This window comes from Anabaena sp. CCY 9910, assembly GCF_963920875.1.
GTDB lineage: Bacteria > Cyanobacteriota > Cyanobacteriia > Cyanobacteriales > Nostocaceae > Trichormus > Trichormus variabilis.
This window is the reverse complement of record NZ_CAWUDJ010000025.1, coordinates 57,672-103,538: the sequence shown is the minus strand read 5'-3', so window position 1 is coordinate 103,538 and position 45,867 is coordinate 57,672. Positions and strand designations below refer to the sequence as shown.

Here is a 45,867-nt window from a genome sequence, read left to right as displayed (position 1 = left end):
GCTAGTTGAATCTCTTGTCAATTTTTCTTTTCCTAAAGTAACAAAAGAGGGATAAGTTGAAAAATCTTGGATTTTCCATAACCCACATATAACAATGCTTTCAGGTATTTGACCTCTATTCTGAATTCTGCGATCGCAACTGAGTTGAGAGTCAAAATCAATCTTATTGACACTATTGTCAATAAACTTAGTCTGTTTGACCTTGAATACTTCTATGACCCCCCATAGATGATAAAAAGCCTGAAGTGTTTGTGGAAGTTGAGGTTTAGCAGTTTTGGAAAAATTCAGATTTTGGCGAAGCTACCTGCGGAGAGCAAATTTTTGAGTATATCTACTCATGCGGAATATGGGCTATAAAGAACGATCGCCCTCAGAACACGAAACTTCAGCCTCGGAACTCGGAACTTCAGCCTCAGAACACGAAACTTCAGCCTCAGAACTCGGAACTTCAGCCTCGGAACACGAAACTTCAGCCTCAGAACTCGGAACTTCAGCCTCAGAACTCGAAACTTCAGCCTCAGAACTCGGAACTTCAGCCTCAGAACTCGAACAACACTGTTAATTTCTTGAGCGATCGCCTGTCACTATGCAATTATCATGATTTAAGTGAGAAGCGATCGCCATAAAACCCGAATATTTTAGTTTTAAATGAGAATCGCCAGGGTTGAAAAGAGAACGATGGTGTTTATTGTTTGAGCGATCGCTTGTCACCATACATTTATCACTCCTTTTTACAAACCTGCCTATCACTCTCACTCAAATTAGGTGCATAAATTAAATAGTTACGCAACCACCCACAACCGCGCGCCAGTAATCGCTCCAAGCCTTCCACCTGCCACACATAAATCAACACACCCCGCCTTGTCCTGTCAGATGAAGCAGTGAGGATGCGCTGTCCATCTGGGCTAAAACTGGCACTGATGACCACATCCTTATGCCCTTGGAACTTGGCAATTTCCCGACCCTGTAAGTCCCACAACCGCACTGTGTTGTCAGATGAAGCGGTGAGGATGCGCTGCCCATCTGGGCTAAAACTGGCACTGATGACCCAACCCTCATGCCCCTGTAACTTGGCGATTTCCCGACCCTGTAAGTCCCACAACCGCGCTGTGTTGTCATATGAGGCGGTGAGGATACGCTGCCCATCCGGGCTAAAACTGGTACTTCTGACCCCAGCTTCATGCCCCTGGAATTGGACAATTTCCCGACCTTGTAAGTCCCACAACCGTGCTGTCTTGTCATCAGAGGCGGTGAGGATACGCTGCCCATCCGGGCTAAAACTGGTACTTCTGACCCCAGCTTCATGCCCCTGGAATTGGACAATTTCCCGACCTTGTAAGTCCCACAACCGTGCTGTCTTGTCATCAGAGGCGGTGAGGATACGTTGCCCATCCGGGCTAAAGGTGGCACTGCTGACCCCAGCTTTATGCTCCTGCAACTGGGCGATTTCCCGACCTTGTAAGTCCCACAACCGTGCTGTCTTGTCATATGAGGCGGTGAGGATACGCTGCCCATCCGGGCTAAAGGTGGCACTTCTGACTCCAGCTTTATGCTCCTGCAACTGGGCGATTTCCCGACCCTGTAAGTCCCACAGCCGCGCTGTAATGTCATATGAAGCGGTGAGGATGCGCTGCCCATCTGGGCTAAAACTGGTACTGCTGACCCAAATCTTGTGTCCCTGCAACTGGACAATTTCCCGATCTTGTGAATCCCACAACCGTGCTGTCCTGTCATCGGAGGCGGTGAGTATACGTTGCCCATCTGGGCTAAAGGTGGCATTTCTGACCGAACCCTCATGCCCGTGAAACTGGGCAATTTCCCGACCCTGTAAATCCCACAACCGCGCTGTCTTGTCATATGAAGCGGTGAGGATATGCTGCCCATCTGGGCTAAAGGTGGCACTTTTGACCCAATCCTGATGGCCGTAGAACTGGGCAATTTCCCGACCCTGTAAATCCCACAACCGCGCTGTCTTGTCAGATGAGGTGGTGAGGATGCGCTGCCCATCCGGGCTAAAACTGACACTCCAGATCGTATCCTCATGCCCGTGGAACTGGGTAATTTCGCGCCCCTGTAAGTCCCACAACCGCGCTGTCTTATCATCGGAGGCGGTGAGGATGCGCTGCCCATCCGGACTAAAGGTGGCACTGCTGACCCAAGTCTTATGCCCGTAGAACTGGGCAATTTCGCGCCCCTGCAAGTTCCACAACCGCGCTGTCTTGTCAGGTGAGACGGTGAGGATGTGCTGCCCATTCGGGCTAAAGATGGCACTGCTGACCGTAATCTCATGCCCCTGGAACTGGGCGATTTGCCGACCATGTAAGTCCCACAACCGTGCTGTCTTGTCAGATGAGGCGGTGAGGATGCGCTGCCCATCCGGACTAAAAATGGCACTGCTGACCGAATTCTCATGCCCCTGGAACTGGGCGATTTGCCGACCATGTAAGTCCCACAACCGTGCTGTCTTGTCAGATGAGGCGGTGAGGATGCGCTGCCCATCCGGACTAAAAATGGCACTGCTGACCGAATTCTCATGCCCCTGGAACTGGGCGATTTGCCGACCATGTAAGTCCCACAACCGCGCTGTCTTGTCAGATGAGGCGGTGAGGATGCGCTGCCCATCCGGGCTAAAAATGGCACTGCTGACAGAATCCTTATGCCCGGCTATGACTGTGATGCCCCGCACTCTATCTAAAATTGTCTGTAAAGCCAACACGGGGCTAGCCGCCGGGTAGTCCTTAAGTTGTTTGATTCCCTGCTTATCGATTAAACTTTTTAACTCTCTACCATCTCGCATCGCTGCCAGCAAAGCCCCCACCTGATTAAACTGCAAGCGGTTAATATTAGCTACTCCTGACCGTTCCAATCGTGTACCTATCAAGGCAATTTCTCGTTCTGCTTCTGTCTTTTTCAGGTTATCTTGCGCTCGTTTTTGCTGTGCTTCCGCAGTTTTTAAACCCACCAAAGCCTGTCGCTGTTGTTCTCTCGCTTGTTGTAGGTCTTTCTGCGCCTTTTCTACTTGTCCCCGCGCCTGTGTTTCTTTTTCCTGTGCTTGTTTCAGTTGTTGATTTGTTGCATTTAGCTGTTGCTTGGCAGTTAGCTGTTGCTGTTTTAAATTAGCCGCCGCAACCTGGAGATTTTTATTAGCGTCAGTCACTTTTTTATTAGCATCAACAACTCGCTGTTGTGCCGTTGCGAGTTCTCGTTCTTTCTGTTGTTTCTCTCTATCAATTTTGTCCCATTCAGTTCTCGCATCAGCCAATTGTTGATTACTTCGACCCGCCAACACTCCCAACCCCACCGCCGCGACAACAGAAATAGTCAACAGCACCGAAGCAATAAAAACTCTTTGCCGAGCTTTTTTATTAGCTGCTGTTAAAATTTCTTGTTCTTTCTGTGCCAGTGCTAAACTTTTTTCAACTTCTCGCTTTTGTAATTCCTGGCTAGCATCTAAAAATCGGTCATCGATATCAGTTAAACTTTTCCCAATGCGCCAAGCCAAAGCCTCTTGTAATGTTTGCCCAGTCAACAATCGCGATTCATCTTGGTAATTAGAAGCCACCCAAGCACTCAGCGCCACAGAATAAGGACGCAACTTAGCTAGAATATTCTCACACCACTCCTGCTGAAACACTTCCTCATAGATGCGGTTATAAATTCGCAATTTGCCATCCCGCCGCACTACCAACCCCGTCAGCCGCAATTCCGTTTGTTCTCCACTGTCATCTGCTGCAATCTCCCCCTGCTGCAAAATTTGCTGACACAACCCCAACAATCGCCCGGTGCGCTGTTCCCCACTCCGCATGATTCTGTCTCGAATCGTCTTTAAATGTTCTGGTTCGTCTTGTCCTTCCCAATTTTCAATAATCCGGTTTTTGACTACCGTTGCAACTAAACTTTCAATTGATGATTTTTCTTGGTTGTCACTGAGGGGAGACGCGATGAATCGCGTCTCTACAAGGGAATCTGCGATTAATAAATTACAAACTTTTTGGGTTAAAAATGGCTGTCCTCCTGTCCACGCCAACACCGCCGCCATCACATCTTGGGGATTACCTAATGGGGCTAAACCTTGGGCTAATGGTTCAGCTTCATCTAACTCAAAGCCTGTTAAATCAATCGCCCTACCAATATTAAAAGGTGTGCGTCCTTTATCTTGAATTAAATCTGAAGGCGTAGACACACCAATTAAGGCAAATGTGATGCGATGATATTCAGGATGATCCGCCCTTCGGTTATAACAATCCCGAATCACGGCAAAAAAATCATCGAGATTAAAATCAAGGCTTAAAACACTATCAATTTCGTCAATAAAAATAACTATATTTTCGGTAATTCTTTGCAATAAAACCGTTTCAATAAACTTACTAAAACGCTGCACAGGTGAAAGTAACCCGTTGCTATTCCACCAAGTTTCTAAATCAAAATCAGTATATAAACTAAAATCTCCCACCAAGGTATCAATTACCCCCGCATACCATTGTTCCGGCGTAATCTCAGCTGTCCCAATGGCGGTAATATCCACGGATGCACAAGCAAACCCCTCCGCCTGCAATCGCCCCATCACCTGCACTCGCAAGCTAGATTTCCCCATCTGGCGCGAGTTGAGGACATAACAAAATTGCCCAGCTTTCAAGCCTGTATATAAGTCTTCATCAGCTTGTCGTTTGACATAAGTTGGCGCATCTGCGGGAAGGCTACCGCCAACTTGATACTGATACTGCATACATTGGGGGTCTAGGGGTTTAATCAATTAAGGATTTAGATCCCCGACTTCTTCAAGAAGTCGGGGATCTGGGCAACAAATAATTTATTTGTTCAAACCTAAGCGATCGCTAAAATATTTACTATATAAATTACACAAAGACACAACTTTATTTCCTTCAAATTTTACTAAGCCCATACTGCGGAGTTTAAAGGCTGCTGTTGTTCCCACATCCACAGGATAATTTACTGTCACCACTTGCTTGAGTGCTGCTAGTAATTGCTCATCATCTTGTAAATTCAATAAATGGCGGCGTAAATGGTCATTATAGGGGCCTGCTTCTGTGGGGGCGATTTGTTCGAGTTGGTCTAAGGTCATCCTGTCTTGGGCAATTTGATAAAGTGCTACCCTGACTAAATAAGGATGTCCACCCACCAACATCATTAACTGTTGCACCTGGGAATTAGTCCAAGTGAGTTGATGACGCTGTAATAAATCTTGCACTTGTAGTTGATTCAACTCTGGTAAATCTACAGGGAAACCGACATTAAAAGGCGACTGATTGATATTTAAAGGAATGTACACCTCCTTAGAATGCACAATGATTAACCGGAGATTTTTCCAAACTGCGTCATTTTTAGCACGCTCATGCCAAGCCCGCAGCAACCCGAAAAAATCTGTAGCAATTTGGGGATGTTTGAAAATTTCGTCTACTTCATCCAAACCCAAAGCGATGGGACTATTAATTTCCGGTAACAAATATCTTTGAAAGTAATTTGTACACTTGTTCTTACTTCCCAAAACACCTTGCCAATAGTCGCTTAACTTTTCTGGCAGATTCAGACTATCAGTAATGCTGGCACAGAACCACTGTAAAAATAGATCCAAACTGCCCAAAAACTCTGCATCGGCTGACTGGAGGTTCACCGAGGTGGCTTTACAGTCGTGTTTGCTAGCGTGATCCAGCACCCTGGACATTAAGGAACTTTTGCCCATTTGTCGCGGTGCTTTCATCCGAATTAAAGCCCCAGATTGCATAATTTGTCGGTAACAGTCTGCTTCCACTGGCGGACGTTCCACATAAAAAGCTGAATCTAGAGGAACTTGCCCCTCTGGAATTTCTAAGGCTACAGCAGGCGTTATTTGAGATGTCTGGGGTTGATATTTACGAGTTTTGAGGACTGGTGTAGAAGATTCAGGAATGCTGTTGAGGTCAATAGCATTACAACCAAACTCAAAAGCCATCTCATAAGACTTATTAGCCCCTAGAGCATCATAAAATCCAATGGCAAAAGCGATCGCTGCCCCATCCCCAATTCCCTGATTCATCCCCATCACACAGTCGATGTGTTGGTAAATCGCCTCCGCTTGCACTTCGCTATAACAGGCGTTTAATAATACACACTCAATTTTGTCTTTAAATAACCCAAATAGATCAGCTAGTGCTTCTGTACTTACCAGTTGGCCTTCCTCAGCATCATTTTCCAGTATCAAACCCTCATGACCAACACCATGACCAGAAAAATGCACAATGTGCGGTTCATAGTCTAGAAGCGCACGGCGCAAATCTTCAGGACGCGCCGCCCATTGAGTCATAATGTCAAATTTATTTCGGTTTTTCGCACGTTCTAATCCTGTCTGAATTTCCCTGACTTCCTTATCTAAACGCAGTAAGCCGGTATTTGTGGGATTAGCTGACAAAATCAGAATCTTTTTCACAGTAATTTTGACTAGGTAAATACTGACTGCTGGTATAGGTGTAGTCTACTACTAAAACGCGAGCAAGGAGACTTAGTAGTAGACTACACGGTAGCAGAATTGATGTGTTATAACATACTAAATTGTTACGTAAAACGTGTTTTAAAACACGCTACGTGAATCAGGACTGAATAAAAACTTATTATCATAGTCCCTATTCAAAAGGCTTATGGAAATCAATCTTAATTTCCATGCCGAAAAAAACGTATTGTATTTTACTGTGTAAATTACTGAGGACAAAATTATGATTACTTCCGACATCACTAGTCTTGAACCACAACCGCAGAGAGGAATTTCCTCCGGTTTAGAAACCCTCTCCTCCTTAGCTGGGCAGAAAACACTGTTCATCCTCAAGCTATTTGAATATTTGTTAGCAGCAGCTTTTGTTTGCGCTGGTATTGTCCTCACCGTTTATGCAGATAACAAAAACTTGTTAATTAGTGGCATCATTGCTTTAACGATTCTGAGTTTCTTGTTTCTGTTCAACAGACAATTATTTCAAGACTCACAAAATACCGCTTATCGGTATAGTATTATCAAAAAAGCAGAACTTTATAGTTATTTATTAAATAATAGTAATTCTGTTTTTGATAGTAATCAGATAGTTCCTGCCAGAGAAAAAGCTTTACAGTATTGCCAAGATTTAATTGACGATTATAAAAAGGCTCGTAACCTTTCTCGCAATCTTTATTATGTTCTGCAAATTTCCACTGTTATTCTATCGGGAATTACCCCAATTTTAGTTTTGGTAGATAAACTAGAAGCCGGCCAAGCTTGGCTGAAATGGCTACCTGTAATTTGTCCCGCTATTGCCTCAATCGTTGCGAGTATTGTCACCTCATTTCCTTTCCAAAAAAATTGGGTGGCAGCTAACACAACTTTGGAATTATTAGAGGCTGAACAAGAAAAATTCATTTTGGGCGTGACACCAGCTTATCGTTGCTATGACTTATCCGACACTAGTCAGCAGCAACAAAAAGCCAGCCAAGCCATAGAACAATTTATTGTGCAAGTCAATAATATTCATCTCCAACAAGTGCAACAAGCTAGCGAAATACAACAGGAGAAGAAAGAATCAGAAAAAACTAACACTAATAACTCTGAAACAGATGACAAGAGTTAACCCTAATTTGTAATGACTATTGCGTCAGTTTTTATGAGCTGTCACTATGTAATGTGAGCTAGATGACCTCTCCTCAACCCCTCTCTCTTGAAAAGTTCTGATATCGCCGGAAGCCAGTGCACCCTGTGGGATCTTGCTACAGACTTTTCGCTCCCACACGGAGAGGGGTTTCAATATTAAATAGCTTTAAAGTGTCTGTAGGGTGGGCAATGCCCACCGTATCATGGTTGTGGTGGGCATTGCCCACCCTACGCGTATTTCTAATAATTAAATCAAGATACCTCATAAATACTGTTCTTCTCCTAACCCCTACACAGCAAGAGTTTGACTTTTTCTTATTGATATTCCCCTTACGTCCTATGAATACACACATTGGTGTTCCCACAATTGGGTCAGAAACAATACGACACTCTAAGCCGGAACTTCTTGCACCATATCCTCAGTCATTACATACTTAGGTTCTCCAGCAGTGAAAATTCGACCTTGTTTGACGACAACTAGATGATCTGCATAACGACAAGCCTGATTTAAATCATGCACCACCATAACAAGTTCTAGACTTCATCGTCTTTCACAACTGAATGTTATAGATTAGGAGATAAGCACGCCGCTTCAAAAATTGACCAACAAATCAGGATAGTTGTGATGAAGAATCAATTTGTTGTATCCTTTCTTTTGAAAAGCGCTTTAGTCTTTTCGCCTTTTCTGCTGTGTGCTGATATTAGCCGTGGACAAGCTACAGTATCGATCTCTCAACAAAAAATACTTGCTCAAGCATTAACAAATCAGGAAAGAGAAGAGTTAACAAGATTACGTGCAGAAAAAAGCGATCGCGCCCAAATTCAAGCTGATTTTGAGCAAGCCTTTAGCCGTACAACCGTCCTGCTCAATATCTGGTTAGTCATCCTCAGTTTATTTCCTGTCGCCATTATTGCTCTATTTTGGTTGTTACGACGAGTAGCCATTCGAGAAATTGTGAATAGAGCAATGTCACAATTCGAGGGAGTAGACAAACTAGAAACTCAGTTAATCATCGTTAAACAAGATGCTGAAAATCTCATCCAAGATACCAAAAGTATCAATCGTCTTTTAGAAAGAGAAATTGAATCCTTACAGCAAAAGATTAAAATTGAGCAAGAAAATTTATCTCTTGTAACATCCGAGCTACTGCAAGCAAAAACAGATAACTTAGCGCAAATAGCAACAGAAATTGCTACTTTTCAAAGTAAGGTAGAGAGTTTATTTGGGGAATTTTCTCACAGATTAACTCAATCTGAGTCAGATACTCAAAAGCTCAAAGATATGACTTTAGAAAATATAGTTAAGATAGAGTCGCTGCTTGAGCATCAACTTGCAGAACTACAAAAAGAAGCTGAGAAACACCAAAAGACAGTTTTAGGGGATATAGATACTGCTGGGTTTGGTTTTAAGAATTATCTGATAAATTTACAGGCAGAAACTCAGAAATATAAAAATAGTGTTTTTGATGATTTGTCTCGCCTGCAATCAGAATTACAGGGGGATTTACAACAACAGAAAGATATTCAGCTAGGAAATATTCAAGAAGTCGCCAATATTTTTAATACCCAAGTCTCAGAACTGCAATTAGAAGCCCAAAAGCAAAAATATTCACTGGATAATAATTTAAACAAATTGCAGACAGATACACAAATACATAAAGATGAAATTATCCAGCGTTTAGAAGAACTGAAAGATTTATTCCAAGCTCAAGTTGCTGAATTACAAATACAGACTCAGCAAGAGTTAGCATCATATCTATCTGAACTCAAAATAAATACTGAAAATAGTAAAGAGAAAATTATTGATGAATTAGAAAAATCTGAGTCAGATTTTATTTCTCAATTTTCGGAATTACAGCATAATGCTCAACAACAAAAGTTGCTGATTTTAGAAAAGCTAGAGAGATTAGAAACAGATTTTGTCAACCAACTCTCAGAGCTACAATTAGATGCTCAACGGCGTAAGGATATAATTCTGCAAGAATTAACAGAAAACCGACCTTCTGTAGTGGTAGAAAGACAACCTATACAGGAAGCTCAACCAGAAGTTTTATTAAATGAAAATAAACAGCCACAATTAAGCTTCAATGAATGTATTGAACAGGGAGATAGTCTATTTTCTCAAAAGAGTTACGAAGAAGCGATCGCCTATTACGAACAAGCTATTAAACTCCAACAAAATGATGCTATAGCTTGGTTTAAGTATGGCTTAAACTTTGCAAGGTTGAAACGCTTTAAAGATGCGATAAAATCTTATCATCAGGCGATTAAGATTCAACCAGACTATCATCAGGCTTGGTGTGATCTTGGTGTAGCTTTTGGAAATATCCGCCGACATCAAGAAGCATTTGCCGCCTTTGATAAAGCTACGCAAGTTAAACCAGATGATGCAGTTGCATGGTTAAATCGCGGCTTGGCTTTGATAGAATTAGAAGAATACGAAGAAGCGATCGCCTCTTTTGATAAAGCCTTAGAATTACAACCGAACTCTGCGAAAATTTGGGACAAACGCGGTTACACTCTAGTCAGATTAGGTCGTGATGATGAAGCAATCACCTCTTTTAATCAAGCTTTAGAAATTAAACCAGAATACGCAAGTGCTTATTATAATAAAGCCGTCTGTTATGCACTGCAACGAGACGTTGAATCATCTCTAGAAAATCTACAAAAATCAATCACTCTCAATCCCAAATATAAAGAAGATGCTGCCACTGATATAGATTTTGATGAGATTGCAGATGATGAAAAATTTAAACAATTAATTGCAACTCCGTAGGAATTATTCAAGAAAGTGCGAGTAATATTTTACAGACGTTCACACTCATATCTACCTTTAATTTCCTGATTAAAAAATTCACCAATGGAGTCTGCTGATTGCAAATCTTGCCAAGTCTCTGGCTCTATTCCTGAATATTGATAAACTGCTCCATTATAAAATTCAATCTGTAATACTTGTTCTTCATCATCGTAGCCGACAGATGTTGCCATTGATGAGCTAACGGGTAACATTGGAATTGCCTCTTCTGCAAAAGGTAGTGCATTGGCTTCGGCTACAATTTCATTCAGTTCTCGTAGTCCTTCATAAGCCTGAATAGGTGCAGGAATTTCTAAAAACTCAAATTCATCGCCTCGGTCGAGCAATAATTGCAAATATCCGTCAGCATGAGAGATAGCAACTAAATTAGTTAAGTCTATCTTAGATAGCTTCATGAATTTTGCTCTCCTATAGGTCTAGTTGAAGGTTTTGAACTTATACAAAATATAGTATATGTGTACTATAGAAAATACTAGCTTGTCAATTAGCTTCACAAAGTCTTTAATCTCTCACTGTAATTCCCGCAAAACTGAGAAGCCAATTAGGAGATTAAAACATTATAGATAAATTGCGATCGCTATGTCCGTGTAAATATGGCGCAGGTGGATTACCAAGAACGTTCTCAAAAAGAACAATATCAACTTTTAGATACGTGTCAGAGAATAGCTATTCCTCTACTTAAATAACATATTAATAGCACCGGAGAACAGCTAGTTGCTTGTTTACCACAAAAGCGGTAAGACCACAAATTAATTATTCAATTAAGTTGCTCTCTAAAATTTGTTTTAAATTGTAAGTAATTAATATATTGGCAACAATGCAACTACTAAAAACTAGAATTGCTACGACTCTATTAAGAAATAACAGCTTTTTAGTTCTTAATACTTCTTGGATAACGATGGGTGCATATATGATAGATATTAATGCTATAAAAATGTACTTAAATCCTTTAAGATTTAATATATAAAAATTAGACCAGGGATGTCCCAGTCCGTAGTTTAGACACCAAGAAAATACAATAATAATTATAACGGAAGAATTTAGAAGGGAAGGTTTTTTAATGAAATCACTAATAAAATAGCCTGATGATATTAACAAAAATGGATACAAAGGAATGGTATACCAACAATAAAAGTGACTCTGTGCGCCCGAAAATATTGACATAAATAAGTATGTTATTAGTGGTAAATAAATTAACTGAATTTTATAGTTACTCACTAAATTTTTCATCGCATAGGGCAGAGTCATCCAACCAAGAATAAACCAAGCATCTATAAAAGGGAGATTGCCAGAAAATATCATTTCCTTTAAGATGAGAATACTATTGAAACGCTGAGAATGTGCTTTTAATACAGATATAAATAGCTTAAAATCATAAAACCAACCATAAACAAAGTATAGAGAAAATGCAAAAATCCCAGCCGTCATAACTATTAAGCCATCTCGGATCTTTTTTTTATATACAAACATTAATGATAAAGCTGCAACAATAGATAGACCCGTTACTTTTACCAAAGGGGCAAGGCTAGTCAGCGCCACTAGTATATAAAAATATATAGTGCTTGATTTACTTAAATATTCTAGAAAACAAAATATACTACCTAATAATAATAAAATTAATAGATTTTCACTAACTGCCAATCTAGATAAATATACAAATAAGGGGTCAGTTGCAAATATCAATGCTGTAATAGTGGCTATCTTGGTATTAAAGAGTTTGTGATTAATAAAATAAAAAATAAAAATAGATATACTAGAAAAGATGAGACTAGGTATTCTAATTAATTGTGTGGTGCATTCCCAAAAAGTATTTGCGCCTAGCAATATAGCAAATCCGCCGACAATTAAACCAAATAAAGGTGGATGATCAAACCAAGGTGTAACTAAATATAAATTTTTCTTTCCTAGCCATTCAATCCTCGTCAATTTATCGGTATCGTATGCGGAAAGATAAGACCAAGACGTAGGTACAGAATTCTGGATTAAACTCATCCCACTCCAGGCAAAAGCATACTCATCAAATGTAAAATTTTCGTCCGGTACAACAGCATAGTTATAAACTCTTAGCCATGTACCTAAAATGGTAATAAGTACAGCAATGAGTAAGTTTTTATTATTTGTTATGATTATTTTGATTAAATCAGTATTCATTTATTTAATTCTTACAATTATCTACGTAATAAAATGTATACTAAGAATATGTCGGCTTAAAAGACTTTAGATTTAAAAAAAGAAACTTTATCTTACATATAAAACAAACTTGGTTTTTGCAGCATGAGTTTTAACATTATGAATATACGCTGTGAAACTGCTAAAGATTATTTAGCTATTTCGGAAGTCAATAAATTAGCTTTTGGTCAAGAAGATGAAGCACAACTAATTGATGAAATTCGGATTTCTGAGTTTTATATTCCAGAATTGTCATTAATTGCTGAAGTTAATCATATAGTGGTCGGGCATATTATTTTTAGCTATATTGAGTTAGTAGGGGAAGAAAAAATACAAGTGCTTGGGTTAGCACCTATGGCTGTACATCCTGAATTTCAAAGACAAGGAATTGGCAGCGCCCTAGTCAAAGCAGGATTAGAAAAAGCAGATGCAAGAGGAGAAAGTTTAGTTATTGTATTAGGGCATCCACAGTTTTATTCTCGTTTTGGTTTTGTGCCGTCAGTTAATTATAAAATTACTAGTCCTTTTCCAGTGCCAGACGATGTATTTATGGTCAAAACACTACGAAGTTATCAAGATAAATATCAAGGAAAGGTTATTTATCCACCTGCTTTTTCCCATGTTTAGGTAAATAGGTGGGTAATACCCACCTAAGAGAAAATTAACCCATCAGAATTACAGTATCGATGACGTGAATTATACCGTTATCTGCTTCAATATCTGCGGCTAAAACTGTGGCATTTTTCACCTCAAAACCATCAGCACAATCAATTTTAATCGGTGAACCTTCCACGGATGTAACTGTGCCAAGTTTTGCTAAATCAGCCTGCTTCAGCTTGCCAGGTACCACATGATACGTTAATATTCTCGTTAATTGGGGAATATTCTGCACCAAAGTTTGTATAGTTCCTGGGGGTAACTTAGCAAAAGCATCGTCGTTTGGTGCGAAAACAGTAAACGGGCCTGGACTTTTTAAAGTTTCTACTAAACCAGCAGCTTGTACAGCTGTCACCAGAGTTTTAAAACTATCTGCACTAACTGCAATATCAACAATATCAGCCATCTGTTTCACCTCAATCTCTGCCAAGAATTTTAAATTATATTAAAACTGTTTTAATTTTTATCACAAAGTTTGTTTAAAAACATGACATTCAGATAATCCATATCTCAGCCGACTTTTGGAAGCTGCTCTATGATAATTATCGAAAAATTCTGGCAGACAATTTATGAGTGAACGCAAGTATGCGATCGTGGGGACTGGTGCATTAGGCGGCTATTATGGTGCTAAATTGCAAAAAGCTGGTTCGGGTGTTCATTTTTTACTCAAACGTGACTACGAAAAAGTCAGTCAAGATGGTTTATTGGTAGAGTCTAAAGACGGCAACTTTACCCTACCCCAAGTTAATGCTTATAACGATGTGGCAAAGATGCCAAAATGTGACGTGGTAATCGTCGCCCTGAAAACTACACAAAATCGTTTGCTGCCAAAGTTATTACCATCTATTGTTAAAAATGATGGGATAGTTTTGGTATTACAAAATGGCCTTGGTGTAGAAGAAGAAATTGCGGAGATTCTCCCTAAGGTTCACATAATTGGTGGGTTATGCTTTCTATGTTCTAATAAAGTGGGTGCAGGGCATATTCATCACTTAGATTATGGACAAATTACTTTGGGTGAATATGCTCATGGGTATTCAAGTATGGGTATTACGGATAGGATGCAGCAAATAGCCCATGATTTTCAAGCTGCTGGTATTTCTATTGAATTAGTCGAAGACTTATTACTGGGACGGTGGAAAAAACTGGTGTGGAATATTCCCTACAACGGGTTGTCTGTAGTTCTCAATGCCAGAACTGACGAATTAATGGCAGATACCTCCACTCGTACATTAGTTGAACAATTAATGTATGAAGTCAAAGCAGGGGCAATTAGTATGGGGCGAAATCTTCCTGATAGTTTTATTCAAACCATGCTTGATTACACAGTAAAAATGAAGCCTTACCGCACCAGTATGAAAATCGACTATGATGAGTGCCGTCCCTTAGAAGTAGAAGCCATTGTTGGCAACCCATTACGCAAGGCTCAAGAAGTCGGTGTAAACTTACCGCAAATCAACTGTCTCTACCATCAACTCAAGTTTTTGGATGGGAGAAATAGGATTGGTCAGTTGACAGTTGACAGTTGATAGTTGTTATTCTCTTCAATCCCCAAGCCTGTGGCAAAATTTATTAGAGTCCTTCCAAACTGAAATTTCCCAGAATGACCGCAACTATAACCAATCTTCCCAGTCTCTACGATCCTTTTACCACTGAAGCCAAGTGGCAAAAATTCTGGGAAGAAAACCAAATTTACAAAGCTGACCCTAACAAGGGTGGTGAACCTTATTGTGTGGTGATTCCGCCGCCAAATGTGACTGGTAGTCTGCACATGGGTCATGCCTTCGAGAGTGCGTTGATTGATACCCTAGTGCGCTATCACCGAATGCAGGGGCGTAATACATTGTGGCTACCCGGAACTGACCACGCCAGCATTGCAGTCCATACAATTCTGGAAAAACAACTCAAGGCTGAGGGCAAAACTCGCCAAGAGTTGGGACGTGATAAATTTCTAGAACGTTCTTGGCAATGGAAGGCGGAATCAGGGGGAACCATTGTTAATCAGCTGCGGCGTTTGGGTGTTTCGGTAGATTGGTCGCGGGAGAGGTTTACTTTAGATGAGGGCTTATCTAAGGCTGTAGCCGAAGCTTTCGTCAGTCTCTATGATGAGGGTTTGATTTATCGTGGTGAATATTTGGTAAATTGGTGTCCAGCTACTCAGTCAGCTGTGTCTGATGTGGAGGTGGAATCAAAAGAGGTGGAGGGGAATCTTTGGCATTTCCGTTATCCTCTGACTGATGGTTCTGGTTATGTAGAAGTAGCGACGACTCGACCGGAAACCATGCTTGGTGATACGGCTGTTGCAGTTAATCCCAATGATGACAGATATAAACATCTGATTGGTAAAACCCTCACACTGCCAATTACACAACGGGAAATTCCTATTATTAGTGATGAATTAGTTGACCCTGCTTTCGGTACAGGTTGCGTAAAAGTGACTCCCGCCCATGACCCCAACGATTTTGAAATGGGTAAGCGTCACAATCTGCCGTTTATTAACATCCTAAATAAAGACGGTACGCTCAACGCCAACGGTGGGGAGTTTGTCGGACAAGACCGCTTTGTAGCCAGAAAAAATGTAGTATCTCGCCTAGAAACAGATGGTTTTTTGGTGAAGATAGAAGATTATAAGCATACCGTACCCTATAGCGATCGCGGTAAGGTTCCTGTCGAACCTCTATTATCTACTCAGTGGTTCGTAAAAATTCGCCCCTTGGCAGATAAGGCGTTAGCATTTCTCGACGAAAAAAATAGCCCAGAGTTTGTTCCCCAACGCTGGACAAAGGTTTATCGTGACTGGTTGGTAAATCTGCGGGATTGGTGTATTTCTCGACAATTATGGTGGGGTCATCAAATCCCCGCTTGGTATGCGGTGAGTGAAACCAACGGACAAATTACCGATAACACGCCTTTTGTGGTGGCAAAATCCACAGATGAAGCCTGGGAGAAAGCTAAAGCGCAATTTGGGGAGAATGTCCAACTAGAACAAGACCCAGATGTACTAGATACTTGGTTTTCCTCAGGACTGTGGCCTTTTTCTACTTTAGGCTGGCCAGAACAAACCCCAGATTTAGCCAAATACTACCCCACCACTACCTTAGTTACGGGCTTTGACATCATCTTTTTCTGGGTAGCAAGAATGACGATGATGGCTGGTCATTTCACAGGACAAATGCCGTTTCAGACCGTTTATATTCACGGTTTGGTCAGGGATGAAAATAATAAAAAGATGTCCAAGTCGGCTAACAATGGAATTGACCCATTGTTACTGATTGATAAATACGGTACTGATGCCCTACGGTATACCTTAGTTAGGGAAGTAGCCGGTGCTGGTCAAGATATCCGCTTGGAATATGACCGTAAAAAAGATGAATCACCCTCGGTAGAAGCATCCCGCAACTTTGCCAATAAGTTGTGGAACGCTGCCAGATTTGTGATGATGAATTTGGATGGACAGACACCAGGGCAACTTGGTCAACCAAATGTCACGGAATTGAGCGATCGCTGGATTATTTCCCGCTATCATCAAGTTATCAAGCAAACTACCAATTACATCGACAATTACGGTTTAGGGGAAGCAGCCAAAGGAATTTACGAATTCATCTGGGGCGATTTCTGCGACTGGTATATTGAACTAGTAAAATCCAGACTGCAAAAGGACGCAGACCCTTTATCACGTAAAGCAGCACAACAAACCCTCGCCTACGTCCTCGAAGGGATTCTCAAGCTACTGCATCCCTTTATGCCCCATATTACCGAGGAAATTTGGCAGACTCTCACCCAACAACCAGAAAATTCTTCACAAACTTTAGCTTTACAAGCCTATCCCCAAGCAGATGCAAACTGGATAAATCCCGCCTTGGAAACACAGTTTGATTTGTTGATTGGTACTATCCGCACAATTCGTAACTTACGCGCTGAGGCGGAGGTGAAGCCAGGGGCAAGAATCATCGCCAATTTGCAAACTGATAGTGAATCAGAAAGACAAATCCTCATAGCTGGTCAATCTTATATTAAAGATTTAGCTAAGGTGGAGACTTTGACCATTGCTGCTGGACAACAACCATCAACAGTGACAAAAAAGAAACCCCAAAGGGGCTTAAAAACTATCGGCTTAGTTATCGCCGGCCTTGTTTTCCTCAGGGTAGCTTTGGCGGTAGCGGATACAGTTGATAATGTTCCTTTCCTGGGAACTTTCTTTGAAATTGTTGGGTTGGGTTACTCTGCTTGGTTTGTCGCCCGTAACTTATTATCCACCCCAGCTAGACAAAGATTTTTAGCTAAGTTCTTCGCTTCACCCACTGAGAAGAATCTTTCAGAGACAGTACCACAAGCGCCACAAGCAGCAGAAAAATCTATCGCTGGTGTGGTAGGAACTGTACAAGTTGTTATACCTCTAGCTGGTGTAGTGGACATTGAAACTCTACGTGCCAAACTAGAGAGAAGCATCAGCAAAGTGGAGGCTGAAGCTCAATCTCTCAAAGGTCGGTTAAGTAATCCTAAGTTTGTCGATAAAGCTCCAGCAGATGTAGTGCAAGCTGCGCGAGATGCTTTAGCTGAGGCAGAAAAACAAGTGGAAATTTTGCGCTTGCGCCTTCAGACATTGGTGTAAGCATTACCTACGCGATTTGGCATATTTGCAAGAGGTAATGAGAAATTTATAACTATCTCATTACCTTTTGCAAAGTTAAAAATTATTCAAAAATTAAAACTTCACAATACTATATAAACTTAAAATTTGAAATGAACGCACAACTAAAGTCATGCTATATCTAGCCCAGGTGCATAAAAATGAGTTTTTAGATCAGTACCAACTACGCTTATTAGCGCGTCAAGAAGCTGATTATCTATGGACAATAATTCCAGAAGAAGCTTTTATTCTTCTGGGTAAAGGCAACACAATCAGCGATAATTTGTTGGTTTTAGTGGAACTTTCCTCTACCGGTGAAATCGAAAAATTAGAGGATGCTAGTAGCTGGGTACTGAATATATTGCAAACTTATCTCAGCACTGGTATGACTCCAGAATTGTTGCAACAAGAAGTAGAAAGAGCAGAACAATGGCGACAGTCCCTAACTATACAAAACCAAGACCTAGCTCGCCGTTCTCTAGAATTAGAAGCTCGGCGGGAGCAAATTCAAGCTTTAGAGGAAAGTTTGAAACGCGAACGTAATGGATACCAAAAAGAGAGCGATGGTGATTCCTAATTGAGGGAAGAACTAAGGATTATAAATATACAATTATTAACTGTTATCTTTTGGTGACGAAAAATTTTACGTCTTATTAAATATATATTGAATCATTAAAAATATTTTATGGGGCGGGTAATACAAACCATAAAAATAAGGTAATATCCATAATTAATGTCAATTCGATCAATTCGGAATAAACCCTCTCCAAACTTCTCCCCTACGCGGGAAGATCAACACATTATTGGGTGAAGACGCGATGAATCGCGTCTCTACAAATGGTTTATTTGTCGCATTCTTGTTTCGTTATAAATCTTCATTTATGTATGGAAAATAAAATATCAGAAGAACGTTATAAAATTCCTAACTGGTTGCTAACTATATCAACAGTCGCACTTGTTTTAGGAATATTTTTAAGATTTTATCATCTTGAACAAAAAGTTTATTCTTTCGATGAAACTTTCTCATCAACCTATATTTATGGGCAACACTCCCAAGCCTACCAAAATTTTGATAATTCTATTCTCAGCATCGGCGACCTAAAAAAATATCTCTTCATAGACGCAAATAAAACTTTAATTCAATCAGTCGAGCAAGTAGTTGAAAAACTTTATGTATTTCCTCCAATCTACCCAGTTTTGACAATTTTATGGTCGTATTTATTTAATCATTGGTTTGATAATGGACTAGTGATTCAAAGAAGTTTAGCTGCTTTATTAAGCGTGATTGCAATCTGGGGAATCTACTGGTTAGGATTGGAGTTATTTGCATCTAAAACTACCGCATTTGTAGCGGCGGTAATTGTAGCTATTTCTCCCTTTCATTTACAATATGCTCAAATCATCCGCCCTTATAGTATTTTGATAGCGACTACAGTCATTGCCTGTGGATGCCTACTTAAAGCTATACGGTTTAACAATTTATTCTGGTGGATGATTTATGGATTAAGTCTTGTGATTGGGCTTTACTCTAATTTGCTATTTGCATTTGTTTTAGTGGCTCATATACTGTATGTCTTGCTTAACGATAACCTTAGAGATTTAAAAAGTTTAGCTGCATATTTTTTGACATTAGTAATTAGTACCTTAGCTTTTTTACCTTGGTTATGGGCTTTTATAAATTCCAGTATGCTGAAATATTCGGTTGAACAAGTATCTGATAAAAGTTCTTGGTTTGGGTTAATCAATGCTTGGTTAAAGGGTATACAGAACCTTTTTATTGACTTATATCATCCCTTTTTCTCGCCTAATTTTCTCAAAGCAACTCAGTGGTTCTTTGCTCCGATTATATTAGCGATCGCCGCAATTTCTCTCTATACACTTTGTCGATACGCACCGAGAAAAATCAGAAACTTTCTCCTGGCATTGGCGATCGCCACCGGAGTCAGCTTGATGGTGAAAGATGCCATCAGTGGTAGTTCTATCACCACCAGAATGCGCTATTTAATTCCTTTCGTTTTAGCCGTGGAATTGATAGCTGCATACTTGATTGGTAGTTGGTTGAGCGCTAGTCAATCTTCACACAGGCGATGGGGACAGTTTGCTTTATCAATTTTAATTTTGTGTGGTGTGAGTTCCTGTTTGGTAATTTCTGCTGCACCATCATGGAATGCTTTTGGTAGCCCCCATTTTCCCAAAGTATCGGCAATCATCAGTTCAGCCGATCGCCCACTAGTTCTATGCACAAATCTAGACCGGGCATTATCCATGAGTTATATAGTTGACTCAGATACAAAATTTAAACTAATTCGAGATGATTTGACAATTCCCGATGGGTTTAACAAGGTTTTTGTTCTAGAAGCATCAGCAAAAACGCTTAAACAACTAGAAGCCAAACATAAATTAGTGAAGACTTTTCCCCAGGGTAGATTGTTTGAAATTTCGGGTGTTGTTAGATCCCCGACTTCTTGAAAAAGACGAAGATTTGATCTTAAAAAAACAACTGTAAATAAGCTGACAAGATTGGTTGTCCACCAAAGAGAGTGATAAAAGCTCCTGAGGCGAGGAAAGGGCCAAAGGGAATTTTTTGCCCCCATTTGCGTTTTGAGAGCATGATAGCCCCAATACCTACCAATGTGCCTAAGGTACAGGCAATCAATCCAGCCAGAAGTAAATATCGCCAACCCAACCAAGCACCCATCATGGCAGCAAGCTTGGCATCTCCTGCACCCATCGCCTCTTTTTGTAAGAAAACTCCTAAAAGAGCGATCGCCTCAAATAACCATAAACCCAAGACAGCGCCAACAATGCCCATCATTAAGTGTCTAATTAATCCTGGCAAACTAGGGTCAGAGACATAGCCAACAACCATTTGAAACACCAAACCCAAGACTAATCCTGATTTGGTGAGGGGATTAGGTAGGGTCATAGTATCTAAATCAATTAAGGACAATGCTAATAGCCAGCTGCAAAACGTCCAGTATCCTAAGGTCAGAATTGAAACGTGAAATATCAAAAATACGCAAAGAAAAATGATCCCTGTCACTGCTTCCACTACAGGGTATCTCAGAGAAATTTGACTTTTACAATAACGACAACGCCCTTTTAACCATATCCAGCCCAGCACAGGCACATTATCATAGGCTTTCAGTTGGTTGAGGCAATGAGGACAACGGGAGGGCGGCCACAGAATGGATAATCCCGCCGGTAATCGATAAACTACAACATTAATAAAGCTGCCAATAGATGCACCCAAGGCGAAAACGAACACACTCGCCAGGGTTACTATCAAAGTTTCCATATAGTCAATTGTCTTGAGTCCTGTGTCATTTGTCGTTGATTTTTCGCTGATTGTCGAGGGTTACCACTGACAACTGACAACTGACAATTGACTAATACATATAGGATTCAATTTGACTCAATGGCACAAAACATTCTTGGGGTAACAAAACGGGTTGATTTGTAAAAATTACTTTACCCCGGTGAGTGACACGATTAATAGCTACTCCTGAAGGCTGGCCAGCGATTTCAGGATGTACTTCGCAGTGGGTGTAATAAATTTGCCCCGCAGCTCTTATCACGGCTGGATCAACCAGAGGGGACTGGTTCTTTGGGGCAGTAAAAGTAGCTTTTCCTTGTCCTTGTTTTAAAGCGTACACTATGCTGTTATGTGATTGCTAGATTTTGGTTCCAGTTTAGCCGAAACATCCGGGAATGGTTGCCAATTTGCCTGTTTTCACCGAGAAATTATGATTTTTCTAATGCCTTAATGAGGGAGTCACCCATAGCCCGGCAACCCAAAAGATTCATACCCACCGACATTATATCTCCTGTGCGATCGCCTTGCTCTAAAACTTGTAACACAGCCTGTTCTATTTTGTCTGCTGCTTGTGGTTGGTCTAAAGCGTAACGCAACATCATTGCCGCACTTAAAACTTGGGCGAGAGGGTTAGCTTTATCCTGTCCGGCGATATCTGGGGCAGAACCGTGGACTGGTTCAAATACTCCCGGCCCAGAAGCCCCAAGGCTAGCTGAGGGTAACATTCCAATACTACCCGTGAGCATAGCAGCCGCATCCGAGAGAATATCCCCAAATAAGTTGCCTGTAACGATGGTATCGAACTGCTTAGGAGCGCGTACCAATTGCATAGCAGCATTATCTACATATAGATGGGAGAGTTCCACATCCGGGTATTCTTGGGAAAGTTTGGTGATGCGATCGCGCCACAATTGAGATACATCTAATACATTGGCTTTATCTACTGAACAGAGTTTGCCCCGACGTTTGCGCGCAGTCTCAAAAGCTATCCGGCCAATTCGGTCAATTTCTGATTCTGTATAAACCATCGTATTAACACCGCGTTTCTCACCAGTCTCAGTGGTAAAAATACCTCTGGGTTTACCAAAGTAAATCCCGCCAGTGAGTTCCCGCACCACCATAATATCTACACCTTCCACAACTTCCCGCTTCAAAGTCGAAGCGTCAATTAACTGCGGTAAAATTTGGGCTGGGCGTAAATTGGCAAATAATTCTAATCCCGCCCGCAATCCCAGCAAGCCTCCTTCCGGGCGTTGGTGAGGTGGTAGGGAATCCCACTTATAACCACCAATAGCAGCGAGTAGTACAGCATCACTTTGGCGACAAGTATCTAAAGTAGCCGATGGCAGAGGTTCGCCAGTCGCGTCAATTGCTGCGCCGCCAATCAAAGCTTCTTGGAAATCAAACTGAATATCAAATTGTTGCCCTACGACTTTCAGCACATCTACCGCCACTGCCATAATTTCAGGGCCAATTCCATCGCCAGGGAGTAGGGTAATTCGATAGTTCTGAGTCATAGCTGAATTTTCATTTGGTAAATGCTTGCAGATTAAATATCATACCGAGCAAGTGTACCAACGTAATTCGTAATTTGTAATTTGTAATTCAGGAGTGGAGGATATCTAAGCGTCTGGTTCTACACCAAGAGCGCGCAATTGAGCAATTAGGCGATCGTTCCTTTGACGTTCTTGTTCCGCTCGTTGGCGTTCCTGTTCCGCCCGTTGACGTTCCTGTTCCGCTCGTTGACGTTCTTGTTCGGCTCTTTCTTCTCCGGTCAACAACAAATTACCCTGCAAATCCCACCAACGTAGCCAGGGTAATTCCATATTTTGATATTCGCCCTCCCATATACCTAACTCCACACCTAATGGATGTATGGGATAATGTCCGCGCTCATTAACTGGTAATAATTGATATTGCCCACCAATTAATTCATAGACTTCTACACTAGCTTTATTTACTTCATAAATACCGTAAAAAGCCGGATGAATTACCTGCTCATAAATCCAAAATTTACCCTTCCAAGGAGTTTTATCTCGTTCCTCACTCCCATCACCAGAAACAAACTCCAAAGCAATTAATGGGGAAATAAACTCCCGCCACAACACGTAAGATCGTCGGGTTTGACCATCAAGCAAAGGTGGGACATTTGGTACATAAAACCAATCTGGTGCTTCTGCGCCTTTCTCTGGGGGATCAGTCATCCGCCAGTAGATACCGCTATCTTGACCTATACAGTATTGTCCATCAGGATGGCGTTTTTGTAATACAGGTTTAATCGAGTCGGTGAGTAGAATGCTTTGGGGATGTTCCTGAAAGTTTTTCACAAAAGTGCCGTCAGACTCTGGTAGCTGCGTATGGTCTGGGAAAGGAGTGAGGTCGGTGGAGGGATTGATTGCAGAGGTCATAAAGCTACCTTTGCAGAGGTAAGGGTTGTTTTTTAGTATAGCAGTGAGAAGGGGAGAGGGCGATCGCTCTTAACATCCGAACACTAGATGCAAAAGCATATACAACCAAAAACCTCTAGCCATAAAATGTCTTTTTACTTGCGGAAAACACCGAAATAAGAAAGCGATCAAGCAAAATGAGAAAGTAAAATGCTTTTTTGCTTGCGGAAAACACCGAAATGAGAAAGCGATCAGGCAAAATGAGAAAGTAAAATGTCCTTTTGCTTGCGGAAAACACCAAAATGAGAAAGCAATCAGGCAAAATGAGAAAGTAAAATGCCTTTTTGCTTTCTCATTTCAGTAGATCGCGTATTCATTTTCAAAGATTATGTAAAAAAACCGCAGTTTTTTGACTAATTTCAGTATATTGCGTAGTCAGTTTAATAGATTTTGCAATTATAGTCGCAGCCAGATAGATTAGGACATCAAGCTAAGTTAGTAATTAGTAGGGTGCGTCAGTATGAATAATTTCTAGGTGTAGAGAGATTTTCTCGCACTGACGTACCCTACTCTACTAATGCAAGTACCAACTATCTATTATGTAAAAATAAGTACAAATATTTGGGGAGTTGCAAAGATGGCTTGGGTAGCAGCAGGTGGTCAGTTGCAAGGTGGCAAATACACAATTGAAAGGGAGTTGGGAAGGGGACGGTTTGGTATTACATATTTGGTAAAAAACAAGAATAGCGATCGCTTAGTTATTAAAACCTTAAATGATGATTTGCTGCAATCTCTCAGTCAGCCGGAACGCGCACGGCTGGAAAATATGTTTTACAGTGAAGCCCTAAAACTTCAAAAATGTCATCATCGGCATATTGTGCAGATTATAGAACTCTTTAGAGAAGGAGAGTATCCGTGTTTAGTCATGGAATATCTCGGTGAAGATAGTTTAGCTAATCTTCGTCCAGCCATACTTTCGGAACAAGACGCACTCCGTTATATTCAACAAATTGGGGAAGCACTGATAGTTGTACATAAAAATGGACTCATTCATCGGGATGTACGTCCAGAGAATATTTTATTGCGGAAGCGAGACGGAAATTTAGAAGCGGTGTTAATTGATTTTGGTTTAGCTCTTGATTTTGATTACATTTTAACTACAAGCCGGACTCAAGAAACGTCAGCCGGATTTACACCATCTGAGCTTTCTACTCAAGGTACTATAGCTAAGGCTTGTAGCGATGTTTATTCACTAGCGGCTACTCTCTATAAACTGTTGACAGGAATAACACCTGTGGATGCAGTCAAGCGTAAATTAGACGGTGAGCATTTGGTTTCCCCAAAAGAATACAATCCTCAGATTAGCGATCGCACCAACAGGGCAATTTTAACTGGGATGCAGCTAGATCCCAAACAGCGATCGCAATCAATGGGAGAATGGCTAGATTTATTAGGGTTGACTCAGCCTGAGACGACTGTTACATCTAACACCAACTTAAATTGGGAACGCAACATTCAGATGTGGGGAATTATTGTAGCAGCGATCGCAGCTATTGGAACTTTACTCTCAGGTATAGTTGGCTGGATACCTATTTTCAAACCCTCTTCACCACCCAGCCCATCATTAGTGTCTCCTAGTCAATCGCCTAGTCAAACTCCGTAGAATTAGCTAAACTCATATCATCATGCTGGCTTTAAACTAATTATTTTTACTCAGAGGTATTCATGCCCTGGATAGCAGGACAAAAATTACAAGGTGGTAAATATGTAATTGAGGAAGTCCTGGGGCGAGGGGGATTTGGGATTACTTATAAAGCATTGGAGGTTGACTTAGAACGAACAGTTGTCATCAAGACACTCCGTGAAGATCGTAGTGACGACGTAGAGATAAAGCGATTTAAGGAAGAGGCAAAAACCCTAGCAGGTTTATCTCAAAAACTTCATCGTCATATCGTAACGGTATTTACATGGTTTCAGGAAGGTGACATCTACTGTCTGGTAATGGAATTTGTGTCTGGAGAAAATATATTTAAGGTACTAGAACGCAGAGGAGCATTACCGGAAATAGAAATTGTGCCATTAATCCGTCAGATTGGGGAAGCTTTGATAGTGGTGCATAAAGCAGGGGTAATACATCGAGATGCTCACCCTGGAAACATTATGCTCCTGAGCGATGATAAAGGCAATTATGATCAAGCTGTTTTAATTGATTTTGGTATTGCCAAAAAAGTAGTTCCCTTAACTCAGAGTTCTGTGAATAAACATGGTCACGAAAACTTTGCACCCTATGAGCAAATTTATAATGGTAGCCGACACCCAACAGTTGATGTTTACGCTCTAACCGCCACACTTTATTATGCAGTGACAGGTCAAGCTCCGACAAATTCTCTGGCTCGTAAGCTAGAAAATATTCCTCTCAAGCCACCTAAAGAAATTATTCCCAGTATTAGCAACCAATTAAATCAAGCAATACTCAAGGGTATGGCACTGGAGGCAAAAGACCGTCCCCAGTCAATGCAAGCATGGTTAGCAATCTTAGAAGCACCAAAAGCAACTCCTCCACCTCCTGTTGATCCAGTTCATAAAAAAGAATCCGTTAGTCCTAAACCCAAGATAAAGTTAAAATCTCCTTCAGGTAAACTAATTACTAAGCCATCTAGAATTATTCCCTGGATCTGGTTGATTGGCATATTATTCAGTTACCTATCCATAGGCTACTTATCTGCTGTTTTGAACGCTCCTTTCTGGGTTTGGGCTTTGGCTGGAGCTTTGGCTTTGGCTGGGGCTTTGGCTGGGGTTGGGTCTTTAGCTGGGGTTTTGATTCTTGTAGCTGTGCTTATAGCTGTGCTTATAGCTGTAGCTTTAGCTGTAGCTGGGGTTGGGGCTGTGGCTGTTGCTTGGGCTGTGGCTGTTGCTTGGGCTGTAGCTGTTGTTTGGGCTGTGGCTGTTGTTTGGGCTGGAGAAAAATTACAAAACTACTTCAGTCAGTTTCATACTTTTTTGATTTTGGTTACTACTTCCTTCCTTGGCTTGGGCTTGGGGCTGCTAGTACATCGGGCATTTAATGTATCATAGATTTCCAAGACTCTCAAATCTAATTAGTAAAAGATTTTTAGCATTTGCACTGGGTGGAAAAACAAGGAGGAGATCACACTTTTGTCCCAAAAAACCCTAAGCTTCTGGTTCAATGCCGAGTAATCAAATCCGTGCTTTTGAAGGTATTCAGTCATCCTTGTAATTGACCTGAAAAATCAGTAAAAATAAAAACATCACTCTATAGTGAAGTGGATTATGGGAAAAGAAGAACAATTACTTGAAGGCTGGCGAGAACTCACACCCAAAAATCAGCAAAAGGTTTTGGAGTTTGTTGAAGCCCTAAAATCCCAATCAGAAACAAAAGAAACCAATAAAGAATATATTCCACAAACGCCGTTAGGAAAGAAACTGTGGGAAATTCGTCAACGAGCGATCGCTTCTGGAATAAAATTACTTAACGAAGCCGAAATTGAACAAGAGCTTGTTTAAACGAAAGGCGATCGCCATCTCCCATAAACTTGTAGAGACGTTGCATGCAACGTCTCTACAGGAATTATTTTGTGATTGGTAAAAGAAATGCGATCGCCTGTTTTAACCTACTTCACCAACACCTGATTAACAGGCGCAACGCCAGCCAAATCTAAAATTTGCGGAATCAAATCTTCCCGCTTGACGGCCATCATGTGGACACCATGACACAATTGCCTTGCTATCTGTACTTGTTCGGCAGCAATTTTGACACCTTCTTCTAATGGGTCTTTGGCTTTGGCTAATCTATCAATAATGTGTTCGGGTATATTCACACCGGGAACGCACCTATTAATAAATTGGGCATTTTTTGCGGATTTCAATAGAAATATTCCTGCCAAAACTGGCTTTTTATGAACAGAAGCTATCTTATCCATGAACTTTTCTAGCCTTTCAAAATCAGTGATTAATTGACTTTGAAAAAACTGCGCCCCTGCTTCAATTTTGCGTTCAAAGCGACTTTGCAAACCAGACCAACTGGCACATTGGGGGTCTACTGCTGCACCGACAAATAAATCAGTTGCGCCATCACTCAAGGGTTTATCGTTGCAATCAACACCTTGATTCATTTTCCGTATTAGTTGCAACAGTCGCACGGCTTCCAAATCAAAGACGGCTTTGGCTTCGGGATGGTCGCCTGCTTTTACTGGGTCGCCAGTTAAAGCTAAAATGTTACAAATACCCAAGGCATGAGCGCCCATGAGGTCGGCTTGTAAGGCAATACGGTTGCGATCGCGGCAAGCCATCTGACAAACTGGTTCAATACCCTGTTGCAACAAAATTGCTGATGCTACCAATGAAGACATCCGCAACACAGCACGGCTACCATCGGTAATATTGACAGCATGAACTCTCCCCTTAAGAGTCGCCGCCATTTCCATCATGTGTGTGGGATTTCCCCCTTTTGGTGGTGCTACCTCGGCGGTAACTAAAAATTCCCCCGCTTGCGCGGCTTTACTGAAATAATTCAAAGCAGTATGGCTATGGTTATCGTCCATAACGTGATGATGTCTGTTCTTTTTAAGGGTATAACGAATTACACCTGAAAGAACAAGGAGTGGGATTGGGGACTGGGGAAGGATGAAATATAATTCTTCGCCCAGCAGTCCCTAATTACGAATTAAACAGGTACAGAATACCCTAAAGCTGCTTTCACATCTGCTAGAGTTTGGTTGGCGACGGCTTCGGCTTTTTCTCGTCCGTCACGTAAGACTGATTCTAGATAGCCTTTGTCGGCGGTGATTTCTTGATATTTTTCTTGGATGGGTTTGAGGGCGTTGATTGCTGTTTCGGTTAATAGTGGCTTGAATTGTCCCCAGCCCATGTCTTGACATTCTGCGGCTACTTCTTCTTTCTTTTTACCAGACAGTAGCATATATAAAGTCAGCAAGTTGTTGCACTCTGGGCGTTCTGGGTCGTCGAATGTTAAACCTTTGACTGGGTCAGTTTTACAACGTTTAATCTTATTAGCAATCTGGTCTGGTGGGTCTAAAACGTTAATGCGGCTTAACTCTGAGGGGTCAGATTTAGACATTTTGCGTGTCCCGTCGGTGAGACTCATCACCCTTGCCCCTTCCTTGCGGATTAAAGGTTCTGGTAATTTCAGTACAGGTTTATCTTTGGCAAATTGGTGATTAAATCTGTTGACAATATCCCGTGTTAGTTCCAAGTGTTGCTTTTGGTCTTCACCTACCGGCACTTTATCGGCTTGGTAAAGCAAAATATCAGCAGCCATCAGCACTGGATAGATTAACAAGCCTGCACCGACGTTTTCCCCTTGCTTGACTGCTTTCTCCTTAAACTGAATCATGTCTTGTAGCCAATTTAGGGGGGTGATGCAGTTGAGAAACCAAGCAAGTTCAGTGTGGGCTGAGACGTGGGATTGGACAAAGACATTCGAGTATTGTAAATCAATACCACAGGCTAAATAAAGTGCAGCGATCGCATAGGTGTCTGCCGCCAATGTAGCTGGATTATGCGGTACAGTAATTGCGTGTAAATCCACTACACAAAAGAAATTATCGTACTGGTCTTGAATTTCTACCCAGTTGCGAATTGCCCCTAAATAGTTACCCAAATGTAGATTACCAGTTGGTTGAACTCCCGACAGAACGCGCTGCTTACCCATAAATCCTAGTTTAGTTATCTCAAATTCCCACCGTGTATAGTGGCGATGGCAAAACACATATCATTTTGACATTTTCTCGTCTGGTGTGGGGAGATGATAATCTAACCAGTTGTGCGATCGCCTATACTCATACCAATTCTCTATGAAGTTGCACCAAATCGATAATGTAGAGACGTTGCATGCAACGTCTCTACAGTCCAGAATAAAGCACATCTTCAATTAAAAAACGGTATCAGCGCTGTCTATTATATGATTACTTAACTACTCCTCTAGTATCAAAATGCGCGAACTTTACCCACTCATCGAACCTTATAAAGAAGGTAAATTACAAGTTTCCCAATTACACACCATTCATTTTGAAGAATCAGGAAACCCCCAAGGTAAACCCATAGTGTTATTACATGGTGGCCCTGGTGGGGGCTGTCCTCCAGTTTATCGGCAATATTTTCACCATGAAAAATGGCGGTTGGTAATGTTTGATCAACGTGGCTGTGGTAAAAGTCAACCCCATGCCGAATTAAGGGAAAATACCACTTGGGATTTAGTCAGTGATATTGAAAAACTACGAGAACATTTAGGAATAGAAAAGTGGGTGGTTTTTGGTGGGAGTTGGGGTAGCACTTTATCTTTAGCTTACAGTCAAACTCACCCTGAGCGTTGTTTAGGCTTGATTTTACGCGGTATATTTTTGCTCAGACAAAAAGAGTTACGCTGGTTTTATCAAGAAGGTGCTAGCTATATTTTTCCTGATGCTTGGGAGGAATATCTGCAACCAATTCCTGTTGATGAACGGGATGATTTACTCACGGCTTATTACCAACGTTTAACCAGTCCAGATTCACAAGTTAGACAAGAAGCGGCTCGTGCTTGGTCAATTTGGGAAGCTAGCACTAGTAGATTATTTCCTGATACCCAATTAAAGCAAGCTTTTGCTGAGGATAAATTTGCAGAAGCTTTTGCCCGGATTGAATGCCATTATTTTATAAATAAAGGCTTTTTAAATTCTGACCATCAACTATTATTAAATGTTGACTGCATTCGCCATATCCCTAGTGTAATTGTCCAGGGGCGTTATGATGTAGTTTGCCCAATGACATCAGCGTGGGAATTACATCGTGCTTGGCCGGAAGCTGAATTTATTGTAGTTCCTGATGCTGGTCATTCGATGAGTGAAGTGGGGATTCGTAGTGCTTTGATTGAAGCGACGGATAGGTTTGCTGATGCAGGCTAGATATGATTATCGTTTTTAACGCGGAGTGACGCTAAGGTTAGCGCAGAGGTACGCTGAGGGTTTTTCTTGTATATTCTGAGGTATTAAACTGACACAAATGAAATTTATTGGGATCGATTTAGGTTGGAAGTCTCAACCGAGTGGTTTATGTTGCTTACAATTAATTGAGGGCAAATTAGAGATAGTTGATTTAGATCGTCAAGATGCGATCGCTCATATTTTCGCCTGGATTGATACCTGGGTGCAACCAGACGAACCAGCCATCATTGGCGTAGATGCACCCACCCTGATACCTAACTCGACGGGAAGTCGTCTCCCTGACAAACTCACCCATAAGTATTTCGGTAAATATCACGCTGGTTGTTACCCTGCCAACCAAGGTCTAGCTTTTGCAGAACGGACTATAAGTTTTGGTTTAGAATTAGAATCTCGCGGTTTTGCCCATGCACCCACAATAGAAGCACAAAAATTAGGCAGATATCAAATAGAAGTTTTTCCCCATCCGGCAATAGTCCACCTATTTAACTTAGAACGCATACTTAAATATAAAAAAGGGCGCATCAATGAGCGCCGCTTAGAATTAATCAAACTCTATCAATATATTGTGGATGTGCTACCCACCTTTGAGCCTGCTTTGTGTGTAAAAAATCTGACTGTTGATGAAATTCCCCACACAGGTGCAGAATTGAAAGCCGCCGAAGACAAACTAGATAGCTTAATTTGTGCTTACGTAGCTGCTCACTGGTGGTATTGGGGAGAACAACGTAACCTAGTATTAGGCGATCGCACCACTGGTTACATTGTCATCCCTAAGTCAGTGCTGAGTCATGAGTTGTAATTCCCAGCACTGTTTTGTTTTACTCGGCCCAAGCAATTAACCTGGGTTCATAAGGAGTAGATAAATGTGGGTGTTTTGGCAATACGCGCAAGGATAAGCCTTGTAAACCAGAGGTGGTGTAAAGGATATTAGCCGTATAAACACTTAATCCATTAGGATCTTGTCCTTGGTAATCCATGACTACAGGCACAGCGTTGACGATATCGCCATTAGCATCAATGGAACCTTGATATAACTCAACTTGCACATCATCATTAGTGAGAGTGGTTAAGTCTACATTGGCTTTGACAGCAACGGTTTGATTAACTTCAATATCTGCGCCTGCGGATACATCGACATCTTTGATTTTGATATTAAACCAATGGTCACTAAGTTTGGCTTTCCAATCTGCTAATTCCTTAGCTGGGGCATAATTATCAGATGTTAAAGTGTGATAGCGATCGCTAGCTGGGAAATAAGCCCGTTGTGCATATTCCCTAACCATCCGCGCTGTATTAAAGAAGGGACAGTTTAACCGGATAGCGTCTTTCATTTTGGCAACCCAAGGTCTGGGTAAACCATCAATATCGCGGTGGTCGTAAAATAAGGGTACGACTTCTTTTTCCAGTAAATCATAGAGAGCATTGGCTTCTACTTCATCCTGGTAGTTGGGGTCTTCGTAATTTTCCCCATGTCCAATCGCCCAGCCTGTGCGGACGTAATCGGCTTCATCCCACCAACCATCCAACACACTCAGGTTAGGTAAGCCATTCATGGCGGCTTTCATCCCACTAGTACCAGATGCTTCTCTGGGACGGCGGGGTGTGTTTAACCAAATATCGCAACCCGCAACCATCAACCGGGAAATATGAATGTCGTAGTTGGGAACAAACACTATTTGTTTTTCTAAGTGTTGTTCGCGGATAAAGTGATTAATTTCGCGGATGAGTTCTTTTCCAGGAATGTCTTTAGGGTGGGCTTTACCAGCGATGACAAATTGTACCTTGCGGTCTTTGTTACCTAATAAGATGCGTTTAATTCGTTCCACATCGCGCATCCACAGGGTAGCGCGTTTATAGGTGGCAAAACGACGGGCAAAGCCAATAGTTAATACGTTGGGGTCTAGAACTTCCTGGGCTTGGAAAATTTCGGAAGCAGAAGCACCGCGATCGCGCAGGTGTTTAACCAAATGGTCGCGCACATACAGTATCATGTCCAAGCGACATCGTTCGTGATTCCGCCACAACTCCTCATCAGGAATTGCATCCATCCGTTCCCACAATTGGTTGTCTGGTGGTGCTGATGACCAATTTGGCCCCAAGTAGCGATCGTATAATTCCTGAGTTGATTTAGCAACGCAACTACGGGCGTGAACACCGTTAGTAATCGCTGTAATGGGTACTTCCTCAACAGGAACCTTTTTCCACAAACCTTGGAACATTTGTCGGGAAACCACACCGTGTAACTGGGCTACACCGTTAGAAAATGTTGCCATTTTCAACGCCAGCACCGCCATACTGAACGGCCCAGATAAATCACCTGTATTTTCTCGCCCCAACCCTAAAAATTGCTCTTTGGGTAAGCCAAAGATGTCTGCATAATAACCAAGGTAATACAGAATCTTGTCAGGAGGGAATAAGTCGATTCCTGCCGGTACTGGTGTATGCGTGGTAAAGATGTTACTCGAACTCACCACCTGTTTAGCTTCCGCATAACTCAAACCCTCTTCTTGAATTAACAAGCGGATACGTTCTAGGGCTGAGAAGGCGGCGTGACCTTCATTCATGTGGTAAGCCGTGACTTCATAACCCAAAGCCTTCAACATCTGCACACCACCAATACCCAACATAATTTCTTGGTGGATACGCATATCGATATCACCACCGTAGAGTTGGTCTGTGATGTCGTGGTCGTAGGGGTTATTCGGCTCAATATTCGTGTCTAGCATATACAGGGGTACTGTTCCCACCTGTACCCGCCAAACTCTGGCATATACCTTGCGTCCGGGGTAATCCACCGCAATCTGCAATTCTGAACCATCAGGATTGCGTTCTAGGTGCAAGGTCATGTTGTAGAAATCGTTAATCGGGTAACGTTCTTGCTGCCAACCGTCGGCATTGAGATACTGAGCAAAGTAACCTTGCTGGTAGAGTAAACCCACACCAACTAAGGGTAGACCTAAATCACTGGCTGATTTCAGGTGATCCCCTGCCAGAACACCCAAACCACCAGAATAAACGGGTAGACAATCAACCAGCCCAAATTCAGCCGAAAAATAGGCGTAACATTCCTTTGGCTGTTGACCGCGTTGTTTGTGATACCAACTGCGCTCTTGTAAATAATCATCTAATTGACGGTTAGCACGATCCAACTGTGCCAGGAAGCCTTCATCTTCCACGACTTCCCAAAGCCGTCCTTGACTGATTGTACCCAGCATTAGTACGGGATTGTGGTGGCTAGATTCCCACAAATCTGGGTCTAAACGACGAAATAAATCTTTAGTCTCAACGTTCCAATCCCAGTGTAAATTATACGCCAGTCGCCGCAACGGCTCAAGTCGCGGCGGCAAGGAAGGAGAAACATTGAATGTGCGAATCGGCTGCATAGGTTAGCAAAGCTCCCAGTTTAGCTATGGATATTGTTCACTGTCTTTCCCCAATGTTGCCAATTCTTTATACTATGTTTGTAAAATTGCCATGACTTTGTTAAGGAATGGAAATCTTTGCGCCCATACCTGCTAAACTTCGTGCCATCAGTCCTTTTATTAGGTTGCTGGTTAGAAAAACTTGTATCTTAGGTGTGAAAATCTCAAGATTCTCTTAAAGATTATCTTCGATCCCCGACTTCTTTGAAGAAGTTGGGGATCTAATTAGTACCAAGGGAAGGCTGGTCTGGTGAATTTTTGGGCATCGTCAGCGCGACTGCGGCGGCAAATGTCATCTCTGCGGCTATTTGATAAGCAAGTTTAATATTAGACTTCCTGTCTCTGCTGTTGTTAGGTGTGTAGGATTTATGGCGGGGTAATTCCTGCTTAACCCTACCAGAGGCGATCGCCCGTTGTAAGATAATCAACGCATCTACATCTTCTGAATCAAAGTTTGTTTTCAGCAGCACTTGAATTTGGTTTTGGTCAGCAATACTCAAACAACCAGTATTTAAAGCTTTTTGGGCGATGTCCTGAATTAAAACCATAATCCGTGCCAACTGTATAAGTTTATAGTAATACCTGATACTGCGAATTTTTGGGCGATCGTAAAACCTTGAACGATAGGAAGTATATCAGGATTGTTTCCAAAATCTACAACAACTGACACCCAAAACACATCCCCCAATTGGCTCACCTGATTGGGGGATTTGCACATTTTTGGCTATTTTTAGTATTGACAATTAAAAAAGTATTGTATGTTGCATTCGCCAATGATTTATCCAAAATTGTCTCTCAAGCTGACTGAATATAAGTTCGATATCTATAACTTATATTTAATTTCATTTTTGACAGAAATATTAAGTATAAACCCATAAGGCTTATTCACTAAGTCCTATCTACATAAGTACGTATGTCTATTGACCTGTATATCTAGCGATCGCTTTTCTTAGTAGTTTGATGAGAATACAGTGAAATCCAATATACATCATACTGAAAACCGAAAATATTCCCGCAACGAGAACATTCAACACTAATTAGTAAAATTCGCTACCACAATTTCAAATATTGATTTTTATGTCTAAATTTATATTGATTTAATATTTGCTTGAACCTTAAATCTGAATTTAATTTTTTCCGGATATGTTTCATAGTATTTTCTGCCTAATATACTAACAAATGGTATTCGAGACTCAATCATAGATAAAATTTTATTTCATAAATATGTGGCTTTACTTACATAAAACCCATTTTTGTTATTAACAACACATCAAATTTATTACATATCAACAATATTAAAGAAACTATTTCCTGCGGTTGATCCACAAACTATAAAATGTGTTATGCTGGTGAGCAATTATTGTTAAAAACCATTCATGTGATTATAAACGTGATTAGGTTAGTTCGTAAATCATCAGTGTGCAACATGATGAGAGCAGCATACTCTAAAAATTCTTTGCCGGAGAGTCGCCATAGCAATCGGGGAAGCGCTTACTTGTTTGCACCGATGGTGAATTTTAATGTGATGGCTGAAGTTGGAGATACTCCACCATAACTTGGTTATATTTCAGTAAAATACCAAGTATTATTCAACACAAATTACATTTTGATATATAGACAAATTTCCTCAAAAATTTCATTTAGTCTGGACAAAATGTAGTTGAGTTGACGAAAGCTTGTTCAATTGAGTTGTGAAAAATACTTCGCTGCATATAGAGCGGATGTCAGACGAAAAATAACTATATCTATCCGTTGCTATTGTCTAAACAGTAGTGAAATTAGTCTGTCTCAAGCTAGATCAACTCACAATTTAATACTCTGAGTTTTGACACTGTAATTACCTGAGCATTAGCTTTTGTATTGCCGGAGATAAAAATAGCAACAATCTTGAAATCAGGAATGGATAAATACTACCAAGATATGTTGTTGCTGGCAACGCAGCTAATCAAATTGGGGTGCAGAAAAACAGCACACTAATTCTGTTATCTCTTGGAAAAATTACAAACGTTATAAACCTGGATTCTTATTCAAAAATACTTTGAGTTATATCCAGCACAGTGGGCATTTGTGTATCAATACTCACTAAAATTAATACTGGATAAATATCAGGATAATTGGCACTACAGAAATAAAGATACATATCCAAGACACTAGCCACATCGTTCACAATATTTATCGGATAACTTAATCATGAATCATCAGAGATATTCTGCCAAATCACAGCGATTTCAAGAACTTCTGGCAATCACTGTTTTCGGGAATATCCCCACACTACTGCTAGGCCCGAAATTAAGGAATCTCGTATATCGAATGATTTTTGCTCACATAGGCAGTCCTGTATATATTCAACATGGAGTAGAATTTACTAACGCTTCTAATATTGAAATTGGCAATAGTGTACATCTATTTAAAGGTGTACGTCTTGATGCTAAAGGGCATCCAAACAATAGAATTTATTTGGCAGATGGAGTGGCAATTGAGCGCAACGTTGATATAGGGTGTCTGGAAAATACGTGTATTCACATTGACGTGGAAACTTTTATTGCTTCTGATGTTTGTATTTCTGGGCCAGGAGACATCACAATTGGTAAGCGTTGCATGATTGCTGCTCATTCAGGTATATATGCTAACAATCACAACTTTACAGATCCGATATTGCCGATTAAATACCAAGGTGTTACTTGTAAGGGGATCGTGATTGAGGATGATTGTTGGCTAGGACATGGAGTAACGGTATTGGATGGTGTGACCATTGGTAAAGGAAGTGTCATTGGTGCAGGGGCAGTCGTCACCAATGATATTCCCCCATTCTCTGTAGCTGTAGGCGTACCTGCACGAGTAATTAAAAGCCGTGTTGCCCAGGATTTAGTTACATCTGGAGATTAGGGATGGGGATCAAGGGAAGAAGCAATTACCAATTTATCTTCAAAATAGGAAACCTCCGGCTGAAGAAAACGTCACAAGATGAACTAGTTAACAACTAAATCCTATTCAGGGTCATCCACTCGGCCAGAAAAAACTGAGCATTAGCGAAGGAAACTGAACATGGTCTTAACGACCACTGCGGCACTCTCAAAAAGTAACGAGATGCGGGTAATATAAAGAAACTACCTTTTCTGCATGGCAGATACTGAGGACAAAGCTCTACCTTTTGGAGATATCGCAGATGCTCACTTTAAAAATCGCTGTTTATATTGTTGTTGCTTTCTTTGTGGCTATCTTTGTCTTCGGATTTTTGTCTAATGACCCAGCTCGTAACCCCGGTCGTCGGGATTTAGAGTAAAAGCGAGACAATTGATCCGTGAGCGCCGGAAGTTAGAAAACACCAGATTGAAAAACACTACCTGCCAAAGATTTTTCCTTCGCAGTGTAGTGTCTCCCCTCAGGGAGTTTACTCAAGCACAGGTGAATTCATTCCGGCTATTAATTGGCTATTTGTTAGGTTGATTGTGTCCCAATATGCTTCATCCAGTTCTGCCGCCTCCACCGCCTCCCCTCGTTGAACCTATACAACCTGCAAATTCCACCCCATCTGCTAGTGATAGTCGATTTCATTTAGTGAGTGAGATTGATACCACTAAGCAAAACAAACTAGAGACCGCCAAACCCCTAGAGAAACAGTTTCAAAGTTCAACTGTAGAGAAAACAGAAGATTCTTTGCAGTTACCAAAACCCACCAGCAATAAAACAGAGCATTTAAGCGCAACTCCTGTTCTGGCAAAACCCAGTACACCAGAAACCTTTACTTCAGAATTTTCTCCCCTTACCCCTTCTAGCAGCGCTGTTAATTTAGGACAAACCTTGGCAATTGGTTATTCTGTCCAAAACAATACAAGCACTAATTTCCCAGTCTTCCCTACAGCGACAATTCCTCAGTCTGTCCAAAGCAATACAAGCACTAATTCCCCAATCTTCCCCACAGCGACAATTCCTCAGTCTGTCCAAAACAGTACAAGCACTAATTCCCCAGTCTTCCCTACAGCGACAATTGCTCCAGATGTATCACCTCAAACAAAACTAGTCGCCTCGGCATTGACTAAGCAAGAACAGAAAGACGAGGTTACTGTACAACAGACTGGGGACAAAATTAATATCTCTGTATCTGATAGTGACCGAGTAGTTAATAATCAACCAATTCAAAATGTTATTGAGTTTAAGTCGCGTAACTCATTAAATAAACTATCAATACAAACTGTCACGCCAGCTCTTAGTTCACAAGCACAGTCACCAATACCAACTCAAACACCTGCTACACCCAACAATACACTACCAGCCCGACAAAGAATTGTAGAAGTGACTTCAGATCGGCAGGAGTATGATGAGCAAAGACGCATTATTACTGCCGAAGGTAATGTATTAGTACGGTTTGATGGGGCGCTACTAGATGCCGATCGCGTGCAGGTAAATTTAGATAACTTGATTGCGGCGGGAGAGGGAGATGTAGTTTTAACTAGAGGAGATCAGTTATTACGAGGACAACGCTTTACTTATAATTTTGTCCAAGACAGTGGGGAATTAGAAAACGGAAGCGGTGAAATTAACGTACCCTCAGCATCAAGAGATTTTGCCTTCTTACCCACTGATGTGACAGCTGGTGGCGTACCACAACAACCACCAAGCAACTCTATCCGCACCAATCAACCTCTTTCTAATGTCAGCAGTCCCGGTGGCATTGAATTTACAGTCGGGGGAGGGAGCCAAGCTAGTAATCTGCCTCCTCCTAAAAGTGGGGGTGAGGTGAAGCGTATTAGGTTTGAAGCCGAGCAAATTGAGTTTTATCCCCGTGGTTGGCAAGCGCGAAATGTGCGCCTGACAAATGACCCATTTTCACCACCAGAATTGGAGTTACGGGCAGATACAGTCACTGTCACGCGGGAAGCTCCTTTAATTGATCGGATCACCACACAGCGACAGCGTTTAGTCTTTGACCAAGGCTTGACCTTACCAATCCCCATAAATCAACAGAAAATCGACCGTCGAGAACGGGATAGCACACCCTTTATCGTCTCTCCTGGCTATGATGGCGATAAGCGGGGTGGTGTTTTTATTGAGCGCGGTTTTACACCTATTAGTACGGATAGTACTAATTTGCAGATCACTCCCCAGTTTTTCATCCAGAAAGCCATACAAGGCAGTGATGATGTGACGGGGTTATTTGGTGTCAAAGCCAGATTAAATTCTGTTTTAGGCACCCGCTCTGTACTTGAAGGTATCGGAGAACTAACCAGTTTTAATTTTGACGACATAGACGAGAATTTAAAGGCGAGTTTACGTTTACGCCAAGCCTTAGGCGATCGCAATCCTCATGTGGTGAATTGGGAATACAGTTACCGCGATCGCCTCTATAACGGTACACTTGGCTTTCAAACCGTCCAAAGCAGTTTGGGTGGTGTCATTACTTCTCCAGTTATTCCTCTGGGGAACTCTGGGATCAACCTCAGCTATCAAGCCGGCGCGCAGTATATCAACGCCAACACTGACCGCCAAGACTTGCTAGATCCCATCAGAACCAATGATCGAGTCTCTCTTGGTCGCCTACAAGGTAGCGCCGCCTTGAGTAAAGGGTTTTTACTATGGCAAGGAAAACCACTACCACCCACAGCCACGGAAGGTTTAAGATATACAGCTACTCCTGTAGTTCCTTACTTACAGGCGATCGCCGGTATTACTGGTACTTCTAGCTACTACACCAATGGCGACAACCAAAGCAGCCTGACTGGCACAGTTGGCTTAGTAGGGCAGCTTGGTCATTTTTCTCGCCCCTTCCTTGACTACACAGCTTTTAACGTCCGTTATTCCCAAGGTTTAACCAGTGGACTATCACCCTTTTTGTTTGACCGCTACGTTGATGAAAGAGTACTCAGTGCCGGCATTTCCCAACAAATTTACGGCCCTTGGCGTTTAGGTTTTCAAACATCAATTAACTTAGATACTGGTAAAGAAAGTAGCACAGACTACACTGTTGAATATAGCCGACGCACTTACGGAATCACCTTGCGCTACAATCCGGTACTGGAATTAGGCGCTTTTAGCATCCGCATTAGTGACTTTAACTGGACTGGCGGTGCAGATCCATTTTCGGAGGTTAGACCAGTTGTCGGTGGTGTGAGTCAATAAACAACTGACAACTGACAACTGACAACTGGCTATTGACAATTTAAAGGTAAAGTAATTGTAAACGTAGTCCCAACACCTTCTTGGGAGCTAAAAGCAATTTCTCCTTTGTGAGCTTCAACGCATCTTTTAACTATCACTAAACCTAGCCCAGTCCCTTGAATTGATTGAGAATTAGAAGCTCGATAAAATGATTCAAATAGATGGGTTTGATCTGCAATAGGAATACCAATACCTTCGTCTTGAATCCGAAAAATTGCCACGCCTTTACTTTGATCAAAAGTTAAGTCAAACCTGATAGTTTCATTCTGGGGAGAATACTTGACAGCATTAGAAAGTAAGTTCACAAATATGTAATGTAATAGTCGTTCATCCATGAACGCACTTGTAGTTTCATCACTACAAGTAAAAATAATTTCATGTCCACTAATTTCTACAGTTGTGAATTCTTCTATTAACTCTTGACAAAATCCCTTTAAATTTAAGAGTACAGGTTTACAATCAAGCTTTGCCGCTTCGGATTTACCCATAAACAGGACATCTTCCATGAGTAACTTCATGGATTGCACAGCGCCTTTAATTCTCTTTATATATGTATTTTTTTTGGTTTCGGTTAAATTTTGCCCGTGTAATTCTATCAGTTCTATTGCTGTTTGAATTACACTCAAAGGATTGCGAAATTCGTGAGAGACAGTAGAGATAAATAAGGATTTAAGATTATTCAGTTCTCGTTCTTTTTGCAGCGCTTGCTCTAGTAATTCTGTTTGTCTCCGTTCACTGAGATCCCAAAAAACAATTACCACACCGTTGATTTTGTTTGGTAGTCCCATGATGGGCGAAGCACTATCACCGATAGGCACCCTTCTGCCATCTTTGGTAATTAAAGATGTATATTCATCTAAATAGACGACCTTTTGTTCTCTGAGAACTTTTGTAACTGGGTTTTCTAAAACATTTTCTGTAACTTCGTCAATGATATTAAAAATCTGGGATACTTCATGTCCAATAGCATCTGCTTGATGCCAACCAGTAATTTCCTCGGCTGCTGGGTTCATAAATGTGACGTTTCCCAATTCATCAGTGGCGATAACAGCATCACTAATTGAGTTTAAAAGGGTTGCTAACCGGTCACGATTTTCTCTTATGTCCCTTTCTAAGCGATGTTTCAGCAAACCCATTTCAATAGAAATACGCAAATCCTTAGAGGTAAATGGTTTTACAATATACCCGAATGGTTGAGTGATCTTTGCCCGCTCTATAGTATTATCGTCACCATAAGCAGTTAAAAATATAACTGGAATATCTAAGTGTTCCCGAATGTAACTGGCAGTGGTGATACCATCGATTTCACCTTTGAGGATAATATCCATGAAAACTAGTTCTGGGCTAGTCTCTATTGCTTTAGCGATCGCCGCTTTTCCAGAAGAGGCTGTACCGATAACAATATAACCTAGTTGATTCAGTTGACTAGCAATGGTTCTAGCTACGATCACTTCATCTTCAACGACTAAAATTTTGACTGGCTCCATTGTCAATTTACAGTTGTTCAGTTAATGCGAAAATTGGATTTTAAATGTAGTTCCTGGTTGACTTTCGATACTAACAGTGCCTTCTAGTTGTTCTGTTACTAAGTCATGAACTAGCGAAAGGCCTAAAGAATCTGTGTACCGCCAATCTAAATTATCTGGTAAACCGATACCATTATCTTGAATAGTCATCTCAATTTTGTCATCCACTTTTCGTAAATCAATTTTTATTGCGCCTGTTGTATTTTGAGGAAAAGCGTGTTTCAGTGAATTGGAAATTAGTTCATTGATAATTAAACCACAGGCAATGGCTTGATCAAGATTTAAATCAACAGGGTAAATATGAGTTTCTAAACTGATTCTCCCTGGCTCTAATTGATAGGATATTAAAATACTCGTAGCTAAATTATTAATATAATCAACAACATCAAGTTGTCCAATATTGGGTGAAGTATATAGATTCTTATGAATCATCGAGATGGACTCAATACGGTTTTGACTTTCTTGCAGAGTTCTGATTAATTCTGGGTCTTTGAGTGTTTGAGAATGAAGTAGTAATAATCCAGAAACTATCTGTAAATTATTTTTAACCCGATGATGAACTTCTTTGAGTAAAACTTCTTTTTCCGCTAAGGCACTTCTCAAGCGAACTTCTACTTTTTGGCGTTCAGCCAATTCATTTTGGGCTTGCTGAAGTATACTTGATTGCTGGATGGCGATCGCAATTGGGACGGAAAGTTGGTCGAGCAAATCTAGTTCGTGCGCTTCCCAGTCCCGTGGGGTAGAACATTGATGAGCTATTAATAAACCCCAAAGCTGCGGCACAGTGTTGCCTTCACTCACTTCTAACAGAATAGGTACAACTAAGTTAGCTTTAACTTGAAATTGTTCTAATAAATGCAGATGACAATCAGTTAATCCGGCTGTGTAGATGTTGGCGATCGCTCTTTTATGTCCTTGACAATAATCTGCTCCTGCGCCTGACTGGAAACAATTATCTTGAATATCTGCACCTAGAGCAATTTTCCATCCAGGCTTCACCGATTCTGCTACGATTTTACCACTCATATCTGGGGCAAACTGATAAACCACGACCCGATCAACCCCAAGCAAGTCTTTAATTTCTTTAACTGTGGCATTCAGAATATTTTGTAGATTCAGCGATTGGCGAATTCGTTGAGCAACAGCACGCATTAACTGTTCTCGCTCAATCTGTCCTTTCAAAGCCCGTTCGGTTTGTTTACGCTCGGTAATTTCTTGACCAATACCAATTATTCGACCGTCGGCAAGTTTGATATTTATCCAAGAAGTATCTAATACTTGCCCGTATCGTGTCTGAGTTCTAAAATCACCCCAAATACATTCTCCTGATTGCATAAACTTGATGACCGATTGACGATATTCAGGCTGAGGATATAACTCTGCAAAAATATCAAGGGTTTGATAATCTCTCAAACTCCAACCTAAAAGACGCTCTAATTCTTGATTTATCCATTGAACCTGACCTTCAGGACTAATCAGTGCAATCATCAACGGGATACCAGCAAAAATACTTTGTAAAAGTGCATTTTGCTCTTGTAACTTGGCTTCAATATTTTTGCGCTCTGTAATATCGTAGAGGACGGTTAAAATTGCATACTCGTTGTTGAAATTTAAGTACTGAATTGAGGCGATCGCCCAAAATGAAGTTCCGTCACTTTTCTTGAGTTGAATATCATAATTCTGAAGTGACCCATGTTGACTAAGAGCTTCTAATATCTGCTGTCGGTCTTCGGAGTTTTCATATAAATCTGCGGCATAGCGATTAATTAAATCATTTCCAGATAGTTGGAATGTTTGCAGAAACTCTGAATTAGTATATAAAATTAAGCCATCATCAACGCGGGAAATCACCAAAGGTACGGGAATTGCTTCCAGAATAGTTCTAACTCTGGCTTCACTTTTTTGTAGATTCCGTTCTATTTGAATATGTTCAGTAATATTTATGGCATCAACTAAACAAGCTTGATAACCTGAATATTCTATATAATTAATAGCCAATTCAACATCAATAACTTGTCCACCACTTAGACGATGTTGACATTCCATTAGGAAGGGAAGTTGAAAATATTTCTGTTCTATATCCCTGATTAAGTCCGATATAAACTCAGGTACAAAAACTTGGGCAAACTGCATTTGTAAAAACTCTGTTTTTGAGTAACCATATTGTGTAATAGCAGCTTGATTAACATCTAAAATTTGTAGACTTTGCGGCTCATATATCCACATAGGACGAGGATTATTGGTGAACAAAAGATGAGCATTGAAGCTGCTTTCATGATTAATTTGCTTTTTGTGTAACTCTAATTGTCTGATGATTTGACGCGCTAAACGTTGGAGTATTTGCTGTTCTTTTAAACTTAAGTTACGGGGGGTAAAATCTATCACGGCCAGACAACCCAAGGCAAAACCCTCAGAGTTAATTAAGGGAACTCCTGCATAGAAACGGAAAGCAGTTGGCTTTTGCCTTACTAGGGGATTTTCTACAAATCGTTCATCTTGCCAGGTGTCAGGAATAATCAATATGTCATTTTGCCCAATTGTATGAATACCAAGACATATATTACGTGGTATTTCTAATTCAGTAATTCCTACTTTTGACTTAAACCATTCTCTTTGAGAATCTAAAATACTGATCAGAGCAATTGGTGTATTACAGCTATCGGCAGCAATATTTACCAGATCGTCAAATACTTCTTCTGGTGGTGTATCTAAAATGCAATATTGATAGAGCGCTTCTAAGCGTAGGTTTTCACTGTCGGTAAACAACATTATTGCTTTATTTGATGAAGAATTGATGATAAGCTGCATTTTCCAGTAGAAATCGCAGTTTTAAACTCATCTGTAAAGTCTAGCTAAGCTATTCTGCCTTTAAGTTGCACAATCCATCGTCAGTGCTGTTGATTGTTGACAGTTAACAGTTAACAGCCCTTATTAGTAGTTATGCAATTTAGACGCTTACTAGCTGAATATTCATTAATTTTAATCTAGCTAGGTCAGCATATATTGCCAACAACCTATGAGTAAAGTTGCCAAAAGTGCTTACCTAGTTGAGAAAGCTGACGGTGTTAAGTTCCCACTCCCCAGTTTCAGCGCCATTTCACCAAGCGTCTCTTAGATAAGAAAATCGTTCCTCATAGCTGTTTCATTCGTCTTTATGTACGTAGTTCATAGTGATACTTAAAAAACAGTAGCCTACGGCAAAGCGTAGGCTAGATAGGAAATAACTATGACTCTCAATTTACAATCGATAGCGATCGCTTTGATCAAATTCTCTATGGGGCTGACAAGCAGGTAAAATTCTGCGGCGTTTACCCTAAAGTATTTTAAATGCTGCTTAGCGTTACTGTACGCAGTCGGCAATAATAGTATAACCTTTGCCTACAAGACTCCCTACAAAAACCTCAGGGTGCCAAAGAGAACATAAAGATACTCTGCAACCGACCGCAGGTCATCGCTACTTAATTTTTTGTTTAATAAAAGTGACTACTTGGGCGAGCTGTTTCTTCAAACCTTCAATTTCTGCCTGCATCTTCGCAACTTTGTCATTAAGTGCTTGAATTTCAGCAGCCGCATCTGCATCTATTCCAGCCGTTGCTACTGTAGTAGTTGTAGCAACTGTAGGTGCAGCTACTGTTGCTACAGCGCCATGTGTCATAGTAGCAGTGGCTGTATTGCCATTTTTAGCTGCAACTGCTCCTACTGGTTCTTGGCGCGGTAGTTTAGCCTTAGTCATTGCTGACTTAATCGCATTAATTAGCTGTTTCTGATCAAAAGGTTTACCCAAAAATTCAAAATACTCGAAAGGTTCAGTGATTTTTTCCGTCACCTCTTCCTTCCTACCAGACATAATTACCAAGGGAATTTTTCTCAGTTCAGGATGCGCTTGAACTTGCTGGAATACTTCCCAACCACTTAATTTAGGCAGCAGGAAATCCAACATGATCAAGCTGAGTTTTTCTTGTCGGATGAGATTTATCCCTTCCAAGCCGTCCTTGGCTTCTAACACCTCAAAATTGCCGGGGGGCAACATTTCACGTACTTTTACCCTGACAACGGTAGTGTCATCGATAACTAAAATTTTGTTACTTGCCACGACTGATTACTCTAAAAGAATATTGAAGTTTAAATAGCGGCTTCCCTGAGGGATGCTGTGTGAATTCCGAATGACCGTGAGAATCTCCCCACTATATCCAACATTGTTATTAATTGGGGGATAGTATA

General features: G+C 41.1%; 34 protein-coding genes and 1 pseudogene. 17 read left to right on the top strand and 18 right to left on the bottom strand.

Features of this window, described 5'->3' with window-relative positions:
* The first annotated feature begins 346 nt into the window (after window positions 1-346).
* Window positions 347-562 carry a hypothetical protein gene (locus tag ACM5QX_RS18450; RefSeq protein WP_414754845.1) on the top strand — a complete coding sequence of 72 codons (216 nt, stop codon included), beginning with the start codon at window positions 347-349 and terminating at the stop codon, window positions 560-562.
* On the opposite strand, the gene ACM5QX_RS18445 is transcribed toward ACM5QX_RS18450, so the two are convergent.
* From ACM5QX_RS18445 to ACM5QX_RS18435, 3 genes are all read right to left on the bottom strand, one after another.
* Entirely contained in the window at window positions 559-714 is a 156-nt protein-coding gene (locus tag ACM5QX_RS18445; RefSeq protein ID WP_414754844.1) for a hypothetical protein, read from the bottom strand. The two genes, ACM5QX_RS18450 and ACM5QX_RS18445, sit on opposite strands and share 4 nt — an antisense overlap.
* Window positions 715-721: 7 nt before the next feature.
* Window positions 722-4,726 carry an AAA-like domain-containing protein gene (locus tag ACM5QX_RS18440; protein ID WP_414754843.1) on the bottom strand — a complete coding sequence of 1,335 codons (4,005 nt, stop codon included), beginning with the start codon at window positions 4,724-4,726 and terminating at the stop codon, window positions 722-724.
* 84 nt (window positions 4,727-4,810) lie between these two features.
* Complete coding sequence (locus tag ACM5QX_RS18435) at window positions 4,811-6,424, bottom strand: AAA-like domain-containing protein (RefSeq protein WP_414754842.1); 1,614 nt, start codon at window positions 6,422-6,424, stop codon at window positions 4,811-4,813.
* Window positions 6,425-6,707: 283 nt separating this feature from the next.
* Between ACM5QX_RS18435 and ACM5QX_RS18430 the strand changes: the two genes are divergently transcribed.
* Window positions 6,708-7,586, top strand: a complete 879-nt coding sequence (locus ACM5QX_RS18430; protein ID WP_414754841.1) for a DUF4231 domain-containing protein — start codon at window positions 6,708-6,710, stop codon at window positions 7,584-7,586.
* Between the two features lie 340 nt (window positions 7,587-7,926).
* Here ACM5QX_RS18430 and ACM5QX_RS18425 read toward each other — a convergent pair.
* A pseudogene (locus ACM5QX_RS18425) lies at window positions 7,927-8,138 on the bottom strand (cobalamin/Fe(3+)-siderophore ABC transporter ATP-binding protein); the annotation flags it as partial.
* 93 nt (window positions 8,139-8,231) lie between these two features.
* Here ACM5QX_RS18425 and ACM5QX_RS18420 point away from each other — a divergent pair.
* Window positions 8,232-10,382, top strand: a complete 2,151-nt coding sequence (locus ACM5QX_RS18420) for a tetratricopeptide repeat protein (RefSeq protein ID WP_414754840.1) — start codon at window positions 8,232-8,234, stop codon at window positions 10,380-10,382.
* 29 nt (window positions 10,383-10,411) lie between these two features.
* Here ACM5QX_RS18420 and ACM5QX_RS18415 read toward each other — a convergent pair whose 3' ends face one another.
* Both ACM5QX_RS18415 and ACM5QX_RS18410 read right to left on the bottom strand, forming a co-directional pair.
* Window positions 10,412-10,816 (bottom strand): KTSC domain-containing protein, encoded by a 405-nt coding sequence (locus tag ACM5QX_RS18415; protein ID WP_414754839.1) that lies wholly within the window; start codon window positions 10,814-10,816, stop codon window positions 10,412-10,414.
* Between the two features lie 358 nt (window positions 10,817-11,174).
* Window positions 11,175-12,572 (bottom strand): glycosyltransferase family 39 protein, encoded by a 1,398-nt coding sequence (locus ACM5QX_RS18410; protein ID WP_414754838.1) that lies wholly within the window; start codon window positions 12,570-12,572, stop codon window positions 11,175-11,177.
* Window positions 12,573-12,695: 123 nt separating this feature from the next.
* On the opposite strand from ACM5QX_RS18410, the gene ACM5QX_RS18405 reads away from it, so the two are divergent.
* A complete protein-coding gene (locus tag ACM5QX_RS18405; RefSeq protein ID WP_414754837.1) occupies window positions 12,696-13,217 on the top strand; it encodes a GNAT family N-acetyltransferase in 522 nt (173 codons plus the stop codon).
* A 34-nt stretch (window positions 13,218-13,251) separates the two neighbouring features.
* Here the strand turns inward: ACM5QX_RS18405 and ACM5QX_RS18400 are convergent, their stop codons facing one another.
* Window positions 13,252-13,653: a fasciclin domain-containing protein gene (locus ACM5QX_RS18400; RefSeq protein ID WP_010995492.1), complete on the bottom strand. Its 402-nt coding sequence runs from the start codon at window positions 13,651-13,653 to the stop codon at window positions 13,252-13,254.
* Window positions 13,654-13,816: 163 nt separating this feature from the next.
* Between ACM5QX_RS18400 and ACM5QX_RS18395 the strand changes: the two genes are divergently transcribed.
* From ACM5QX_RS18395 to ACM5QX_RS18380, 4 genes are all read left to right on the top strand, one after another.
* Window positions 13,817-14,776, top strand: coding sequence for a putative 2-dehydropantoate 2-reductase (locus ACM5QX_RS18395; RefSeq protein WP_414754836.1), 960 nt, complete (start codon window positions 13,817-13,819; stop codon window positions 14,774-14,776).
* A gap of 74 nt (window positions 14,777-14,850) precedes the next feature.
* Window positions 14,851-17,859, top strand: coding sequence for a valine--tRNA ligase (locus ACM5QX_RS18390; RefSeq protein WP_414754835.1), 3,009 nt, complete (start codon window positions 14,851-14,853; stop codon window positions 17,857-17,859).
* 151 nt (window positions 17,860-18,010) lie between these two features.
* A complete protein-coding gene (locus ACM5QX_RS18385) occupies window positions 18,011-18,454 on the top strand; it encodes a hypothetical protein (RefSeq protein WP_011319725.1) in 444 nt (147 codons plus the stop codon).
* 308 nt (window positions 18,455-18,762) lie between these two features.
* Window positions 18,763-20,346 (top strand): glycosyltransferase family 39 protein, encoded by a 1,584-nt coding sequence (locus tag ACM5QX_RS18380; protein WP_414754834.1) that lies wholly within the window; start codon window positions 18,763-18,765, stop codon window positions 20,344-20,346.
* A gap of 19 nt (window positions 20,347-20,365) precedes the next feature.
* Here ACM5QX_RS18380 and ACM5QX_RS18375 read toward each other — a convergent pair whose 3' ends face one another.
* From ACM5QX_RS18375 to ACM5QX_RS18360, 4 genes are all read right to left on the bottom strand, one after another.
* Window positions 20,366-21,175: a prepilin peptidase gene (locus ACM5QX_RS18375; RefSeq protein ID WP_414754833.1), complete on the bottom strand. Its 810-nt coding sequence runs from the start codon at window positions 21,173-21,175 to the stop codon at window positions 20,366-20,368.
* Window positions 21,176-21,266: 91 nt separating this feature from the next.
* The gene (locus tag ACM5QX_RS18370; RefSeq protein WP_011319728.1) at window positions 21,267-21,533 is read right to left on the bottom strand and encodes a hypothetical protein; all 267 of its coding nucleotides are present in this window, start codon (window positions 21,531-21,533) and stop codon (window positions 21,267-21,269) included.
* Between the two features lie 88 nt (window positions 21,534-21,621).
* Complete coding sequence (gene leuB / locus ACM5QX_RS18365; RefSeq protein WP_414754832.1) at window positions 21,622-22,710, bottom strand: 3-isopropylmalate dehydrogenase; 1,089 nt, start codon at window positions 22,708-22,710, stop codon at window positions 21,622-21,624.
* A gap of 105 nt (window positions 22,711-22,815) precedes the next feature.
* On the bottom strand, window positions 22,816-23,601 hold the full coding sequence (locus tag ACM5QX_RS18360) for a Uma2 family endonuclease (RefSeq protein WP_414754831.1): 786 nt from the start codon (window positions 23,599-23,601) through the stop codon (window positions 22,816-22,818).
* Window positions 23,602-24,217: 616 nt separating this feature from the next.
* On the opposite strand from ACM5QX_RS18360, the gene ACM5QX_RS18355 reads away from it, so the two are divergent.
* From ACM5QX_RS18355 to ACM5QX_RS18345, 3 genes are all read left to right on the top strand, one after another.
* A complete protein-coding gene (locus ACM5QX_RS18355; protein WP_414754830.1) occupies window positions 24,218-25,243 on the top strand; it encodes a serine/threonine protein kinase in 1,026 nt (341 codons plus the stop codon).
* Between the two features lie 62 nt (window positions 25,244-25,305).
* Window positions 25,306-26,655 carry a serine/threonine protein kinase gene (locus ACM5QX_RS18350; RefSeq protein ID WP_414754829.1) on the top strand — a complete coding sequence of 450 codons (1,350 nt, stop codon included), beginning with the start codon at window positions 25,306-25,308 and terminating at the stop codon, window positions 26,653-26,655.
* A 216-nt stretch (window positions 26,656-26,871) separates the two neighbouring features.
* Window positions 26,872-27,105 carry a hypothetical protein gene (locus ACM5QX_RS18345; protein WP_414754828.1) on the top strand — a complete coding sequence of 78 codons (234 nt, stop codon included), beginning with the start codon at window positions 26,872-26,874 and terminating at the stop codon, window positions 27,103-27,105.
* 107 nt (window positions 27,106-27,212) lie between these two features.
* Here ACM5QX_RS18345 and ACM5QX_RS18340 read toward each other — a convergent pair whose 3' ends face one another.
* Window positions 27,213-28,142 (bottom strand): methylenetetrahydrofolate reductase, encoded by a 930-nt coding sequence (locus ACM5QX_RS18340; RefSeq protein ID WP_414754827.1) that lies wholly within the window; start codon window positions 28,140-28,142, stop codon window positions 27,213-27,215.
* 122 nt (window positions 28,143-28,264) lie between these two features.
* Window positions 28,265-29,272 carry a tryptophan--tRNA ligase gene (gene trpS / locus ACM5QX_RS18335; protein ID WP_414754826.1) on the bottom strand — a complete coding sequence of 336 codons (1,008 nt, stop codon included), beginning with the start codon at window positions 29,270-29,272 and terminating at the stop codon, window positions 28,265-28,267.
* A 280-nt stretch (window positions 29,273-29,552) separates the two neighbouring features.
* On the opposite strand from trpS, the gene pip reads away from it, so the two are divergent.
* Together pip and ACM5QX_RS18325 are read left to right on the top strand one after the other, a co-directional pair.
* A complete protein-coding gene (gene pip, locus ACM5QX_RS18330) occupies window positions 29,553-30,503 on the top strand; it encodes a prolyl aminopeptidase (protein WP_414754825.1) in 951 nt (316 codons plus the stop codon).
* A gap of 97 nt (window positions 30,504-30,600) precedes the next feature.
* Window positions 30,601-31,341, top strand: a complete 741-nt coding sequence (locus ACM5QX_RS18325; protein WP_414754824.1) for a DUF429 domain-containing protein — start codon at window positions 30,601-30,603, stop codon at window positions 31,339-31,341.
* 19 nt (window positions 31,342-31,360) lie between these two features.
* Here the strand turns inward: ACM5QX_RS18325 and glgP are convergent, their stop codons facing one another.
* The gene (glgP, locus tag ACM5QX_RS18320; RefSeq protein ID WP_414754823.1) at window positions 31,361-33,925 is read right to left on the bottom strand and encodes an alpha-glucan family phosphorylase; all 2,565 of its coding nucleotides are present in this window, start codon (window positions 33,923-33,925) and stop codon (window positions 31,361-31,363) included.
* Between the two features lie 260 nt (window positions 33,926-34,185).
* Complete coding sequence (locus ACM5QX_RS18315) at window positions 34,186-34,512, bottom strand: hypothetical protein (RefSeq protein WP_414754822.1); 327 nt, start codon at window positions 34,510-34,512, stop codon at window positions 34,186-34,188.
* Between the two features lie 878 nt (window positions 34,513-35,390).
* On the opposite strand from ACM5QX_RS18315, the gene ACM5QX_RS18310 reads away from it, so the two are divergent.
* The 4 genes from ACM5QX_RS18310 (at window position 35,391) to ACM5QX_RS18295 (ending at window position 40,081) form a co-directional block, all read left to right on the top strand.
* Window positions 35,391-35,519 (top strand): hypothetical protein, encoded by a 129-nt coding sequence (locus ACM5QX_RS18310; protein ID WP_255449162.1) that lies wholly within the window; start codon window positions 35,391-35,393, stop codon window positions 35,517-35,519.
* A gap of 635 nt (window positions 35,520-36,154) precedes the next feature.
* Window positions 36,155-36,850, top strand: a complete 696-nt coding sequence (locus ACM5QX_RS18305; protein ID WP_414754821.1) for an acyltransferase — start codon at window positions 36,155-36,157, stop codon at window positions 36,848-36,850.
* Between the two features lie 280 nt (window positions 36,851-37,130).
* Complete coding sequence (locus tag ACM5QX_RS18300) at window positions 37,131-37,247, top strand: photosystem II reaction center protein I (protein ID WP_010995449.1); 117 nt, start codon at window positions 37,131-37,133, stop codon at window positions 37,245-37,247.
* A 176-nt stretch (window positions 37,248-37,423) separates the two neighbouring features.
* Complete coding sequence (locus ACM5QX_RS18295; protein WP_414754820.1) at window positions 37,424-40,081, top strand: DUF3769 domain-containing protein; 2,658 nt, start codon at window positions 37,424-37,426, stop codon at window positions 40,079-40,081.
* Window positions 40,082-40,110: 29 nt separating this feature from the next.
* Here the strand turns inward: ACM5QX_RS18295 and ACM5QX_RS18290 are convergent, their stop codons facing one another.
* The 3 genes from ACM5QX_RS18290 to ACM5QX_RS18280 form a co-directional block, all read right to left on the bottom strand.
* A complete protein-coding gene (locus tag ACM5QX_RS18290) occupies window positions 40,111-41,607 on the bottom strand; it encodes an ATP-binding protein (protein WP_414754819.1) in 1,497 nt (498 codons plus the stop codon).
* Between the two features lie 21 nt (window positions 41,608-41,628).
* On the bottom strand, window positions 41,629-44,454 hold the full coding sequence (locus ACM5QX_RS18285; protein ID WP_414754818.1) for a PAS domain S-box protein: 2,826 nt from the start codon (window positions 44,452-44,454) through the stop codon (window positions 41,629-41,631).
* Between the two features lie 646 nt (window positions 44,455-45,100).
* Window positions 45,101-45,739 (bottom strand): response regulator, encoded by a 639-nt coding sequence (locus ACM5QX_RS18280; RefSeq protein WP_414754817.1) that lies wholly within the window; start codon window positions 45,737-45,739, stop codon window positions 45,101-45,103.
* Between the last annotated feature and the right edge of the window lie 128 nt (window positions 45,740-45,867).

Bases quoted from the DNA above. Each gene is read 5' to 3' on its own strand.
- ACM5QX_RS18450 (WP_414754845.1), top strand. From the start codon at position 347: ATGGGCTATAAAGAACGATCGCCCTCAGAACACGAAACTTCAGCCTCG.
- ACM5QX_RS18445 (WP_414754844.1), bottom strand. From the start codon at position 714: ATGGTGACAAGCGATCGCTCAAACAATAAACACCATCGTTCTCTTTTC.
- ACM5QX_RS18440 (WP_414754843.1), bottom strand. From the start codon at position 4,726: ATGCAGTATCAGTATCAAGTTGGCGGTAGCCTTCCCGCAGATGCGCCA.
- ACM5QX_RS18430 (WP_414754841.1), top strand. From the start codon at position 6,708: ATGATTACTTCCGACATCACTAGTCTTGAACCACAACCGCAGAGAGGA.
- ACM5QX_RS18420 (WP_414754840.1), top strand. From the start codon at position 8,232: ATGAAGAATCAATTTGTTGTATCCTTTCTTTTGAAAAGCGCTTTAGTC.
- ACM5QX_RS18415 (WP_414754839.1), bottom strand. From the start codon at position 10,816: ATGAAGCTATCTAAGATAGACTTAACTAATTTAGTTGCTATCTCTCAT.
- ACM5QX_RS18410 (WP_414754838.1), bottom strand. From the start codon at position 12,572: ATGAATACTGATTTAATCAAAATAATCATAACAAATAATAAAAACTTA.
- ACM5QX_RS18405 (WP_414754837.1), top strand. From the start codon at position 12,696: ATGAGTTTTAACATTATGAATATACGCTGTGAAACTGCTAAAGATTAT.
- ACM5QX_RS18400 (WP_010995492.1), bottom strand. From the start codon at position 13,653: ATGGCTGATATTGTTGATATTGCAGTTAGTGCAGATAGTTTTAAAACT.
- ACM5QX_RS18395 (WP_414754836.1), top strand. From the start codon at position 13,817: ATGAGTGAACGCAAGTATGCGATCGTGGGGACTGGTGCATTAGGCGGC.
- ACM5QX_RS18390 (WP_414754835.1), top strand. From the start codon at position 14,851: ATGACCGCAACTATAACCAATCTTCCCAGTCTCTACGATCCTTTTACC.
- ACM5QX_RS18385 (WP_011319725.1), top strand. From the start codon at position 18,011: ATGCTATATCTAGCCCAGGTGCATAAAAATGAGTTTTTAGATCAGTAC.
- ACM5QX_RS18380 (WP_414754834.1), top strand. From the start codon at position 18,763: ATGGAAAATAAAATATCAGAAGAACGTTATAAAATTCCTAACTGGTTG.
- ACM5QX_RS18375 (WP_414754833.1), bottom strand. From the start codon at position 21,175: ATGGAAACTTTGATAGTAACCCTGGCGAGTGTGTTCGTTTTCGCCTTG.
- leuB (WP_414754832.1), bottom strand. From the start codon at position 22,710: ATGACTCAGAACTATCGAATTACCCTACTCCCTGGCGATGGAATTGGC.
- ACM5QX_RS18360 (WP_414754831.1), bottom strand. From the start codon at position 23,601: ATGACCTCTGCAATCAATCCCTCCACCGACCTCACTCCTTTCCCAGAC.
- ACM5QX_RS18355 (WP_414754830.1), top strand. From the start codon at position 24,218: ATGGCTTGGGTAGCAGCAGGTGGTCAGTTGCAAGGTGGCAAATACACA.
- ACM5QX_RS18350 (WP_414754829.1), top strand. From the start codon at position 25,306: ATGCCCTGGATAGCAGGACAAAAATTACAAGGTGGTAAATATGTAATT.
- ACM5QX_RS18345 (WP_414754828.1), top strand. From the start codon at position 26,872: ATGGGAAAAGAAGAACAATTACTTGAAGGCTGGCGAGAACTCACACCC.
- ACM5QX_RS18340 (WP_414754827.1), bottom strand. From the start codon at position 28,142: ATGGACGATAACCATAGCCATACTGCTTTGAATTATTTCAGTAAAGCC.
- trpS (WP_414754826.1), bottom strand. From the start codon at position 29,272: ATGGGTAAGCAGCGCGTTCTGTCGGGAGTTCAACCAACTGGTAATCTA.
- pip (WP_414754825.1), top strand. From the start codon at position 29,553: ATGCGCGAACTTTACCCACTCATCGAACCTTATAAAGAAGGTAAATTA.
- ACM5QX_RS18325 (WP_414754824.1), top strand. From the start codon at position 30,601: ATGAAATTTATTGGGATCGATTTAGGTTGGAAGTCTCAACCGAGTGGT.
- glgP (WP_414754823.1), bottom strand. From the start codon at position 33,925: ATGCAGCCGATTCGCACATTCAATGTTTCTCCTTCCTTGCCGCCGCGA.
- ACM5QX_RS18315 (WP_414754822.1), bottom strand. From the start codon at position 34,512: ATGGTTTTAATTCAGGACATCGCCCAAAAAGCTTTAAATACTGGTTGT.
- ACM5QX_RS18310 (WP_255449162.1), top strand. From the start codon at position 35,391: ATGATGAGAGCAGCATACTCTAAAAATTCTTTGCCGGAGAGTCGCCAT.
- ACM5QX_RS18305 (WP_414754821.1), top strand. From the start codon at position 36,155: ATGAATCATCAGAGATATTCTGCCAAATCACAGCGATTTCAAGAACTT.
- ACM5QX_RS18300 (WP_010995449.1), top strand. From the start codon at position 37,131: ATGCTCACTTTAAAAATCGCTGTTTATATTGTTGTTGCTTTCTTTGTG.
- ACM5QX_RS18295 (WP_414754820.1), top strand. From the start codon at position 37,424: ATGCTTCATCCAGTTCTGCCGCCTCCACCGCCTCCCCTCGTTGAACCT.
- ACM5QX_RS18290 (WP_414754819.1), bottom strand. From the start codon at position 41,607: ATGGAGCCAGTCAAAATTTTAGTCGTTGAAGATGAAGTGATCGTAGCT.
- ACM5QX_RS18285 (WP_414754818.1), bottom strand. From the start codon at position 44,454: ATGCAGCTTATCATCAATTCTTCATCAAATAAAGCAATAATGTTGTTT.